We start from the raw sequence: 55,499 nt of genomic DNA, 5'->3' as shown, positions 1-55,499 counted from the left end.
CCTCCAGCTGATAGCGGGCGGGCGACCCCGTGAGCCAGCTGTCATAGAGCAGGCAGAGTTCCCCCTCGAAGTAGAACTCCTTGCAGCGCTCCTGTCCGTCCCGGGTGTAGTGGCAGGCGCGAGCGATGCCCGCTTCGATATAGCAGGCAGCTTCCTGCTCTGCCCCTTGCGCCAACAGTGCCTGACCGGCGCGCAGCGTCTGCCGTGGCAAGCGCAGGCTGATGGCTTCGCTCAGCGCGGCGTCCAATCCCATTGTGCAGAGAAAGGCGGCCAGTGAAGGGGCTTGAGGAGATGGGTTCATGACGGCTCCGGAACAAAACGGCAGCCCACATCATGCCCAAATTGCACGGCTGATGCAGCAAGGCGTGACCGCTGCGGCAAAGGGGGGACATAGCCGGGTACCACCTTTGCCCCCCCTCGTCCGTTGGTTTACAATCGACGGGTTTTTTGGAACCCGGTTGGCCTGTGTCGACCTGGCCCCACCACGACATCAGTCTGTTAATGCCAAGACATTAACCTGCTGAAAAGGAAGAGAATTAGCCAATGGCTCAATTTATTTACACCATGAACCGGGTCGGCAAGGTAGTGCCGCCCAAGCGTCATATTCTCAAGAACATCTCCTTGAGCTTCTTCCCGGGCGCCAAGATCGGCGTGCTGGGTCTGAACGGCGCCGGTAAATCGACCCTGCTTCGCATCATGGCGGGTATCGACACCGAGATCGAAGGGGAAGCCCGTCCACAGCCCGGCATCAAGATCGGCTACCTGCCGCAGGAGCCGAAGCTGGAGCCAGAGCAGACCGTACGCGAAGCGGTCGAAGAGGCCGTTGGCGAGGTGAAGCGCGCCATGGCTCGCCTGGACGAGGTCTATGCGGCCTACGCCGACCCGGATGCCGACTTTGACAAGCTGGCCCGCGAACAGGGCGAGCTGGAGGCCATTATCCAGGCCCAGGGTGGTCACAACATGGAAAACCAGCTGGAGCGTGCGGCCGATGCCCTGCGCTTGCCGGCCTGGGATGCCAAGATCAAGCACCTCTCCGGTGGTGAGCGCCGCCGTGTGGCACTGTGCCGTCTGCTGCTGGAAAAGCCTGACATGCTGCTGCTGGACGAACCGACCAACCACCTGGATGCGGAATCCGTGGCCTGGCTGGAGCGCTTCCTGCACGACTACGAAGGCACTGTAGTGGCGATCACCCACGACCGTTACTTCCTCGACAACGTGGCAGGCTGGATCCTGGAGCTGGACCGCGGCGAAGGTATCCCGTGGGAAGGCAACTACTCCTCCTGGCTGGAGCAGAAGGACGCCCGTCTGGCGCAGGAAGCCAGTTCCGAAGCGGCCCGTCGCAAGTCCATCGAGAAAGAGCTGGAGTGGGTTCGTCAAAACCCGAAAGGGCGTCAGGCCAAGTCCAAGGCCCGTATGGCTCGCTTCGAAGAACTCAACACCAACGACTACCAGAAGCGCAACGAGACCAACGAGCTGTTCATTCCGCCCGGACCGCGCCTCGGCGACAAGGTGGTGGAAGTGGCCAACCTGCGCAAATCCTACGGTGATCGTGTACTGATCGACGATCTGTCGTTTGCCATTCCGAAGGGTGCCATCGTCGGCATCATCGGCCCGAACGGTGCCGGTAAGTCGACCCTGTTCCGCATGATGTCGGGTCAGGAGCAGCCGGATTCCGGCGCCATCACCCTGGGTGAAACCGTGGTACTGGCCTCTGTCGATCAGTTCCGCGACAGCATGGATGACAAGAAGACGGTATTCGAAGAGGTCGCTGACGGTCAGGATATCCTGCGCATCGGCAACTACGAGTTCCCGAGCCGCGCCTATATCGGCCGCTTCAACTTCAAGGGTTCCGACCAGCAGAAGCGGGTTGGCGAGCTCTCCGGTGGTGAACGTGGTCGTCTGCATCTGGCCAAGCTGCTGCAGACCGGCGGCAACGTGCTGCTGCTGGATGAACCGACCAACGATCTGGACATCGAAACCCTGCGCGCCCTCGAGAACGCCCTGCTGGAGTTCCCGGGTTGTGCCATGGTCATCTCCCACGACCGCTGGTTCCTCGACCGTATCGCCACTCACATCCTCGACTATCAGGATGAGGGCAAGATCGAGTTCTTCGAAGGTAACTTTACCGAATACGAAGAGTGGAAGAAGAAGACCTATGGCGCCGAGGCCATCCAGCCGCACCGCGCCAAGTACAAGCGCATCGCCAAGTAAGCGGTCGGTCGGCGCAAGCCGTACCATCGCAGCTGCGACCAGCGTCACAAGGGGAGCTCCGGCTCCCCTTTCTGTTGCCTTTTGGCTTACAATCCAAGACGGATAACATTGCATGGATGTACTGAAATGACCAAAAAACTGACCATCCAGATCCGGGTTGAACCCGGCTGTCTCGGGCCGGATGGCAAGGAACATATCGAAACCTTCTGCGTTGCCGCCGCCAAGATCTTCGAAGCAGTCGAGCCGGAGCTGGTGAGCTGGGTGCTGATCCCCCGTTACGACAAGAAGCTGCCGGAGCAGGAGTTCTTTCTCAACGATCTCAAACTGAGCGAGGAGCAGGCCAGCCTCTTTCTGCGCCGCTTCGGCCGCGAGCTGGGAGAAGTGCAGGATCAGCTCGATTCGGTGCTGGCCCAGCTGGTGGAGCGCTACTTCAAAACGCTCTGATCTCTGCCCTCTCCGCGCCAAAAAGGTTCTCCGACGAGAACCTTTTTTGTTGGCGAAAAAGCAAACGTTTGATCTTTTGCTCCATTCATTGATCTGCTTCGCAGATCCGGGGTTTGTAAACGGCGTCGCCTGTGTAAAAATGTGCGCGCTGTCACGGTATCAGGACGAGTCTGGTTACTTCTCCACCAGAAACAGGGCCATCACTCCCCCATGAATGGGAGCCCGCTCGCCTGCTGCTTATTTCACGTCACCTATTGGAATCCAACATGAATCAACCACAACAGGCCCCCACACAGGCTGCCGGGCAAGGATTGCTTGAGCGTCTGTTTGCCCTGAAGGGCCATGGCACCAACGCCCGCACCGAACTGATCGCAGGCATCACTACCTTCCTGACCATGGTCTATATCGTGTTCGTCAACCCACAGATCCTCTCTGCGGCAGGCATGGACACCCAGGCAGTCTTTGTCACCACCTGCCTCATCGCCGGTATCGGCAGCATCCTGATGGGTCTGCTCGCCAACCTGCCCATCGCGCTGGCACCCGCCATGGGCCTCAACGCCTTCTTCGCCTTCGTGGTCGTGGCCGGTATGGGCTACTCCTGGCAAGTGGGCATGGGCACCATCTTCTGGGGCGCCATGGGTCTGCTGATCCTCACCCTGCTGCGAGTGCGTTATTGGCTTATCGGCAACATTCCGCTCACCCTGCGGGTCGGCATCACCGCCGGTATCGGTCTGCTGATCGCCCTGCTCGGCCTGCACAACGCCGGGATCGTCGTGGCCAGCCCCGCGACTATGGTGACCGTGGGCAACCTCACCTCCCTGCCCTGCCTGCTGGGTCTGCTCGGTTTCTTCCTGATCTGCATCTTCTCCGCCCGCGGCGTTCATTCCGCCGTGCTGATCGCCATCGTGGTCACCACGGCGCTGGGCTGGCTGTTTGGCGATGTCACCTTCAAGGGTTTCGTCTCCATGCCCCCCAGCATCGAGCCGGTGTTCGGCCAGCTGGATCTGATGGGATCGCTCGACATCAGCCTCGCCGGGATCATCTTCTCCTTTATGCTGGTCAACCTGTTCGACTCCTCCGGCACCCTGATCGGCGTCACCAACCGCGCCAAGCTGGCTGATGACAAGGGCCACTTCCCGCGCATGAAGCAGGCACTGCTGGTCGATAGCGTGAGCTCCGTCGGCGGCGCTTTCATGGGCACCTCCTCGGTCACCGCCTTTATCGAGAGTAGCTCCGGCGTTGCCGTCGGCGGCCGTACCGGTCTGACTGCCATCGTGGTCGGCATCCTGTTCCTGCTGGCAATCTTCTTCTCTCCGGTCGCCGCCATGGTGCCGGCCTACGCCGCCGCTGGCGCCCTTATCTATGTGGGCGTACTGATGTGCTCCGAGCTGACCCGGGTGAAGTGGGAAGATCTGACCGAAGCGGTACCGGCCTTTATGACCGCCGTCATGATGCCGTTCAGCTTCTCAATCACCGAGGGGATCGCCGTCGGCTTTATCTCCTACTGCGTGATGAAGGCAGGCACCGGCCGCTGGCGCGAGATCAACCCCTGCGTGCTGGTGGTGGCCCTGCTGTTCGTCCTCAAGTTCGTTTGGGTCGACAGTCACTAAGCGGCACTCTGTCCCAATAAAAATGCCAGTCAGCTGACTGGCATTTTTTTATTCCGGCGTTGCTATCAACCTGTGCGATGGCCATAAAAAAATCCGAAACCAGTGGTTTCGGATTTTTTCTATCGGACAAAGGGCAGGCTCGGCTATCGCCTCGCCCACTCTTGCACAACTTACTCGGCAGCCATGCGGGCTGCGATGTAAGCCAGTGCGCGGTCGATACGCGCCAGTACGCGCTCCTTGCCCACCAGTGCCATTACGGCGTCGATGGCAGGGGATTGACCCAGACCGGTGACGGCCACACGCAACGGCATACCAACCTTGCCCATGCCCTGACCCAGCTCGGCAGCGGTCGCTTCAATCAGCTCGTGCAGCGCTTCGGTGGTCCAGCTATCCAGTGCAGCCAGCTTGGTCTTGGCCAGAGCCAGCGGCTCGGCAGCGACGCCACGCAGGTGCTTCTTGGCAGCCGCTTCGTCGATCGCCTCAAAATCTTCGAACAGGTAGCGGCTCTGGGCAGCCATCTCAACCAGGGTGTTGCAGCGCTCGGCCAGCAGGGTCACCACGTCGGCCAGAGCCGGGCCATTGCTGGTGTCGATCTTCTGGTTTTCCATGTGCCATGCCAGATGCTTGGCCACATAGGTCGGATCCAGACTGCGCATGTAGTGGTTGTTCAGCCACAGTAGCTTGTCGGTATTGAAGGCGGAGGCGGACTTGGAGATGGCATCCAGACTGAACAACTTGATCATCTCGTCCAGGGTGAAGATCTCCTGATCGCCGTGGGACCAGCCCAGACGTACCAGATAGTTCAGCAGCGCTTCCGGCAGGTAGCCGTCGTCGCGGTACTGCATCACAGAAACTGCACCGTGGCGCTTGGAGAGCTTGGCGCCGTCGTCACCCAGGATCATGGAGACGTGGGCAAACTCCGGTACCGGCGCGTTCAGCGCCTTGTAGATGTTGATCTGACGCGGGGTGTTGTTGATGTGGTCTTCGCCACGCACCACGTGGGTGATCTCCATATCCCAGTCATCGACTACAACACAGAAGTTGTAGGTCGGGGCACCGTCGGTACGGCGGATAATCAGATCGTCCAGCTCGGTGTTGGCGAACACGATACGGCCACGGACGTGGTCATCGAACACCACGGAACCTTCGGTCGGGTTGCGGAAGCGGATGACGTGCGGCGCATCGGCCGGGTGATCGTGGGCGTGGTCGCGGCACTTGCCGTCATAACGGGGCTTCTCGCCGTTGGCCATCTGGCCTTCACGCAGCGCTTCCAGACGCTCTTTGGAGCAATAGCACTTGTAGGCGCGGCCATCGGCCAGCATCTCGTCGATCAGACCGTTGTAGCGATCGAAGCGCTTGGTCTGGTAGTAGGGGCCCTCATCCCAGTTCAGCTCCAGCCATTCCATGCCCTCAATGATGGCGTCGATCGCCTCCTGAGTGGAACGTTCCAGGTCGGTATCCTCAATACGCAGCACGAACTCACCGCCCTGGTTCTTTGCAAACAACCAGGAATAGAGTGCGGTACGGGCACCGCCGACATGCAAAAAGCCGGTCGGGCTGGGAGCAAAACGGGTTTTGACTTTCATCTTTAAGCCTTGTGTAGAGGGCCTTGGGCCAATTCGTTAGAAAAAACCGTCGCATTTTAGCACCGACAATCACGGATGGGAAAACCATGACGCCATTGCGGGCTAAAGTAGGGGATTAAATCTGTCGCCATTTGCATCTGTAGCCCGATATTTGAAGAGGATCGCAAAACCGAAGCCCCGTTTCCGATTTGCTATGCACAATGCTGGAGAGCTGCCTCCTCCGGTCGATACCCAAACAACGCTCACCACACTTCTCACGAACAAGGAAGAGACGATGCAGTTCCGTTCTATCCAGAATCGCATTCTAGTGATGGCCGGGATCGCCATGACCGCAGCCCTGGTCATCCTGATCCTGCTCAACCAATACTCCGGCCAACAGACCCAACAACTCACCATCAGCTCCAGCCGTGAAGCGCTGCAGCAGGAGGCATGGCAGAAGGTCAGCGCCAATGCCCGCGCCGAGGCGGCAACCATCACCCAGCTGCTGCAAAAAGGGCTCTCCTACACCCAGCAGATGGCCAGCGCCCTCGCCTTGCAACAACAGGGCAAACTGCCGCTGGATCGCCAGCAGGCCACCGACCTGCTCAAGGCACAATTGGCGTTGGAGCCCCAGCTCTATGGCGCCTTTGCTGGCTTCGAGCCCAACGGTTTCGACGGTCAGGATGCCAGCTTTGCTGGCCAGAGTGCGCTGGGCAGTGATGACAAGGGGCGCTTCGTGCCCTACTTCTATCGCGACAAGGATCAAATCGGCACCGATCTGCTGCTCTCCATCGAAAAAACCGACCCGGACGAATTCGGCAATCCCGCCAACGACTACTACGCCTGCCCGAAACGGGAAGGACGCTCCTGCCTGATCGACCCCTTCAAGGTGGATATCAACGGTCAGCAGGTGCTGGTGAGCACCATCACCACCCCCATCATGGTGAATGGCCAGTTCCGCGGCATCGCAGCCCTCGATCTGGCGGTGGACTCCATCAGCCGTCAGGCCAAGAGCCTCAACAGCAATATCTATGACGGCAAGGGCGAAACCCTGATCGTCAGCGCAGCCGGTGTCATCACCGGCACCAGCGGCGATGCCAGCCTGCTCGGCAGCAGCGCAAGTAAGGTGCTGGGCAACCAGTGGCAGCAGTACCTGAAACCGGAAGTTCAGCGTCAGGAGCTGGACGAGTCATTCCGTATTTCCGTCCCCATCATGGTGCCGGGAATGAGCCGCAACTGGGCCATCATCGTCACCCTGCCCTACAAGGTGGTACTGGCGGGGGCCGATCAGCTGGAGAGCCAGCTGAGCGACATGAACCAGGCAGCCATGACCCAGCAATTGGTGGGCGCCGTTATCGTACTGGTGCTGGCGCTGGCCACCATGCTGGTGATTGCCCGCAGCATCACTGGTCCCATCCGCCAGATGGTCAGCCTGGTGGATGACATCGCCGATGGGGAAGGGGATCTCACCAAACGTCTCGCAACCCGATCTGTCGACGAGCTGGGGGATCTCGCCAAGGGGATCAACCGCTTTATCGACAAGCTGCAAGGGCTGCTCGGGGATGTGCTCAAGACTGCCAGCGAGGTGAACCGTTATGCCGGTGACACAGACCGCATCGCCGGTCAGACCGACAACAACCTGCAGCACCATCAGGCCGAGATGGAGCAGATGCTGACCGCGGTGCAGGAGATGTCCTACGTCAGTCAGGAGGTCGCCACCCACGCCAACAACACCGCCGACTCGGCCAAACAGGCGCAAAGCGCGGCCGATCAGGGCAAGGAGCGCTTCCAGCAGGTGATCCAGTCGATGCACAAGGTCGCAGCAGAAGCAGGTAAAGGGGCCGAAGTGGTGGAAGGGCTGGCTCACGACAGCGCCCAAATCACCAGCATCCTCACCGTCATTCAGGGGATTGCCGACCAGACCAACCTGCTGGCTCTCAACGCCGCCATCGAGGCTGCCCGGGCTGGCGAACAGGGTCGTGGCTTTGCGGTAGTCGCTGACGAGGTGCGCAAACTGGCGGGCAATACCCAGCAGGCGGTGCAGAACACCCAGGAGTTGATCGAGAAGATCCGCCTCAGCTCCACCAATGCAGTCAACGCCATCACCCAGAGCCAGCAACTGACCCATCAGGCAGTGAGCGAAGCGGATCTGGCGGAAGAGGCGCTCGGCAGCATCTACCAGGCCATCTCCACCATCAACGACATGACCTATCAGATCGCCTCCGCCGCCGAAGAGCAGAGCTCGGTCTCAGAAACCGTCTCCGGCAACCTGTCAAAAACCAACGCACTGGCCAACGACATTGCTCAGGATGCGACCGAAACGGCCAAAGCCAGTCAGGCATTGCGTCAGGCGGCCGACAAATTGCAGCAATTATTGGGTCAATTTCGTCTCAGCTGATAATTTTCCGCTTCAGGACTCTCCCCCTCGGGGGCGAGTCCGTTTACCATAGGCGACGAATTTGCCTGATGGCAGGCAATGTAGTGAGAGGTAAATGCCGTGCCCACCCCGGACCGTCGCCCACGAGGCCATAACAGACGAGCCCAGCAGCGTCGCCAAGACGAATCACAAGGATCCCTGCTCCATCGCATCAATGCCGCGACCCTGTCCCTGCGCCAACGTTTTGGCCAAGGGATGAGCAACCTCGGCCAACGCCGCCAGGATGCCAAAGCAGGCAAATTCAAGCTGTCCAGCCCGCTGCCCCGCAAAAACACCATAGGTCTGCTGATCCTGATCCCGCTCTGGTTGCTGGTGCTGGCCTGGGAGCCAGCACCATCCGCTCCCAAAGCAGCCCCTTCCGGCTCGCTGGAAGTGCCGCTGGCCGTGCCTGCTCAAGCTCTAACTGTCGGCAATGGCGTGGCAGGCAGTGCGCCCGCGGCAGCCAAGCCGGTAGAAGAGAAGGTCAACGGCACCTGGCTGCAACACGATGTGCAGGCGGGTGAGACCCTCTACTCCATCTGGCGTAAATTCGAGTTGCCGGGTGCCGAGCTGAGCCGCCTGATCGCCATCGAGGGGCCGGATCGTCCCCTGACCCGCCTGCAATCGGGCCGCTCTATCTTCATCCTGGTGGACGACACCCGCCGCATCCAGCGGGTGGAGATCCGCTCCTACGGTCAGGCGGTTTACCGCTACGACCGGCAGGGCGAAGGGTTCGCCCTCAAGGAATAACAAAAACGGGAGGCGCTGGCCTCCCGTTTTTTTCAGTCAAATATCTTCAAATAAGCTACTGACTTCACAATATTTTTAGCTTGTTCAAAAAACGAAAGGGGTCAAATTGACAAGGATCGGCGCTAACGTACAATCGTTTGTGCTTTAGACAGGGATTGTTCTACGTGCTACTGGGACAAAGAGACGTGGTCAGTCATGAGCCAACCCCTGCTTGCAAGGCAAATGCAGCCCAGCACGGGCTTAGTTTCATTTTGTTATTGATAGGATTTAGCACATGTCTGACATTCGCACCGGCCAGGTAAAATGGTTCAACGAAACCAAGGGTTTTGGCTTTATTGAACAATCCCAGGGTCCGGACGTATTCGTTCACTTCTCCTCCATCCAGAGCACCGGTTTCAAAACCCTGGCTGAAGGTCAAAAAGTCCAGTTCACTGTGACCCAGGGCAAAAAAGGCCCTCAGGCTGAGAACGTTACTCTGGTTTAAGCCCGCGCCAGTGAATCATGCAGGAGGAGCCAAGGCCCCTCCTCTTTTTTGCCCGCAATTCTTCCTGCCAACCACCTTTCCCTCGTACAACCCGCACCATGAGCCCACATCCCCTTCCTGTTGGCAGGAGGTGGTAGAGACGCGCCTAGTAAACGCCAGATACGACAAAGCATCGCAGCGCGATATGAGGGGCAATTCAGAGGGATTATGAAAACTTCGAAGAGAGATTGGAGCGGGAAACGAGACTCGAACTCGCGACCCCGACCTTGGCAAGGTCGTGCTCTACCAACTGAGCTATTCCCGCAACAGAATGTCATTTACAAGTGATTGGAGCGGGAAACGAGACTCGAACTCGCGACCCCGACCTTGGCAAGGTCGTGCTCTACCAACTGAGCTATTCCCGCAACGGAATGTCACTTACAAATGTTTGGAGCGGGAAACGAGACTCGAACTCGCGACCCCGACCTTGGCAAGGTCGTGCTCTACCAACTGAGCTATTCCCGCAACAGAATGTCATCTGCAAGTGATTGGAGCGGGAAACGAGACTCGAACTCGCGACCCCGACCTTGGCAAGGTCGTGCTCTACCAACTGAGCTATTCCCGCATCGGAATATCACTTACAAATTTTTTGGAGCGGGAAACGAGACTCGAACTCGCGACCCCGACCTTGGCAAGGTCGTGCTCTACCAACTGAGCTATTCCCGCAACAATTTGGTTGTCTTGAGGCTGGCTGATGATTGGAGCGGGAAACGAGACTCGAACTCGCGACCCCGACCTTGGCAAGGTCGTGCTCTACCAACTGAGCTATTCCCGCATCGGGCTGGTTTGCACCAGTGTCATCATCAGATTTTTGGAGCGGGAAACGAGACTCGAACTCGCGACCCCGACCTTGGCAAGGTCGTGCTCTACCAACTGAGCTATTCCCGCAACTACCTTAAAACAGGCCGTACAGCATTTGGTTGCTTGCGCTACTGTACGGGAGCCGAATTATAAGAGCAGTCATTCCAATTGCAAGGGCTTTTTTGTCTGGTTGCGCGCGTTCGCTCAAAAGCTGGCCGAACTGTCGATTTTAGCAGCCAGAGCATGACAACCCCTTGCCGGAGAATCAGATCTTGAAGACGTGGCTGCGATAGAACTGCAACTCGGCGATGGATTCGCGGATATCATCCAGCGCCTGATGGGTGCCGCTCTTCTTGAACTGATCCAGCAGTTCCGGCTGCCAGCGGCGTACCAGCTCCTTGATGGTGCTGACGTCGACGTTGCGGTAGTGGAAGAAGGCTTCCAGCTCGGCCATGTGCTTGACCATGAAGCGGCGATCCTGACCGATGCTGTTGCCGCACAGCGGGCTGGTGCGCTCCGGCACCCACTGGCGAATGAAGTCGAGGGTCTCGGCAACGGCTTTCGCCTCATCGTGCTGGCTCGCCTTGACCCGGGCCACCAGACCGCTCTTGGTATGGGTGTTGACGTTCCAGTCGTCCATCTTGGCCAGCTCTTCATCACTCTGATGAATGGCGATGACCGGCCCTTCGGCCAGTACGTTCAGATCCTTGTCGGTGACTATGGTAGCAATCTCCAGTACCACGTTCTCTTCGGGGTCGAGACCCGTCATCTCCATGTCGATCCATACCAGGTTCTGCGCGCTGACTGTCATGATTGCTCTCTCTATTGGGAGGAATGGCGGAATTTTGCCAATTTGCATGTATCATACTGGCTTTGGATCTGTTCATAAACTGGCGAATCGAGTGGCAAAGAAAGCAAAACTCAATCTGGGTCAACAAAGGCGCGTCCAGGCCAACCGCGAACGGCGGCTGCAAAAAGATCACACCACAGTGGTGGATGACACCCTGTTTGGCCCCGCCATCGAAGGGGTGGTGATCAGTCGTTTTGGTCAGCACGCAGACGTGGAAGCGAGTGATGGCACCATCCACCGCAGCAACCTGCGGCGCAGCAGCATCAGCAGTCTGGTGTGCGGCGACAAGGTAGTGTGGCGTCCCGGCCTCAATGTCGCGACAGCGGGCGTCATCGAGGCGGTGCATCCGCGCCACTCGGTACTGACCCGGCCGGACTTCTACGACGGGGTCAAACCCATCGCCGCCAATATCGACCAGATCATCATCGTCTCTGCGGTGATGCCCGAGTTCTCCACCAACATCGTCGACCGCTATCTGGTGGCCGCCGAGGATGTGGAGATCCGCCCCCTCATCGTGCTGAACAAGGTCGATATGCTCGATGATGCCGCCAGAGCGCGCATCGAAAGCCAGCTCGAAACCTACCGCAAACTCAATTACGAGGTGCTGCTGGTGAGCTGCGAGAGCGGCGAAGGGCTGGATGAACTCAAGGCAGCCCTGACCGACAAGATCAGCATCTTCGTCGGCCAGTCCGGGGTGGGCAAGTCGTCGCTCACCAACGCCCTGATGCCGGGGCTGGATGTATTGACCGGCGAGATCTCCGAAAACTCGGGGCTCGGCCAGCACACCACCACCACGGCGCGACTCTACCACTTCCCGAGCGGTGGCGATCTCATCGACTCCCCCGGGATCCGCGAGTTCGCCCTCTGGCATCTGGAAGCCGACCGCATCACCTGGTGCTTCGTCGAGTTTCGCGACTATCTGGGGGGCTGCAAGTTCCGCGACTGTACCCACAAGGACGATCCCGGCTGTGCCCTGCGCGCCGCGGTCGACGCGGGCGCCATCAGCGCCGATCGCTTCCACAACTATCACCGCATCCTGGAAACCATGCAGGAAGCCCGTCACGGTCGCCAGCAAGCGCGCCTGTGACCCTAATAAACCTACGTTGATGATGAACATGAGCATTACTGACAACCTGAAAATTGCCGGTCAATACTGTCTGCCCAAGCACGCCCTCTCCCGTCTGATCGGCAAGTTTGCCGCCGCCGAAGCGGGCAACATCACCACCAAAGTGATCGAGGCCTTTATCAAGCAGTATCAGGTCGACATGAGCGAGGCGCTGCACGAGAGTCCGGCCCACTATAAGAGCTTCAACGAGTTCTTCACCCGCGAGCTCAAGCCCGGTATCCGCCCCGTGGTAGAAGATGCCATGACCCTGGCGCTGCCGGTCGATGGCACCGTCAGCCAGCTCGGCCCCATCCAGCAAGGTCGCATCATTCAGGCCAAGGGCCACGACTACAGCGCCCGCGAGCTGCTGGGTGGCTATGAGGATTTGGTGGCGCCGTTCAAGGATGGCGACTTCGCCACCATCTATCTGGCGCCCAAGGATTATCACCGCATCCACATGCCGCTGGATGGTGTGCTGGAGAGCATGGTGTTCGTGCCGGGGGATCTTTTCTCCGTCAACCCGCTCACCGCCGAGAACGTGCCGAACCTGTTTGCTCGCAACGAGCGGGTGGTCGCCACCTTCCGCACCCCGCACGGCCCGATGGCGCTGGTGCTGGTCGGTGCCACTATCGTGGCCAGCATCGAGACCATCTGGGCTGGCAACATTGCGCCGACCAAAGAGAAGAAGGTGGTGCGCTGGGACTATACCGGCGACGAGGCCATTACCCTGCAGAAAGGCGCCGAGATGGGGCTGTTCAAGCTGGGCAGCACCGTGGTCTGCCTGTTTGGCCCGGGCATGCTGGCCGGTTTCGAACCCCATCTGGCCAACGGTGTCACCACCCGCATGGGTCAGCCCTTTGCCAAGCTGGCGGAGCAGGCATGAGCGAGCAACCGAACGCCTCGCAGAAAAACAACCCGCTGCACGGGCTGACGCTGGAAGCCATCGTCACCGCACTGGTCGAGCACTATGGCTGGGAAGAGCTGGGGCAGCAGATCAATATCCGCTGCTTCACCGATAATCCCAGCATCAAGTCCAGCCTGAAGTTTTTGCGCAAGACCCCCTGGGCTCGGGAGAAGGTCGAAAGCCTCTACCTCTACGTCCAGCGCAAGCAAGCCAAATCGAAGAAGGAAGGGCAAGATGGCCTTTAAGATTACGTACACCTATAAAAAACAGGCCAAAGAGATCGGCTACGCGAACGACAAGTTCCGCAGCATCTACGATGCCATCGCAGCTGCCGAAGGGCTGGATCTCACCAGTTTTCACGCCATGGAGGCCCAGCTGGCTCAGGTTTGTCGCCGCGACAAGAAAAGCGTGAAGGATTACCAGGAGAACTACTTCAAAGAGTTGGGATTCTCCAATATCGTCATCGAACGGGATCTTCAGGAGTAACCATGCGCACCTTGACCCTGATGGCCGCCTCTCTGCTACTGGCGGCATGCAGTACACCGGAACAACATCTGGTGGGCGGCGATCGCGACAGCCACGGCTGTATCGGCAGTGCGGGCTATCAGTGGTCAGCGCTGGCTGGCAAATGTGTGCGCCTGTTTGAAGAGGGTATCCGGCTCAATCCGACCGATGCCAGCCAGACCAGCAGCGCCTTCGTGATGTTCAATGCCGACCAGACGCAGGCCGAATTGCATCTGCCAAGCGGCGAGCAGCACCTGCTGACCCGTCAAGGTGCGGAGGGCAACTGGTCGTGGCAAGGCAGCGGCTACACCCTCTTTATCTGGAAGGGTTATGTGCTCAAGCACGGTGACAAGGCGCTCTATCACGGGGAATAACCCGAGCGCCTGATATCTTCACGATATCCACCAAATAAAATGCCGACCCAAGAGTCGGCATTTTTGTATCTGACACAACAGGTTATCAGGCACGGCTGAGGTAATCGGCCTGCCCTACCCACTTGTAGCTGGTAAGCTCGGTCAGCCCCATGGGGCCACGGGCGTGCAGCATCTGGGTCGACACCGCCACTTCAGCACCCAGACCAAATTGGCCACCATCGGTGAAACGGGTGGAGGCGTTGACATAGACAGCCGCCGAACCGGCTCCGTTGACGAAACGCTCGGCGTTGGCCAGATCGTTGGTCAGGATGGCATCGGAGTGGCCGGCATTATGCTCGCGCATATGGGCCAGTGCCTCGTTCACATCCGCCACCAACTTGACCCCCAGGGTCAGTCCCAGCCACTCGGTATCGAAATCCTCCGGCCCCGCCTCGCACAGGTTGTCGGCACCCGCCAGCAGCCTCATGGCGTTGGCCGCGGCCACCAGCGTCACCTTGCGCTCGTTCATCAGAGCGACCAGCTGCGGCAGGAAAGTCGAAGCGACTTTCTCGTGTACCAGCAGGGTATCGAGGGCGTTGCAGGCGGAGGGGCGTTGCACCTTGGCGTTGTCGATGACCACCAGAGAGCGCACCAGATCGGCACTCTCGTCGACGAAAATATGGCTGATACCGAACCCGCCGATGATGACCGGGATGGAGCTGTTCTCCTTGCACATCTTGTGCAGGCCGGCACCGCCACGGGGGATGATCATGTCAACATAGCGGTCGAGACGCAGCAACTCGCCGACCAGCGCCCGATCCGGGTTGTCGATGTACTGCACCGCCGCCTCGGGCAGACCGGAGGCCGCCAAGGCATGCTGGATCACCCGCACCAGCTCCAGATTGGAGTGGAAGGTCTCGCGCCCACCACGCAATATGCTGGCGTTGCCGGTCTTGAGGCAGAGGCTGGCGATGTCGATGGTGACGTTGGGACGCGCCTCGTAGATGACGCCGATAACCCCGATGGGCACCCGACGACGGGAGAGCCGCAGGCCATTTTCCAGCACCCGGCTATCCATTTCGGCACCGACCGGATCATCCAGCGTGATCACCTTGCGCACATCCGCCACAATCCCGGCCAGCCGGGCCGGATTGAGCAGCAGGCGATCCAGCATGGCTTCTGACAAGCCTGCCTCACGACCGGCGGCAATATCTTTCGCGTTGGCTACGAGGATCTGCTCACAGCGCGCCTCAAGCTCGTCAGCGATGGCGGCCAGCGCCTGATTTTTCTGCGCCGTGCTGATGGTAGCCAGCTGATAGGCGGCTTCTCGGGCCGCCTGCCCCATTTTCTCCAGACTCATCTCATTTCCCTTTGTTCATGCCATGCCGCCCTGATTAGAGCAGCACCATGTCGTCTCGATGGATGGCCACAGAGCCGTAGCCATAGCCCAGTACCAGCTCAATCTGGTCCGAGTGGACACCGCGCAACTTGTCCAGCTCCAGATGGTCGTAACGGCAGATGCCGCGAGCCAGCTCGGCGCCTTTGGGATCAAGAATACGCACCACATCGCCTCGAATAAAGTCGCCCTTGACCGCGACGATCCCCTTGGGCAGCAGGCTGGAGCCTTTATCCTTCATGGCAGCGACAGCCCCCTGATCCACATGCACTTCGCCGTGAGGGGGCGGGCCTGCCAGGATCCAGCTCTTGCGCCCTTCCAGCGGGGACGCCAGCGCCGGGAACAGGGTGCCAATACGCTCACCCTTGGCAAGACGGCCGATCACCTCCGGCATCTGGCCGGTCGCGATCACCACGTTGACACCAGCGCGGCGTGCCACATCGGCGGCCTGCAGCTTGGTAGCCATGCCGCCGGTGCCGAGGCCGCTGACACTGTCACCCGCCAGCGAGCGCAGGGTATCGTCGATGGTCTGCACCTCTTCAATAAGCTGGGCGTCGGGATTGGTGCGCGGATCGGCGGTAAACAGCCCCTTCTGGTCGGTTAGCAGGATCAGCAGATCCGCATCCGCCAGAATGGCGGCCCGTGCGGAGAGGTTGTCGTTGTCACCTACCTTGATCTCGGCGGTCGCCACCGCATCGTTTTCGTTGATCACCGGAATAATGCGGTGATCGAGCAGGGTACGCATGGTGTCGCGGGCGTTGAGGTAGCGTTCCCGATCTTCCAGATCGGCGCGGGTCAGCAGCATCTGGCCGATATGCAGACCGTAGAGGTTGAACAGATCCTGCCATACCCGAATCAGCTGGGTCTGACCAACCGCCGCCAGCATCTGCTTGTTGGGAAGGGTTGGCGCCAGTGGCGGGTGACCCAGATGTTCACGCCCGGCGGCGATAGCTCCTGATGTGACGACCACGACCCGATGGCCGTGACGGTGCAAGGCCGCACACTGTCTGACCAGCTCGACCATATGGGCACGATTGAGCTGGGAAGACCCCCCTGTGAGCACGCTGGTGCCCAACTTGACGACTATGGTTCTGTTTTCCATGGGAGCATAAAGGCTAAAAAGTAAGGAATATCTTTATACCCACGGCTATGGAGCCCTGCAAGGCAATTAACGCCGGGGCGAGGAGATGAAGCAAAAGCCCGGATGATTGCGGTCGGAAGGGGAGATGGCTGACTGATGGCCCGGCAAACAGCGGGATGCTGCTCGCCGGGCATCAGGGATCAAGCGGCGGTCACGGTCAACTCATTGGTGACCTGCTCCGCTGGCGCTAACTGACACTCCAGAGCCGTCAGTTTGTCGCTGATGAGCTTGTAGAAACGGTTGAGGGTCCGTTCCACTTCTACCTGGTGCTTCTTGGGGATCGGCTTGTCCAGCCACTCACCATCAGCATTGTAGAAACCGAGCTGATAGTGGTAACGGAAGTGGTGATCGTCCTGCTCCAGCACCAGCCACCAGCCCCAGAACTCCCGCTTGTCCGGCGCCGGCTTGGCGCTGACACAGACCGACAGGCAGTCGAAACGATAACGCCCCTCTTCGCAGAGATCTTCGCGTAAATAGGGGCCAATGGCAGCAAACTGCCTCAGCAGTCGCTTGTAGGTCACTCTTTCAGACATGTTAACCTCCCTGTTAAACAAGCCGCGCCACCTCGGGATGGCGTCAGTTCTTTAGCGCAATGTCAGGTACACAAATGCTGTTTCAGCCACTCGACGATTTCGTCCAGTGCCTTGTCATACACCTCCAGCAAAGGCTGTTTGTCAAATACGATGGCCTTGCCGTTACGACTGGCCGCCGCCAATGCCCGTACATCCTGCTCGGGACAGATAAAATCTCGCTTGTGTCCAATACTCAATATCGGCACTGAGGTGCGAGTCCCCAGTAATCCTTGTGTTTTAAGTGAAAATACCTGGCACTTGGTACGCATGCCGTCCCACTGAGCCGCATCCGCCCCCAACCGGTTGGCCAGACTGTCCCGCATCATGCGCGGACACTTGGCAAACAACTCCTGATTGGTAAACACCTGATTGACACCGGCGCCGACACAGACCACGGTGCGCAGCTTGAAGGGTTCGATAAAGGCCAGTCTGGCTGCGATATTGCCCGCCAGACGCATCCCCACCATGGCGATACGCTGATGATCGACCCAGGCCACTTCGGAGAGGTAATGGAGCACCGCCTGATGGAGACGGCTGGTATCTTGCACCAGCGGCCAATGCTCGGCATAGCCGACCCCGGGCATATCGAGGGAGAGCATGCCGATACCGTTGGGCTCGAGCCGTTTGAGATAGAAGTTGAGGAAATCGAGCTGCAGGGAGTCGATCCCGCCGCTGATGATCACCAGCGGCACCGGTTTTTCGGTCGTCGGCAGGTGGAGATAACCCTGAATATGCTTGCCGCGAAAAGGCACCTGGATCTCTTTGAGCGGCACCTTGAACAGGCGACCCGCCTCGCGATAGGCCATGTTACCGAGCAGCTGGGCCTGATCCGCCAGCTCGTCATCCTTGAGATGGGGATAGCTGGCGATGGAGTAGTAGCGCACCGCCTTGAGCAGCTGCTTCAGGGCGCCAGAAGTATCCCCCTTCTCGCGCAGTTCGCGGCCCTGCTTGAAATAGTTGCCAGCCACCTGGCTCCACTCGTAGATCCAGTTGCCGGGCACATAGCCCTTGATGGTATCGAGATAGCAGTCATGGGTGCGCTCGCCGGTCGCCATGGCGATACGGGCCAGGGTCTGCTCCACTTCGATGGGGTCTGCCCCCTGCCAAGTCCAGGAGGGGCGACGCAGCAGGCGATACCAGCTCTTTGACATGGAGCCGTCGATAAACATCTCGTCTGACTCGGCTTGCGCCAGATCAGCCGCACTGGAGTTGGAGATCTCGGATGTTTCCAATACCTTCTTGACGCGGGTAAAGAGCTGTTCGGTCAGGTTTAGGTCTTCGTTCAAGTCCAAGATAGTGTCCCATTCATATCAGGCAATAGCTCATCTTAACCACTTTTACTGCCCATCAGCCACCCTGCAACAGATTGATACACAAAAAAACAGGGCTCCAAATTGGAGCCCTGTGAAACCATTATTGCCGGTTGCGACCAATGAACGCAGCGAGCGTCACATCCCGATCCCGTTACTTTTCGTCGCAGATCGGTGTGGCGAACTCCAGTGCCATATCCCACGGCTGTTCAATCCAGGTATCCTGCGGGATCGCCACTTCGAAATCGTCCAGCAGCGCTTCGCCCATCGGCTTAGCAAAGATCGCGATGAACTTGGCTTTCGGATAGAGCTCGCGGATTGCCTTGGCGGTAGTGCCGGTATCCACCAGATCTTCCACCACCAACCAACCTTCGCCGTCACCGGCGGTGGTGGCAGCCTTCACGACCACCAGCTCGCGCTGGCTGTCATGGTCATAGCTGGAGATGCAGAGGGTTTCCACATTACGAATGCCAAGTTCACGGGCCATCAGGGCTGCGGGCACCAGGCCACCACGGCTGACCGCGATGATACCTTTCCACTGGCTGACAGGCAGCTGACGACGGGCCAGACGGCGAGCTTCACGTTGCAGGTTGTCCCACGACACATAGAACTTTTTCGGCATGTTATCGATCTCGAATAGTTATTTAAAAACAATCACTTAAAACAAAAACACCCGCAATTATCCCTGCGGATGCCAGTAAATGGCGGCCCTTGCCCGACTGAATTCAGATTGCACTTCGGCTGCCTCAGGGCTAAGCCTCGGCAGCAAATCTGATAACAATGGAAGCAAGATGGGCTTATCCGGCGATCGGTTAGATGATGTGTCCAAACCGCGGACAGGCTATTGGGCCGATATGATAGCACCGTTTGCAGAGAAAATGCCTGGCAAACGTATGCCAAAAACAGGAAAAATCGGCATCCCCCTCTCCATTCGGCACATCTCGAGCGCCAAACGACTAACCAGCCGTCCCTGCTGCCGAGTCCAAATGGGCTGTGCGGCAAATCGCAGATAAAAAAATAGCAGGGGGAGGATTTACCTCACGCACCTGCTGCTTTCTCGCCTCTGCCTGGTTGGGCTGCTCGTCTTAGCGACGAGTGACGAAGGGGTTAGGGTAGCTGAAACCCTGGGTATACAAAGAGGGGGCAAACCAATAGGTTGAGTTGCTGCCTGGCATATTGAAACTCCTGATTGCTTAACAAGTTACGTACCTTTAATGCGGGCTCAAATCCTTGAACGAACACTCGGTTCCATGGAGGCGCACTTGCTTTGCTTCGGTTCCCTGGAGGCTTTCATCGTCATCCTGACGGGTGGCGAACCACGGGAGCTAATTTACCAGTCGGTGCGTTAAATTCAATATTTTTGTGAGATCGGTCACACATTTTCTTTTCTATCGGTCAGCGTCGTCCGAACCTGACGATCGTACTGCCTGGTTGCCATCAGCCAGCACAAGCTGCCTGCGATTTGCGCTGATTGCTCACATTTTTGTGTGATTGACTGTATTATCGTTATCCTCTTCCCCGGCCCGCTGATGGGGCCCTGTTAATTCCGTGCTGGTAAGGAGTCCCGACGTGGCACAGCTTAGCTCTCTCTCTCCCAAACTGATTTGGCATTTCTTCGAACAGATCTGCTCCATTCCCCACCCTTCCAAACATGAAGCCAAACTGAGCGCCTGGATCATCCAATGGGCTCAAGGGGAAGGTCTGGCGGTCAAGCAGGACAAGGTCGGCAACATCATCATCAAGAAACCGGCCACCCCGGGGATGGAAAACCGCAAAGCCGTGGTACTGCAGGCCCACATCGACATGGTGCCGCAGGCCAACGCCGACACCAAACACGACTTCGCGACCGATCCCATCGATGCCTATGTAGATGGCGAGTGGGTCACTGCCCGTGGCACCACCCTGGGTGCCGACAACGGCATCGGTATGGCCGGTTGCCTGGCTGTGCTGGCTGACAAGACCATCAAGCACGGCCCGCTGGAAGTGTTGCTGACCACAGACGAAGAGACCGGTATGACCGGCGCATTCGGTCTGGAAGCGGGCTGGCTGGAGGGCGAAATTCTGCTCAACACCGACTCCGAAGAGGATGGCGAAGTCTATATGGGCTGCGCTGGCGGTGTGGATGCCAATATCCGCTTCCCGCTCGAGCTGGTTGACGCCAGCAAAGGCGAAGCGTTCGAGCTGGCGGTAAAAGGGCTGCGTGGCGGCCACTCAGGTTGCGATATCCATCGCGGTCGTGGCAACGCCAACAAGCTGCTGGTGCGTCTGCTCAAAGCAGCCGAGCCGCTGGGTGTGCGTCTGGCCGAGATCCACGGCGGCACTCTGCGCAACGCCATCCCGCGCGAAGCCCGTGCCACCCTGCTGGTGCCTGCTGCCAGCGTAAACGAGTTCAAGGCGCTGGTTGACCGCTACACCGGGATCTACCAGACCGAACTGGCCGCCACCGAGCCAAACCTGACCGTGCTGGTCAACAGCGCCGCCAAACCGGCCAAGCTGATGAGCGTCTCCCTGCAGCAGCGCCTGCTGGATGCCCTGATGGCCTGCCCGAACGGCGTGATGCGCATGAGCGATGCTATGCCCGGCGTGACCGAAACCTCTACCAACCTGGGGGTCATCAAGACTCAGGATGGCGAAGTGTACGTCCAGTGCCTGATCCGCTCCCTGATTGACTCCGGCCGCGAGAGCATCGAGCAGATGACCCGCTCCCTGTTCACCCTGGCAGGCGCCAGCTGCGAATTCACCGGTGCCTATCCGGGTTGGGCGCCGAACGTGGACTCCCCCGTCATGGCGCTGGTACGCAACAGCTACCAGACCCTGTTTGGTACCATGCCCAACGTCATGGTGATCCACGCAGGTCTCGAGTGCGGTCTGTTCAAGAGCGCCTATCCGGAGTGGGACATGGTCTCCTTCGGCCCGACCATCCGCGGGGCCCACTCCCCTGACGAGAAGGTACATATCCCGGCAGTCGAGCGTTTCTGGCAACTGCTGGTGCACGTGCTGGAAGCCATTCCGGCCAAATAACCCGGCCTGCGCCACACGGCAAAACAAAGCCCCGCACTGCTGCGGGGCTTTTTATTGTCTGTTACAGCCAGATTTTGGCGCTTAACGGATGCCGCGCGCCTCGCGGATCCACTCCCAGGCTTGCTGGATCTCCTGGGTCTTCTCCTTGGCCATCTCCATCATCTCCGGCGGCAGCCCTTTGGCGGCCAGCTTGTCCGGGTGATGCTTGCTCATCTCCTTGCGGTAGGCGCGCTTGATATCCTGATCGCTGTCGCTCTCGCTCACCCCCAGCAGCTGGTAGGCATTCTTGAGGCGCTCCGCAGAGGGTGCCGCCTGCCGATACTGCTGGCCACCGGAATTGCCCCCCTGATACTGGCCATGGGCCTGATTGAAGAAGTTCATCTGCGCTTCGGCCATCGCCAGAATGCGGGCCAACTCGATGCGGCTGAAACCCAACTCGTCAGCGATGGTATGCAGAATGGCGCGCTCGCCCTCCTCCACCCGCCCGTCGGCAAAGGCCGCCTGCAACTGCACTTCGAGGAAGAAGCGCAGAATATCGCGCTGCCCCAGACTGGCACGGCGAAACTCGGCCAGGGTCTCGCGCAGCGGGAAGTCGGGCTCTTTACCGAGACGAAACGACTCCTGCGCCCGGGCACGCTGTTCGCCCGCCAGCCGCATCCGATCCATCAGGTTGGAGGCAACCCGGATCTCCTGCTCGGTCACCTGACCGCTTGACTTGGCGATGTGACCCATCACCGAGAAGGTGGCATGGAAGAAGACGGCTTGCTGCTCTTGACTCGGACCGCGACGAAACGCCCCCTGCAGCCCCATGCCACGGTCGAAACGGTGGCCGATCCAGAGGCCAATCAGGGCACCAATGATATTGCCGAGCAGAAAACCGAAGAAGGCGCCCAGCACCTTACCCCAAATACGCATGGTTCAAGACCTCTTGAAGTTAATGAGTGCGGGCCTGGAGCTGGTCATCCAGCTCGCGCAGTCGATCGACTGTGCCGATATCGCGCCACTCGCCAGCGAGCAGGCTGCCGCCCACCCTCCCTTGCGCCATCCAGTCACGGAGCAGGGGCGCCAGTTTGCGGGCACCGCCCGCGAGACCGGCAAAGGCCGCCGGATCATATAGTCCGACCCCGCTGAAGGTAAACGCTGGCGTATCAACGACTCGCCCTTCTTGCAGGGCAAAGTCCCCGTTTGGGTGCTGGGGCGGATTGGGCACCAGCCAAAGGTGGGCCAAATCATCGCCAAGGGGCTGGCTGACCAGAGTGTGATAATCGAGATCGAGCCAGGTATCGCCGTTGATCACCAAAAAGGCTTCAGAGCCCAGCAGCGGCAGCGCCTGCACAATGCCGCCCGCGGTCTCCAGCGCACTCTCCTCGGCTGACCAGTGGATGGTCACGCCAAGCGCACTGCCATCACCCAGGCTCTCGACCAGCTTGTGGCCAAGCCAGGCGTGGTTGATGACCAACTCGGTCACGCCGGCGGCTTTGAGTTTTTCGATGTGATGAACGATGAGCGGCTTGCCCCCCACCGCCAGCAGCGGCTTGGGCAGCAGGTCAGTCAGCGGGCGCATTCGCTCGCCACGGCCAGCGGCCAGGATCATCGCCTTCATGATTTAACTCCAGCATTGGCGATCCCCGGCAACACCACCTGCTCCAGCCACTGACCAAAACGGGCCAATACCGGATAGGCACTACCGTGAGTGCGACAGACATCCACCACGTAGCCGAGGGTGCGGGGAATATCCTTGAGATAGCCGGACTTGCCGTCGCGATGATAGAGCCGGGTGAAGATCCCCGCCGCTTTGAGGTGGCGCTGCATGCCGGTCAGGTCGGCATCACGACGGAAACTGGCATAATCGAGCTCGCCAAGCAGACCCGCCTGTTGCAGGGTGGCAAAGCCGTGGCGCATACCTTCATCGATCACCTCGTCAGGCCAGCGTATGTAGCAATCTTTAAGCAAGGAGACCAGGTCATAGGTGAGCGGCCCGATGACCATATCCTGAAAATCGATGATGGCCAGCCGGCTGCTCTCGGGAGTATCCCCGCCACACACCATCAGGTTGCGACTGTGGAAATCTCTATGCATCACTCCCTGCGGCTGGGCCAGATTGCAGGCGGTGAGGCAGGCAAAGGTCTCGTCCAGCAGTTGCTGCTCTTCATGGCTCAGGGTCAGTTGCAGATGATGACCCAGCAGCCACTCGGGGAAAATGCTGTTCTCCCGCGCCATAAATGCCGCATCGAAGGGTTCAAGCGCCAGTTCAACCGCCCCCAGGTGGGGCAGCAAATCAATCGCCTTGCCATACCAGGCCAGCACGTTGTGCTCGTTCAGGCAGCTGATCAGCTGGGTATCGCCCAGGTCACTGACCGCCAGCAGACCCTGTTCGTAGTCCACCGCCTTGACCTCTGGCGCCAACAGCTGACGCGCCTGCAAGGCGGCCGCGTTACGAACAAACTCATGATTTTTTTCGGTTTTCGGATTGGCATCCACCCACACAAGACCACCACCACGCGAGTAGCGGCGGAAGCTGGCATCACCGGAAATGAGGGTAAGCGTGAGAGTGGCATCACCGGAAATACGGCGTGCCCACTGCAATAGCAGGGAATCGCGATCGTGCATAAGTAGAGGACCAAGGTGGAAAGCAGCACTTGGCTGTTAGCCCTGGCCGCAATAATGCTTTATCATTGCCGGCTAACATAAAGCAATGACATGCAATGTCAACTCGATGAAACCTGTCGTAAAATGCATGCCTTGGATCAACCGTATCTATCACGGATTGCACGAGTCTTTCACATGACAAAATGGACACTGGGATACCGTTATCCCATCGCCCTGACTATCAGCCTGGCACCGGCCCTGACATCCATGATGGTTCAGGCTGCCCCTTTTGAGACGCCGCCAGCAACAGGGATCCTCGACAGCCTCTGTTACGACTATGTCCCCAAGGTCGAAAAACCAGCCTCTGCCGAGGAGGCCAATGCGCAGCCGGTGGAGGTGGATGCTGACCGCCTCGAAGCCAAGCAGGGCGGCACCGCCGTCTATGAAGGGGACGTCAAGGTTCGCCAAGGGGTTCGCAAATTTGACTCCGACTATGCCCAGCTCGACCAGAAGAGCCGGGATGTCATCGCCATCGGCAACATCTATTACAACGACGGTCAGGTGACCGTCACCAGCGACAAGACCCTCAAATCCAACCTGGATACCAAGAACTCCGAACTGGAAGAGGGCAAGTATCAGGTGCATGGCTCACCTGTGCGCGGCTTTGCCAAGCGCGTGGTGATGACCAACAACAACCAGAACATCACCATGGAGGGGGCTCAGTACACCACCTGCCCCCCCGGTCAGGAAGTGTGGACCCTCAAGGCGGGCAGTATCGACATCGACCAGAAAGAGGTGTTCGGCGAAGCCTGGAACGCCAGCCTCTGGCTCTATGACTACCCGGTGTTCTACTTCCCCTATATCAACTTCCCCATCAAGGATGAGCGGAAGACCGGTCTGCTCTACCCGGGTTACAAGCAAAGCTCCAGCAACGGCATGGATATCACCCAGCCCTTCTACTGGAACATTGCCCCCAACTATGATGCCACCATCACCTCCCGTTTTATGGATAAACGCGGCCTGATGGAGCAGGTAGAGTTCCGCTACATGCCGGACCCCGCCCACACTGGCACCCTCTATTTTGAAAATCTGGCGGATGACAAGCAGTACAGCCCGAGCAATCCGAGTCTGGCTGGCCTGTCCGATGGCCATCGCTACCTGATGAACGTCCGTCACGGCTCAGCCCTGATGGATGGCAGCCTGCGTTTTGGCATCGACTACACCCAGGTGCGCGACAAGGATTACAACTACTTCAACGACTTCAGCCCACAAGTGGGCACTCAGGTCGACAGCCAGTTGCAGCAATCCTTTACCGCCGGCTACTACCAGCCCAACTGGAACCTCACCTCCGAGGTGCGCCGCTACCAGATCCTGAGCCCATATGCGCTGCTGCCCCACGAGATGCTGCCGCGTATCGACTACAACCACTATCAGCAAGGTAAGTGGTTCGATCTGGCCTGGAACAGTGAACTAACCAAGTTTGGCTATGACAGTGGCAGTGCCGCCACTCTGCAAGCAGGTGAGCGCTATACCGCCACCCGCCTGCATCTGGCGCCAACCCTGACCGTACCCCTGGTGGATGCACCGGGTTACTACCTGACCAGTCAGTACAAGCTGATGTTTACCTCCTACAACCAGGAGGTACCCGATAATCTGGTTAGCCAGGACCGCAGCCGCTTTACCGATGCAGACAGCAAACAGCTGACCCTGAAAGAGGGCACCATTACCCGTACTCTGCCCTCCTTCCGCCTCAAGGGGGGCGTCAACTTCGATCGGCCGCTCGACTGGTATGATGGCAAGGGCACCCAAACCCTGGAACCCGAGTTCCAGTACCTCTATATCCCTTACAAAAATCAGGACGAGATCGGGATCTACGACTCCACCACCACCCGTCAGGATTACTACAGCCTGTTCAGTGATCGCCGCTTTGCCGGTCTCGACCGCATCAGCGATGCCAACCGGGTCACCATTGGCCTGACCAGCCGGGTCTATGACAATGTGGGTGATGAACGGTTGCGTCTGGCGGTGGCCCAGGCCTTTGAAATGACGCCACCCAAGGTGCGCCTCTACCCTTCAAATCCGGAAAGCACCAACGCCCGCTCCCTGCTCTCGTTCGAGGGGGATGCCCGGATCACCGATGAGTGGTTTGCCCATGCGGGGACCCAGTACGATACCTCCGAGGGTGAATTTACGGCTGGCAACGGTGCTGTCGAATACCGGGCCGGCAAGCTGACCACTCAGGTCAACTACCGCTACATCAAGGATGGCAACCTGGACTATCGCTATCCGACCAACACGGCGCTGGCAGAAGATCTGAGCCAGGCGGGTCTGGTGATGATGGCGCCGATCGCCGATCAGTGGCAGATGTATGGCGGTTACTACCGTGACATCAAGCAGGATGTGAACATTGACCGCAAGATCGGTGTCAAATACGACTCCTGCTGCTGGAGCATCAACATGAGCCTGGAGTGGCACAATCAGCCGGACAACGTCACCCTGAAGCCCACTTCGGAAAAAGTCATTGGTCTGCAGTTTGAAATGAAGGGACTTGGCAGCGTGGGTACCGGTGGCCGCAGCGTCACCCTGGATACCGAGCTGTTGCCCTATGTTCGCCCGTTTAATCTGAAAGGCCAGCAATGATGCTGGCCCAGCCTTGAGAGATGGATATGAAAAAGACCCTGATTGCCCTGCTGACCGCGGGAATGTTCGGTGCCATGAGCCAGGCCGCACTGGCTGCGCCCGAGCTGATGGACAAGGTGCTGGCCGTGGTCAACAAGGACGTGGTGCTGTCCAGCCAACAGGACGCACTGGTCAACAAGGTAAAACTCTCCGCCCAGGAGAGCGGCCAGTCCCTGCCTGACGATGCCACCCTGCGCAAACAGGCGCTGGACCGGCTGATCCAGGAGAGCCTGCAGTTGCAACTGGCGGAGCGCCAGGGGCTGAAGATCAGCGACACCCAGCTGGAACAGGCTATTCAGGGCATCGCTGCCGACAACAAGATGACCCTGGATCAGCTGCGGGCCCAGCTCGCCCGTGAAGGGATGACCTATGCCCAATATCGGGAAGAGGTTCGCCGCGAGATCCTGATGAACGAGGTGCGCCGCAACCAGGTGCGCCGCCGTATCAACATCTCCGAGCAGGAGGTGAAGCAGGTGGTGGAGATCCTGAAGAAACAGGGTCAACAGCAGAACGAATACCACGTCGGCCATATCCAGATTGCCCTGCCGGACAACCCCACTGCCGCCCAGCTGGATGCCGCCAAGAGCAAGATCGAGCGCATTCTGACCGCCCTCAAGCAAGGTGCCGACTTCCGCAAACTGGCCATTGCCGAGAGTAACGGTCCCAAGGCGCTGGAAGGGGGCGACTGGGGCTGGATGAGCCCGCAAGAGATGCCGACCCTGATGGCGGAAGCGGTACAGGGTGCCAAGAAGGGCGACATCGTCGGCCCGCTGCGCTCCGGCGCCGGCCTGCACATCGTCAAGGTGTTCGACACCAAGGGTCAGCAGCAAGTGATGCAGACCGAGGTGAAGGCCCGTCATATCCTGATCAAGCCCTCCATCATCCTGAGCGAAGAGAAAGCCAAGGGGATGCTGGATGGCATTCTGCACGACATCAAGAGCGGCAAGGCCAGCTTCGCCAGCATGGCGGAGAAGTACTCCGAAGATCCGGGCTCTGCGGTGCAGGGTGGCGAACTGGGCTGGTCTGATCCCAACGTCTATGTCCCCGAGTTCCGCGACATGGTCAACCGTATGCAACCGGGCCAGATCAGTGCCCCGTTCCGTACCAGCCACGGCTGGCACATCGTGCAGGTGGAAGATCGCCGCAGCCAGGATGCGACCGACAAGGCTCAGGAGCAGCGCGCCTACCAGCTGATCTACAACCGTCGCTTCGTGGAAGAGTCCCAGGCGTGGCTGGATGAACTGCGTGACGAAGCCTACATCCAGATCGAAGGAGCCGGTAGCTGATGAGCTGCCGTCGCCTTGCCGTTACCCCGGGCGAACCGGCCGGGATCGGCCCGGACCTGGTGCTGCAGATTGCCCGGCAGGATTGGCCCCACCAGTTGGTGGTGATCGCCGATCCGGCGCTGCTGTGCGAGCGGGCAGCCCTGCTGGGGCTCAGCATCGAGCTTGAGCCCTATGACGCAACCGCCCCTGCTCATCCGCAGCGGGCGGGCACCCTGACCGTCTGTCCGGTCACCCTCGGCGCCCCCGTGGTGCCGGGCGAGCTGAACGAAGGCAATGGCGCCTATGTGCTGGCAACCCTGCAGCGCGCCTGTGATGGCAACATGAGCGGCGAATTTGCCGCCGTGGTGACCGGGCCGGTGCACAAGGGGATCATCAACCAGGCCGGGGTCTCGTTCAGCGGCCACACCGAGTTCTTTGCACAGCAATCCAACACCGCCGATGTGGTAATGATGCTGGCAACCGAGGGGCTGCGGGTCGCACTGGCGACTACCCATATTCCGCTGGCCTATGTAGCGATGGCCATCACCGAGGATCGCCTCGGCAAGGTGATCCGGATCCTCAACGAGGATCTCGCCACCAAGTTTGGCATCGCCAAACCCCGTATTTACGTCTGCGGCCTCAACCCCCATGCCGGGGAAGGTGGCCATCTTGGACGTGAAGAGATTGACGTGATCGAACCCGCCCTGGCCACGCTGCGTCAGGAAGGGATCGATCTGGTCGGCCCGTTGCCGGCCGACACCCTGTTCCAGGAGAAATACCTCAAGGATGCGGATGCGGTACTCGCCATGTACCACGACCAGGGGCTGCCCGTGCTCAAATACAAGGGCTTCGGCAGTTCGGTCAATATCACCCTGGGGCTTCCCTTCATCCGCACTTCGGTGGATCACGGCACCGCGCTGGATCTGGCAGGCAAGGGCCTGGCCGATCCGGGCAGCCTTGTCACCGCGATTAACCACGCCATCAAGATGGTAGAGAAAAAAAGATATGAGCAGTAAGGTGCACATGGGCCACACGGCCCGTAAGCGTTTCGGTCAAAACTTCTTGCACGACCGGTATGTGATCGATCAAATCGTCGCCGCCATCAACCCGCAGCCAGGTCAGAATCTGGTGGAGATCGGTCCGGGTCTGGCCGCGCTGACCGAGCCGGTCGCCGCCCAGATGGACAAAATGACCGTGGTCGAGCTTGACCGGGACTTGGCTGCGCGCCTGCGCGAGCACCCGACTCTCAAAGACAAGCTCACCGTCATCGAAGCCGATGCCATGCGTTTCGACTTCAGCACCCTGATGGGTGAAGGCAAGGGGCCGCTGCGCATCTTCGGCAACCTGCCCTACAACATCTCCACCCCGCTCATCTTCCACCTGTGCGAATTTGCCGACCGGGTTGAAGACATGCACTTCATGCTGCAAAAGGAAGTGGTGTTGCGTCTGGCCGCCGGCCCGGGCAGCAAGGCTTATGGCCGTCTGAGCGTGATGACCCAGTACTACTGCCAGGTGGTGCCGGTGCTGGAAGTGGGCCCGGGCGCCTTCAAACCGGCGCCGAAAGTGGACTCTGCCGTGGTTCGCCTGATCCCGCACAAGAATCCGACCATAGTCGCAAAAGACATTCGTTGTCTGAATCGCGTCTGTACCGAAGGCTTTGGCCAGCGTCGCAAGACCATCCGCAACAGCTTCTCCAACTTCATCACCGACGCCCAGCTGACCGAGCTTGGTATCGATGGCAACCTGCGCCCGGAGAATCTCTCCCTCGAGCAGTTTGTCATGATCGCCAACTGGCTGGCGGATCAGCAACAGGCCTGATCCTGTGGCACTCCCGCACATCGAGATCCGCCCATACCCCGTGTATGTGGCGGGCTCCAAAGACCCTTACCAGTTTCACTATCTGATCGAGATTGAGAATCTGGGGCCCGGCCCGGTGCAACTGCTGCATCGGCGCTGGCTCATCACCGATGCCAATGGCAAGATGCTGGAAGTGGCAGGCCCAGGCGTGGTCGGGGAACAACCCGTCATTGCCGAAGGTGAGACCTACCGCTACCAGAGCGGCGTGCCGCTGGCGACCCCGCTTGGGGTGATGGAAGGGAGCTATACCCTGCAAGATGGTTCTGGTCAGCAGTTCGAGGCGCCTATCGCCCCCTTCACGCTGGCCATCCCCAATATTATCAACTGAGGTTTCATGGCGAACTGTTTTGTCGGTGACATCCAGGGCTGTTACGACGACTTGCGCCGTCTGCTGGATCTTGCCGCGTTCGATCCCGAAAATGACGTGCTCTGGCTCTGCGGCGATCTGGTCGCCCGCGGTCCGGACTCACTCAATACCCTGCGTTTTGTCAAAGGGCTGGGCAACCGCGCCGTCACCGTGCTCGGCAACCACGATCTGCACCTGCTGGCGGTCGCCAATGGCGTTGCACCGCTCAAGAAGAAGGACAAGCTGCAGAGCCTGATGGATGCGCCGGATCGGGATGAACTGCTGGAGTGGCTGCGCCACCGCCCGCTGCTGGCGGAGCATCCGGATCTGCCCATCATGATGGTGCATGCCGGGATCTCCCCCGCATGGGATGTCCGCACCGCCCGCAACTGCGCCCGCGAGGTAGAGAGCCTGCTGCGCGGTGACCAGTACAGCTGGCTGCTGCACAACATGTACGGCGACCAGCCCGATGGCTGGAAAGATGATCTGGTCGGGATCGACCGCTACCGCTACATCATCAACACCTTCACCCGGATGCGCTTCTGCTACTTCGATGGCCGACTCGACTTCAAATGCAAGAAGGGGCCCAAGGAGTCGACCCCGGGGCTGCGTCCCTGGTTCGAGCAGCGCGAGCATCACGTAGATGACCCCATTCTAGTGTTCGGCCACTGGGCGGCCCTGATGGGCAACACCGGCAAGAGCGATATCAAGGCGCTCGATACCGGCTGCGTCTGGGGCAACAGCCTGACCCTGTGGCGTTATGAAGATGATGCCCTGATCACCACCCCCTGCCCGGTTCACGCCAGCTAGAAAGTGCGCAGCAATCAGGCGATTGCTGCCGCACGGATGGCCACAACCCGCACCAATAACAAAGCCCGGCAGGTTGCCGGGCTTGCTGTTTAGGTTCCCTGTTTTCCGGCGAATGAAGTTACAACTTGCGCCCCAGCCGCTTCTCGATCTGGCGCCGCTCCCACTCGGGGCCAAACAGCTTGAAGGGCTGAAACACCCGAACAGCATGGGAGGCAAGTCCCAGCCCCCATCCCAGGGTTGGCCACCAGGCCCAGATGTACTCCGGATTGCTCAGGTAGTTGATGACAAACAGCCCGCAGATCACCACCACGTAGCTGGCGACATGGTGATAGAAGCCCTTGAGCTCCTCCACATAGCGCATTGCCGCCCGTTCCTCTGCCGATACCTGCACCGCATCCTGACCCATAGTGTCACTTCCTCTCATCTCGCGCTCCTGTTGCTTTGATCCATCCAGTTGAGCCACATCGAGTTCAAAGACGGCAGCCAGGGCCTTGAGAGATTCCAGTCCGGGTTGCTGCCCCTGCTCGATCCGCTGGATAGTGCGGACACTCAAACCAGTCAACGTTGCCAACTGATCCTGGGACCAACCCCGTTGCAATCTCAACTTCCTGACGATCATCTCGAACTCCTTGTGGTAATTGACAGGGCCAGCATAGGGCTTGCGCCGCGAAAGATGACACGACAGATAGCCGACATACATCTGACAGTCCTTTAAAATCAGATGGTTAATATTTTGATCTTGTCAGTCAGCCGCTCGTTCCCCCAGATATTGCACAAACCGTAACAGATAACCATCGGGATCCTGCAGCAAAAATTCGCGCTGCCCGGCCAGCATCTCACCCACTGGATACCAGACCTCAGTGGGCTGCCGGAAAAGTGCAATCTCGGTGGCCTGCAAGCGGTCGAGTAGCGGCTGGATCTCGGTCAGCTCCATCTGCAGATTGATCCCCCGACCGAACGGTGGCTCCAGCGCCCCGACCTGCCAACCCGCCGGATGTACCTGCTCCAGCATCAGTTGTACCTGTTGCTGTTCAAGATAAGCAAAAGGAGGGTCATCACGCCGATAGCGGACCGAGAAGCTCAACAAACCGGTATAGAAAACCAGAGATCGAGCCAGATCGGTAACCGACAGCTCCGGTACCATGGGATTCCAATACACCTCATCCACCGCGACAGTAGGGTTCGTCATGGCTTACAGGCTCTGCATCAGCTCGGCGGCAATTTCAAAGGAGCGCAGTCGGGCCTGATGATCGACGATAGGACCGTTGAACATCAGCTCATCGGCACGGGTTTCCGCCAGCAGGGCCTTGAGGCCGTGACGAACCTGCTCAGGGTTGCCCACCAGAGAGCGGGCCAGGGTCTGCTCCATCGCCATCAGCTCACGGGGAGACCACTCATCGCCAAGCTGGACGACCGGCGCGGGCAGCTTGCCCGCATCACCGCGATGGAGGCGCAAAAACTGCTGCTGCACGGTAGTGAACTGAAAGCGGGCTTCGCGCTCGCTGTCGGCGGCGATCATATTGATACAGACCACCGCATGGGGCTTGGGCCAGAGAGCAGAGGGGCGATACTGGCTACGATAGATCTCCAGCGCCTGCAGCAACATGGCGGGAGCAAAATGGGAGGCAAACCCGAACGGCAAACCCATCGCCGCCGCCAGTTGCGCGCTGTAAAGGCTGGAACCCAGCAGCCAAATAGGCAGATGCAGCCCCTGGCCGGGCACCGCCTGCACCGCGCCAATCTCGTCGCCAAAATAGCTCATCAGCTCGCGCACATCGGCTGGGAAATCATCCACCTCGCCACTGCGCATACTCCGTAGCGCCCGCATGGTGCGCTGATCGGTACCGGGGGCGCGACCAAGGCCCAAATCTATGCGGTCGGGATAGAGAGAAGCCAAAGTGCCAAACTGCTCGGCAATCACCAGTGGCGAGTGGTTCGGCAGCATGATGCCACCCGCCCCGATCCGCAGAGTGGTGGTGGCTTCGGCCAGATGGCCGATCAGCACCGAGGTAGCGGCACTGGCAATGCCCGGCATGTTGTGATGCTCGGCAAGCCAGTAGCGCTGGTAACCCCAACCCTCGGCATGGCGGGCAAGATCCCGCGAACGGCGAAACGACTCGGCAGGCACAGATCCTTCGGCAACAGGCACCAGATCGAGCACGGAATAGGGGATGGCAGACATGGGTCACTCCATTGATTTACAGGCCAGTAACAAGTGGGGCAATGTAGCACGGGATACCTGAATGAATCACTATCTCCTGCCACACTCTGCCTGCCAAGCGGCAGCAATCGAACGGAACAAATCTCAGGCAAGTATTGTTTGAACGCTCATCCTGCTGGCCGCGCATGCCTGGGGGGATCATATTTTCTTACATTTGTGGGCTGGCCTGAGCGCCCCGGGCTGGTTATAACGGTGCCCCTATAGCGAAGGGGGAGCAACAGACTCCCCCTCACTCTTTGTCACACCACACTGTTCAGGTTATCTATGTCAAAACATCTCGTTCTGCTGGGCGCGCTGACGCTCTCCGGTTGCGCCCTGTTGTCTCCCCCCGCCCCCACCGTCACCCCGGTGCACCTTGCCGATACCAGCCAGCGCGGCTTCTACATCGAGTGCAGCAGCATGAAAGCCTGCTTCCAGCAGGCCAACCAGACCTGCCCGCAAGGTTACAAGGAGACCGATCGTCGTCAGCAGACGCTCTACAGCACCCAGTATCTGGGGGGAAGCTATGACGACGAGAAGAAGGTCTACAAGGCAGCCAAGCCCTATCGCATCGCCAACACAATCCACTCGCTGACCATCCAGTGTCCCGTCACTACAGGCTGAGCCAACCGAAGGGGTACTCTCTCCCGTTACTGCGAAAAAGAAAACGGTCAACCGAGGTTGACCGTTTTTCACAGCGTTGCGTCCTTAGAACAGCAGGTGTGCCACCCCGGCGATGACCGGCAAGGTGACCAGAGTGCGCAGCAGGAAGATAACGAACAACTCCCACAGCTTGACCGGGATCTTGCTGCCCAGCAGCAGGGCGCCCACTTCGGACATATAGATCAGCTGGGTTACCGACATGGCGGCAATCACGAAGCGGGTCATGTCGCTCTCGATGGTCGAGGCCAGCACCGCCGGAATAAACATGTCGGCAAAACCGACCATGATGGTCTTGGACGCCGCTTCCGCCTCCGGTAGTTGCAGCAGCTCCAGCAAGGGGACGAACGGGGCGCCAAGCCAGTTGAAGATAGGGGTATGTTCGGCCAGCATCAGGGCACAGGTACCGATCGCCATCACCACCGGCAGCACGCCAAACACCATATCCAGTGCATTCTTCACCCCTTCGCGCGCGACGGCGCCGAGATCAGTCATGCTGTCAGCCTTGGTCAGCGCACGCTCGAAACCATAGCTCATCACGCTGTGCTGGTGCGGCACTGCTTCCTGCTTGCGGCACAGGGGGGTGCCATCGGCATAGATGTCCTTCTTCCAGCAGAGCGGTGGCAGACGCGGCACCACGATGGCGGCAACCACCCCCGCCAGACAGACGGTCAGGTAGAAGGGGACGAACATGTGCTCCAGCTTCACTTGGGAGATCACCACCAGACAGAAGGTGATGGAGACCGCAGAGAAAGTGGTGCCAATCACCGCGGCTTCACGCTGGGTATAGAACTTCCCTTCGTACTGCTTGCTGGTCAGCAGGATGCCGACGCTGCCATCACCAAGCCAGGAGGCAAAGCAGTCCACAGCCGAACGACCCGGCAACCGGAAGACAGGACGCATGATGCGGGTCATCATGGTGCCGACAAATTCCAGCAACCCAAAATCGAGCAGCAACGGCAGCAGCAGGCCGGCAAAGATGAAGACTGAAAACAGCACCGGCAGCAGATCGTTGAGCACCAGTCCACCGGTTGCGCCAGAGTAAAGCACCTCTGGCCCCACCTGGAAGAAGGTCAGCAGCACGAAGATACCGCCCAATACCCGCACGCAGGCCCAGAAAGGGGAGACATTGAACAAACTGTTGAGGAAAGGACGACGCACCAGAATCGCTGGTTTGAACAGCCAGGCAATCACCGTCATCAGCATGGTGGTGGTGATCACCGCACTGACCATGGCGACCAGATAATCGGCAAAAACGCGCTGTACCAGCTTGGCCAACACGGCCACCGGGATGGTGACGTTACCGTCATAGACGACCGGCGTCATGAACAGCAGGATCCCGATAAGTGACGGAACCAGAAACATCAACAAGTTACGGCGAGTATTGACCGCAGGTGCTTCGAGACTCTTTTCCAACATGATATGACTGCCCTAATGTTACTTTTCCCTAGCCCGGCCAACCTGCGTATTCATGCATTAATCGGCAAAACGGGCGCAAGAATACTCTAAAAAAATGCACAAACAAGCCCTTAAGGCAGAAATCTGCGCATAAATATTTTCACAGGTAAACCTTCCATTAAAACAATAAGATACAGCGGCGCATATCGATTCAATCGACATCGCCAGATGATTGTTTCGTTATTGTTAATTTTGGTGGGCAGTATAATCGGTTATCAGTGGCAGGCAATAAGTGACATCACAAATATACCTAATGAGTTGCTGCTCGATAGATATAAAAAAACCGGAGCCTGTTCAGGCTCCGGTTTTCAATGAGAGTGACGGGGATCAGTCACGGACGTAGATGACTTCAACGCCATCATCTTCGTCGTCATCCCAATCGTCATCATCAAGTCCTTCATCGAAGGCAAGAGAGGCAGCCAGTGCTTCCGCTTCAGCCTTGGCCAACTGGTTCTTGTGGTAGTCGTCCCACTTGAACTCCACCTTCTCGATGGCGTCTTTGGCATCTTCCGCCAGCTGACGGGGCATGGTATCCAGCAGATCCAGAATATCGTAGCAGACCTTCTTGGTGCCTTCCTTGCTGATGGCAGTGATGGCATAGACCGGACCTTCGTGGTTCAGGGCCGCCTTGACGCGATCCATCACCTCCTGGGCTTCCTCTTCCAGGATCAGATCCATCTTGTTAAACACCAACCAGCGCGGCTTGCCAGCCAGTTCCGGGCTGTACTTCTCCAGCTCCTTGACGATGGTCACGGCATTTTCAGCAGGATCGGAGCCATCAACCGGGCAGATATCCACCAGGTGGATCAGCACGCGGCAACGCTCGAGGTGTTTCAGGAAGCGGATACCCAGACCAGCACCCTCGGCAGCGCCTTCGATCAGACCCGGGATATCGGCGATCACGAAGGAGCGGGAGTTCTCACCACGCACCACACCCAGGTTCGGTACCAGGGTAGTGAAGGGGTAATCAGCCACTTTCGGGCGAGCCGCAGACACGGCGCGAATAAAGGTAGACTTGCCTGCGTTGGGCAGACCCAGCATGCCGACATCGGCCAGCAGCAGCAGCTCCAGCTTCAGGGTACGCACTTCACCCGGAGTACCGTTACTCTTCTGGCGGGGAGCACGGTTGACGGAGCTCTTGAAGCGGGTGTTGCCCAGACCGTGGAAACCACCTTTGGCAACCAGCAGCTTCTGTTCGTGGTGGGTCAGATCCCCCAGCAGTTCACCGGTATCTTCATCGGTCGCTCGAGTACCGACCGGCACACGCAGGATCTTGTCCTTGCCGCGGCGACCGGTACAGTTGGCGCTCTGGCCATTCTCACCGCGCTCGGCAGCATGGAAACGCTCGAAACGGTAGTCGATCAGGGTATTGAGGTTCTCGTCGGCGATCAGATATACGTCGCCACCGTCACCGCCGTCACCGCCGTCCGGACCACCGTTGGGAATATATTTTTCACGGCGAAAGCTTACACAACCGTTACCACCGTCACCGGCATCGACTCGAATCTGGACTTCATCAACAAACTTCATAGGTAACCGTCACCTTAATTCGAAAAACCGATACGCAATTATAGTGGTACAGACCCCTGCGGGCGATACGCATCTTGCCAATCATGCCCGTCAGAGCCAAAGTCAGCTGCGTTCCGTTTTTTCGTCAACGACATCAGAAAGACGTCAGAAAAACAAAAGCCCCGCCTGTTGGCGGGGCTTCGGATCCTTGCGGTCCGTAATTACTCAGCAACGATGCTAACGTACTTACGATTCAGCGGACCTTTAACTTCGAACAGGATTTTACCAGTCGCGGTAGCGAACAGGGTGTGATCCTTGCCCAGACCAACGTTGGTGCCAGCGTGGAACTTGGTACCACGTTGACGAACGATGATGCTGCCAGCCAGAACTGTTTCGCCGCCGAAACGCTTCACGCCCAGGCGTTTAGCTTCAGAATCGCGACCGTTGCGGGATGAACCGCCAGCTTTTTTGTGTGCCATTTATCGGACTCCTCTAATTAAGCGCTGATGCCAGTGATTTTGACTTCAGTGAACCACTGACGGTGGCCCGCTTGCTTACGATGGTGCTTACGACGACGGAACTTGACGATAGTCACTTTCTCGCCACGGCCGTGAGCCACAACTTCAGCTACAACCTTGCCACCTTCAACGAAAGGAGCACCTACTTTAAAAGTGTCGCCTGCAGCAACCATCAGAACTTCGTTGAAGTCGATGGTAGCGCCAGTCTCAACGTTCAGCTTTTCCAGACGAACGATTTGACCTTCGGCCACACGGTGTTGTTTTCCGCCGCTTTGGAATACCGCGTACATTTGATTAACTCCGTAAAGGCATGTCTTTTGCTCAAGGCTAGACATGCGCAAAAACCTATAACAATGGGCGGGCATTCTACGCAAATCGATCTGCTCAGGCAAGGCCAATTTAGCAAAAAGTTTATTTTGTGCGCATATCTGCCGCCGTGGATAAACGCCTAACTGTAACCCATTGTGAAATCGTGTAGAATCCCTGCCATTACTAAAATCGCAGTTATTGCTGCTGTCACGTTACGAGACTTATGGACCAACAGACTATCCGTGCGCTCTGTGCCGCCGACATGACGGCGGTCAATGAACTGATCCTGGCCCGACTCCAGTCCGACGTTAGTCTGATTAATCAGCTGGGTTTCTACATTGTCAGCGCCGGCGGGAAACGGATGCGCCCCATGCTGACCGTGATGGCTGCGCGTGCGCTGGGCTATGAGGGTGAGGATCACCTGAAACTGGCCGCCATCATCGAATTCATTCACACCTCTACCCTGCTCCATGACGACGTAGTCGACGAATCCGACCTGCGCCGTGGCAGGGAGACCGCCAACGCCATGTTTGGCAATGCCGCCAGCGTGCTGGTCGGTGACTACCTCTATAGCCGCTCCTTCCAGATGATGGCCGAACTCTCCAACCTGCGGGTGATGGAGATCCTCTCGGATGCCACCAACACCATCGCCGAAGGGGAAGTGTTGCAGCTGATGAACTGCAACGATCCGGACACCACCGAAGAGAGCTACATGACGGTCATCTACTGCAAGACCGCCAAGCTGTTCGAGGCCGCTACCCGACTCGCCGCCGTGCTGACCCATCAGCCGGAGCCCGTCGAACAGGCCATGACCGATTACGGCAAGTATCTGGGCACCGCGTTCCAGATCATCGATGACGTGATGGACTACTGCTCCCAGAGCGAAGAGATGGGCAAGAACGTCGGCGACGATCTGGCCGAAGGCAAACCGACCCTGCCGCTGCTGCGCGCCATGGAAGTGGGTACGCCGGAAGAGCGCCAGCTGGTACGCGATGCCATCGAGCACCGCAACGGCATGGCGCATCTTGAGCAGATCCTTGGCATTCTCGACCGCACTGGCGCGCTGGAGTACTCCCGCATGCGTGCCAGGAAAGAGGCCGACAAGGCCATTGCCGCCCTCGCCATCCTGCCGGACTCCCCGCACAAACAGGCGCTGGAAACACTGGCCCACATGGCCGTGCAGCGCAGTGCCTGAGTAAACGACATGCATGAAAAAAGAGGCCTTCGGCCTCTTTTTTATTGTCTGCTATCTGCTGAACAGTGCATTGCGCCAGACTCAGCGACTCAACATCCAGAGGATCACGCTACCCGCCACCACTAGCGAGCCGCCGATACGGCGCAACTGCTCCGCTGGCTGATCGCTCAGCAGCCGCAACATCTGCTGCCATGCCCTTGGCATCAACAGCGGGCCGAGTCCCTCGAACAACAGCAGCAATCCCAACCCCATCAGCATGGATGTCAGCATCCGACCTCCTCAATGCAACCAGCCCCCGGGTCGACGGCTGGCGTTGGCGTCAAAAACAAAAGGGTCTGACAATGCAGACCCTTTGAATGTGACCTCGTGGCGATTACTGCTTGGTGCCGTGAGGAGACTTGAGGTAACGGAAGAACTCGCTGTCCGGCTTCAACACCATCAGGTCGTTGCCACCGGCAAAGCTCTTGCGATAGGCCTCCATGCTACGCACGAAGCTGAAAAACTCGGGGTCTTTCTTGTAGCTGTCGGCATAGATCTTGGCGGCTTCCGCATCCCCTTCACCGCGCAGCTGGCGAGCGTTACTCTCGGCGTCGGCGATCATGACGGTTACCTTGCGGTCGATATCGGCACGCAGGATTTCAGCCTTCTCGCGACCCTGAGAGCGGTGCTCACGGGCGACTGCGGTACGCTCGGCGCGCATCCGCTGGTAGATGGAGTTGGAGACTTCCACCGGCAGGTTGATCTGCTTGATCCGCACATCCACCACCTTGATGCCGAGCTCGGAGGAGCGCGCCATCTTCTTCAGGGCATCTTCCATCACGGTACTACGCTCACCGGAGACGATGTCCTTGATGGTGCGGTTACCGATCTCGGAACGCAGACCGTTGTTGATCTTGCGCTTGAGCAGATCTTCAGCCTGCAGTTTGTTGCCACCACCGGTTGCCAGGTAGTACTTGGAGAAGTCCTCGATCTTCCACTTCACGTAGGAGTCGATGATCAGGTCTTTCTTCTCGGAGGTGACAAAACGGTCGGCCTGGCTGTCAATGGTCTGGATGCGGGCATCCATCTTGCGAACCTGGTCGATGAGCGGCACCTTGAAGTGCAGGCCCGGCTCATAGAGGCGGGGTTCACCGGAGTCAACCCGCTTCACCTTGCCAAACTGCACCACAATCCCCTTCTGACCTTCATCAACGATAAAGACAGAGGAGAAGCAGACCATGGCCGCGACAGCGATTGCACCAATAGCTAGCTTTTTCATCTATCAGTTTCTCCCAGAGCTGAAGCGGTCACCGCTACGCAGCGGCATTGTCGGGGTAGAGTTGGCACCCTCGTTGGAAACGGGGACCTGCTCTGTGACCGGGGCGACAGTGGCACGATCAGACTGGGCAGCCTTCGGCTTGCCAGACAGCTTGTCGAGCGGCAGGTAGATCATGCTGTTGTTGCCCGCCGGCATGTCGACCACCACCTTGTTGGCCTGCTGATAGAGCTCTTCCATGGTTTCCAGATAGATACGCTCACGAGTCAGCTCGGGGGCAGCCAGATACTGGGGCAGCAGCTCGTTGAAGCGAGCAACTTCACCTTGGGCTTTCAACACGATCTGGGATTTGTAAGCTTCCGCTTCCTGCTCCAGACGCTTCACCTGGCCACGGGCCTTGGGCTCCACTTCACGAGCATAGGCTTCTGCTTCACGAATGAAGCGCTGTTCATCTTCCTGAGCGGAGATGGCGTCATCAAACGCGTCTTTCACCTCTTCCGGCGGACGCGCCGGCAGGAAGTTGACATCGACGATCTGCAGACCCATCTGGTAGGGCTCGATGATGCCATCGATCACCTGCCAGGTCTCCTGACGCACCTTCTCACGACCGGTAGTCAGCACGTCATCCATCCGGGTATGACCCACCACGTAGCGCAGGGCGCTATCGGTGGCCTGACCCAGACTCTCGTCGGCATTGGTCACACTGAACAGATACTGCTCGGGATTGACCACGCGGTACTGCACGTCCATCTCGACTCGTACCACGTTCTCATCCTGAGTCAGCATGAAACCGGAGGCAGGCAGGGAGCGCACGGACTCGACGTCCACCGGGATCACCTGATCGATAAAGGTCGGCTTCCAGCGCAGGCCCGGCTCGACAATATGGGAAAACTTGCCAAACCGCAGCACGGCACCACGCTCCGCTTCGCGGATGGTGTAGAAGCCGCTGACGACCCACACCACCACAGCGACAACCAGCGCGATGGAGATACCAAAGCGACCTACATCGCCGCCAGATTTGCCGCCACCAAACAAGCCACCGAAACGGCGACTCACTTTGCGCAGCATTTCATCCAGATCAGGGGGTCCCTGATTCTTGCCGTTATTCCCCCAAGGGTCACGGTCTTTGCCGTTGTTACCAGGCTCATTCCAAGCCATCAGCGTCTCCATTAATACATGCGGATGGATATCATCTCTACCGGGCCGTCATACGTTGAGAAGCCCCTAAGGGTTCACCTTCATCAACGAATCAATGCCTGATAAAGCGTTGTAAACTCTCACCTTCCTGTTTCACGAGGCGGTTCCAGTCGGCCACTTGCAAGCGGACTTCCAGCACGAAATCCCCCTCCTCGCTAAAACCTTCCTGCTCAATCCCTTTCAGCTGATAGAGCGCACTGCGCAATCTCGCGGCAGAAGGAGGCAACTGCAGGGTGTGATGCACCATGGAGCCAGCCAGCAATTCGGTCAGCGCCGTAAACAGATGCTCACAACCTTCACCGGTCTGGGCCGACAACCAGACGCGCAACGGGCGCCCCTCGTCATCTCGCTCCAGACCTGCCGGACGATCCGCCAGCTTGTCGATCTTGTTGCAGATCATCAGCTGGGGCCTGTCATCGGCTTCAATCTCGGCCAATACCTGCTGCACGGAGTCGATATTCTCCTGCATCTGCTCATCGGCACAGTCCACCACATGCAGCAGCAAATCCGCTTCACGGGTCTCCTGCAGGGTTGCCTTGAAGGCCGCGACCAGATCATGGGGCAAGTGTCGAATAAATCCAACTGTATCCGCCAAAATCACATCACCCACATCCCGGATCACCAGTTTACGCAGGGTGGGATCCAGAGTTGCGAACAATTGGTCGGCAGCATACACGCTGGCAGCTGTAAGTTGGTTGAACAAAGTGGACTTTCCGGCGTTGGTATAACCAACCAGTGACACCGTCGGCACTTCGTTGCGGTTGCGGGCACGGCGTCCCTGCTCCCGCTGCTTGGCCACCTTGTCGAGCCGACGCAAAATCGCCTTGATGCGTTCCCGCAGCAGACGTCGGTCAGTTTCAAGCTGGGTTTCACCCGGGCCACGCAGACCGATCCCGCCCTTTTGACGCTCAAGGTGGGTCCAGCCTCGCACCAGACGAGTGGAAAGATGGCGCAACTGGGCCAGTTCGACCTGCAGTTTACCTTCGTGGGTACGGGCGCGCTGGGCAAAGATATCGAGGATCAGGCCGGTTCGATCCACCACCCGGCACTGGAACAGACGCTCCAGGTTGCGTTCCTGGGCAGGGGTCAGGGCATGGTTGAAGATGACGACGTCGGCATCCAACATCTGGACTTGGGACGCGATCTCTTCAGCCTTGCCACTGCCGACAAAAAATTTGGCACTGGGCGCACTGCGACTGGTGGTAATTACCCCCAGCGCATTGACTCCGGCCGAGCTCACCAACATCTTGAGCTCTTCCAGATCCTCCCGCTCACCCTCATCACTGAAGTTGACATGCACCAGAACGGCCTGTTCGCCAGCTTCATAACGGTCAAACAAGCGCTTGCTCCTTAACAGGAATCATGATGAATCTGAGTTGGCGAGTTGACTCGCCCAGGGATATCACGCCTCGGCATCACCCTGTTCATCAGCCGCGCCACCCGGAGTGGGCTGGTGATGATTGACGGCACGGGCCGGTACGACAGTCGAGATGGCGTGCTTGTAAACCATCTGGCTCACGGTGTTTTTCAGCAGGATAACAAACTGGTCAAAAGACTCGATCTGACCTTGCAGTTTGATGCCGTTCACCAAATAGATAGAAACAGGAATCCGCTCACGGCGCAGCGCATTCAAAAACGGGTCTTGGAGAGATTGCCCCTTAGCCATTTTTCTTTTCCTTATAGTTTGTTGTTTTTAAACACCGAATATCAATATAACAACCTGATTATACAGGGAGTGTCAAGCCGCACCAGCGCGAGCAAGCACGCGGTCGAGATTGCCAGACTCACCAGATTCCAACCAGGTCACGTCGGGCCAGCCGCGCAACCAAGTCATCTGTCGTTTTGCCAATTGGCGTGTGGCAACAATGCCACGATAACGCATCTCATCATACCCCACTTCACCGCACAGGTAGTCCCACATTTGGCGATAACCCACACAGCGAATGGAGGGGAGATCCGGGTGCAGATCGCCGCGCGCCATCAGCGCACGAACCTCCTGTTCAAAGCCGCCTTGCAGCATCTTGTCAAAGCGCAGTTCGATCCGCTGATGCAGCACGGCGCGATCGCTCGGGGCGATGGCAAACTGCAGCACCCGATAGGGCAAGCCCTCCCCCTGCACCTGCGTCAGCTCGGTAAGTGTCTTGCCGCTGATGCGGTAGACCTCCAGCGCCCGGGAGAGTCGCTGCGGGTCATTGGGGTGAATTCGCGCCCCGGCCACCGGGTCAATGCGCACCAGCTCGTCGTGCAGCGCCTGCCAACCGAGGCGGGCAGCCTCTTCCTCAATCACGGCACGAATGGCGGGATCGGCGGAGGGCAGCGGGGACAATCCCTCCAGCAACGCCTTGAAATAGAGCATGGTGCCGCCTACCAGCAGCGGAATGCGGCCGCGATCGGCGATCTCTTTCATCTCCCGCAGGGCATCCCTGCAAAAATCGGCCGCCGAATAGCTCACAGCAGGATCAAGAATATCGATCAGCCGGTGCGGGGCCCGCGCCAGCTCATCGGCAGTCGGCTTGGCCGTACCTATATCCATGCCGCGATAGATCAGCGCCGAATCGACGCTGATGATGTCGCAGGGCAGCGCCTGGCACAGTTCAATGGCGAGATCCGTCTTGCCGGAGGCCGTCGGCCCCATCAGAAAAATTGCGGTCGGCAAGTCACTCGCCATGTTCAAACTCCTCCAGCACGGTCGCCAGCGAAAGGGGGCGCACCATGCGAATGTCTGCCAGTTGGTCACTGAAATCGGTCACAAGTTCCGTCAGCAGACGACTGGCAGTTGAAAAATCGTATATCTTCTCGCGGCTTATCCCCTGCTCCACCAGCCATTGGCATAATACTTCAGCCTGCTGACCAGCATCACTGTCAGATCCGCCCTCGATAATTTGCAGCAATTCGGGTAACAGACGAACCAGATCGGTCTGGCGCAGCAGAGCCGGTACCCGAGTCAGGATCATGGTGTCGCGCCCCCCGCTTTTCAACTCCAGTCCCATCCGTTTCAGCAAACGCTCCTGCTCGGTCACCAGCGCGATCAAATTCTTCGGCAATTTGAAGGAGACCGGCAGCAACAGTGGCTGGGCCGCCAGCCCCTGACCCCAGGTCTCCAGCAACCAGTGGCGTAGCAGCACCCGCTCGGCGCGTACCAGCGAGAGCAGGGCCAGCTGATTATCCCGCTCGATCAACAGGTAGGCCTGCTCCACCAGTGTCAGGGCGCGACATCCCCCCTGTTTGGGTGACGGCACCGTGTCGGTGGACTGTGCGGGAGCAGCCTCAGTCGCAGTTGCGATAGGCAGCGTAGTGAGCAGAGCGCCCATGCCGTGCATCGCCTCCCGGCTTGGGGGCTCGGGCGGTTGATAATTGCTGGCTCGGCCAGCCCCACTGCCCCCCTCCCGCACCTGTGCAGGTGCCCGGTAGCTGTGCTCGGCACCGTACCATTCGGGACGTGGCGCCTGACCGGGATATTCAATCTGCGGACTGACCGGCAACTCGACCAGAGTTTCGGCCAGCGGAGTGTCCTGATGAGCGGTGCTCCCCCCTTCGCGGCGCAGCGCGGTAAACAGCGCCTGAAAGATAAAGTCGTGGATCAGCCGCGCCTGATGGAAGCGCACCTCATGCTTGGCCGGGTGGACGTTGACATCTACCTGACGGGGATCCAGCTCGATATAGAGCACATAAGCGGCGAAGCGATCGGGAGGCAGCAGCTCGTCATAGGCCTGACGAATGGCGTGGTTGATGAGCTTGTCGCGCATCATCCGGCCGTTGACATAGGTGTATTGCAGATCGTTTTGCGGTCTTGCCCCCTCCGGAGTCGCCAACCAGCCCCACAACCGCACGTCGCTGTGCTCGCTCTCCACCGCCAGCGCATGGTGCATGAAGGGGGTGCCGCAAACGGCGGCGAGGCGACGCTCCTGCTCCGGCACGGTATTGGCGGCCTTGTACTGGCGCACCACCTTGCCATTGTGGCGCAGGATCAGGGTGGCATCGAAGCGGGAGAGCGCGATGCGGCGCACCAGCTCGTCGATATGGGCAAACTCGGTCTTTTCACTGCGCATGAACTTGCGCCGCGCGGGGGTATTGAAGAAGAGATCCACCACCTCCACCGTGGTGCCCACCGGATGGGCCGCCGGCTTGATGGTGACGCTCATCTCCCGCCCTTCCGCCTGGGCTTGCCAGGCTTCGGACTGCTCGGCGGTACGGGAGGTGAAGGTGAGACGGGAGACCGAGCTGATGGAGGCGAGCGCTTCACCGCGAAAACCGAGGCTGTTGATCCCTTCCAGATCGTCCAGCGTGGCCACCTTGGAGGTTGCATGACGCGACAGCGCCAGTACCAGCTCATCTTTGGCGACACCGCAGCCGTTGTCACGGATGCGGATCAGCTTGGCGCCCCCCTTGTCGATGTCGATCTCGACCCGGTCGGCCCCCGCATCCAGGCTGTTCTCCACCAGCTCTTTCACCACAGAAGAGGGCCGCTCCACCACCTCTCCGGCTGCAATCTGGTTGGCCAGAATGGGTGGCAAAATACGGATCGGCATCATTTACTCCTGAATTTCTATCTTGCGGATGGTCAGTCTCTTAAGGCTCCAGGAGGGCCGCTCCACCACCTCTCCACCAACCGGAATCTGGTTGGCAAGGATAGGGGGCAATATACGGATCGGCATCATTTACTCCTGAATTTCAATCTTGCTGATGGTATTCGCTAACAACGGGAGCGGCATCACCCGCTCCCGCGCGTCAGTTTTGCGGAATGTAGAGCACCTGCCCTACCTGAATATTCCGCGACTTGAGCTTGTTGATCTCTACCAGCCGAGCCTGACTCACCCCATGTTTCTCGGCAAGGCGGGAGAGACTCTCACCCCGCTTGACCACATGGCGGAGCATCTGCGACTTGTCGTCACTGCGAACGGGAGCAGCAGCGCGGCTCTGCACTTGCTGGGGAATATAGATTGTTTGACCAATCTGAATATCCCGGCTGCGCAGCTGGTTGATCTCCACCAGAGTGGACTGACTCACCCCATGCTTCTCGGCAAGTCGAGAGAGGCTCTCGCCCCGTTTGACCACATGGCGGAGCATCCGCGATTTGTCATAGTCGCCCACACTGCTGACCGGCGCACCGCTCTCTTGCGCAGCCGCCGAGTAAGGCTTGATCACCCCGACTCCGGAGCCGCTCCCAGCACCGCCGTCGCGGGCGGTGGCGGGCATCTTGTTGGTCACCACCGGCTGCGACTGTGCCTGCCTGGGCTGGCTCACCGGCTGCCGGGCTACCGGTGCAGGGCGAGTAGCAGCAGGTTGGCTCACCTGCCCCTTGCCGGTCAGCATGGCCCCCTTGGTCGGGTGGGCGCGGTAGTAGTTGCGGATCCCCTCGAAGATGGCGCGGGCCAGCTGGTCCTGATAGTTGGCAGTGGCCAGCAGCTTCTCTTCCGCATGGTTGGAGATAAAACCGGTCTCCACCAGCACCGAGGGAATATCCGGCGCCTTCAGCACCGCCAGACTGGCGTGTTCCGGCGCCTTCTTGTGCAGTCGGGCAACCTTGCCCATGGAGCGCAGGATCTGGCGACTGACGTCATATCCTTCAGCACGGGACTTGTCCATGGATAGGTCGAGGAAGGTCTGCGCCAGATAGGGATTGGGATCGGATTCCGCCAACACCTTACCGACACCGCCCAGCAGCTCGCCCTGCTTCTCCTGCTTCTCCAGCCAGCTGCCCATCTCGCGGTTGGCACGGTTGGTCGAGAGGACCCAGACCGAGGCGCCGCGCGGAGTGGAGTTGTGGAAGCTGTCCGCATGGACCGACACCAGCAGATCCGCCTTAGCCTTGCGGGCAATCTCGGAACGCTTGTTGAGGTCGACGAAGTAGTCGCCACGACGGGTCAGCACGGCGCGCATCCCCGGCTCGCGGTCGATCAGTGCCGCCAGCTTCTGGGAGACCGCCAGCGTCACCCGCTTCTCGTAGGTACGGCGCGGGCCGATGGAGCCTGGATCTTCCCCGCCGTGGCCCGGGTCGATGGCAATCACCACCCCTTTGCCCTTGCCACCGACAGGCGTGGATTGCACCGCTGCCGCCGAGCGCTTCTCTTCATAAGGCAGGTCGATGACCAGACGGTGGCCATAGGGCCCGGCAGGCGCCAGCGGAAAGACCACCGGTTTGATGGCGGAGCTGAGATCCATCACCAGCCGCAGACCGCCCTTCTCCAGCGGTGTGCTCTGGCGGATCTTGCGCACAAGTTCGCTGTTGTTCTCGATCCGCGCCAGATTGGCGGCGTTGCTCGCCCCTTTCAGATCGATCACCAGCCGATCCGGACCGGTGAGGGTGAAGTAGTTGTAATTGGGGGCGCTGCTCATATCGAGCACCACCCGGGTATTATCCGGTGATGGCCAGATTCGTACGCTCTTGAGCTGATTCGCCCAAGAGGGTAACGCCATCAAAGAGAGAGCAATAACAAGGATCAAGCGCACGTAGATGACAACCGTTCCAGAATGGCTTCGCCAATAGCAGTGCGAGCCTCTATCAGAACCTCGCGCTGCTCGCCTACATAAGTGAGGGTAATTTCCAGGTCGGGAGCCGGTAACCAGCCCTCGCCCTTCTCGGACCACTCCACCAGACAGAGTGTGTTGGCGGCAAAATAGTCCCGAATGCCCATGAATTCCAGCTCTTCCGGATCAGCCAGGCGATAGAGATCAAAATGGTAGACCTGCCAGCCATCGAGTTCATAGGGTTCGACCAGGGTGTAAGTCGGGCTTTTTACCTTGCCCTGATGGCCAAGGCCCTGCACCCAGCCGCGGGTCAGGGTGGTTTTACCGGCGCCAAGCGTGCCATGCAAAAACACTGTGGTCGCCTGCTGGCAAGCCTGTGCCAGACGGCCACCCAGTGCCACGGTTGCTGCCTCGTCCGGCAGTGTCATCATCAACTGTTTTGCCATGTTCTTCTTTTTAACTTGTAATGGTGTCGGGATTAACCAGTTTGCGGATCAGCGGCAGCAGATCTGACGCCAGCATGCCCCGCTCGCCGTCAGCGGCGGCCTGATCTGCGGCCTCGCCGTGGATCACGGCGCCCAGCCAGCTTGCCATGGTGGCAGACCAGCCCTGGGCCAAAAGGGCCGCGATTATACCAGATAACAGATCGCCCATGCCGCCACTTGCCATGCCGGGATTGCCTTCACAACAGAGAGCGACCCGCTCGCCGTCATAAATAAGTGTTCCCGCCCCTTTTAACAACACCACACCGCCATAACGCCGCTGCAGCGCCTGCACGGCGGCAAACCGGTCGGTTTCAATGTCGGCAATGGAGCATCCCAGCAGGCGCGCAGCTTCGCCGGGATGGGGCGTGAGCACCCAATTATCCTGATGGCGGGGAGATTGCGCCAGCCAATTCAATCCATCGGCGTCCAAAACCAGTGGCAGCCGATCGGTGAGATAACGGGCGATTTGACCCATTCCCCACTCATCCTGACCGAGGCCGGGGCCGATGACCCGCACCGACGCCCACCCCTCGTCATCTGCGGTGATAAGGCTCATCAGCTCGGGTTGATAGAGGCTGACCGGCGGGTGATCAGGATGTTGGCACACCCGCACCAGCCCGGCCCCCGCCCGCAGGCAGGCGCGGGCTGCCAGCACGATGGCCCCCTGCATGCCGCGATTGCCCCCCACCAGCAGCACCTTGCCATAAGAGCCCTTGTGGGAAGCGCGCTGGCGCGGGGTCAGTTGCGTGCTTAGCAGTGGATAATCGATACGCCAGGCGGCGGGCTGCATAGCATCATCTGGCGTGACGCCAAGGGGATCACAGTCGAGCAGGCCGACGCAATCCACCCCGTCGCCGGTGAGCATCCCTTGCTTGATACCGATAAAGGTGAGGGTGCTAGTGGCTTGCACCACAGTCCCCATGACACGGCCGGTATCGCCGTTGAGGCCGGAGGGGAGATCCACTGCCAGCACGGGCACAGCCAAGCCATTGATTGTTGCGACGATCTTTGTCAGTAGCGGCGAGAGGGGGGTGTTGACGCCGGTGCCAAGCAGGGCATCGACCACCAGATCCGGGGCTGGCTGCTGCGCCCCATCGAATTGCTCGGCCAGCCAGACCCGGCCACCGGCCGCCAGCCACTCATCGGCGGCCCGTCTGGCATCCCCCTTCAGTTGGTCGGGGGCTCTGGCGGCAATCACCACCACTTCGATGCCAATCTGGCGGGCAAGGCGAGCCAGCACATAGCCATCACCGCCGTTATTGCCGGGGCCGACGAAGATCCACCAGCAGCGACTGTCGGGCCAATGCAGGGTGGCATAGGTGCGCAGCGCGGCACCGGCTCGCTCCATCAGGGCATAGAGAGGTTGCCCCTCACGCGCGGCCCAGTTGCGCTCCAGTGTGCGGATCTGTTCAGTCTGCCACAGCCCCTGTGGTAAACTGCCCCCCTCTTTTGTGCCCAACGCGCCCCTGATGATCTCTACCATGACGGCTCCCGCCTCTTATCAATCGACCCACGCCAGCAAACTCCGGCCAGGCCAAGCCGCATGAGCGCACCTGACTTCCACCAGCTGGCCCACGATATCAAGCTCTGGGCACGGGAGCTAGGATTTGACCAGGCGGGCATCACCGACACCGATCTGCGTATCGAAGAGCCGAGATTGCAGGCCTGGCTTGATGCGGGCTATCACGGCAGCATGGATTACATGGCGCGCCACGGCATGATGCGCGCGCGCCCCCACGAGCTGCTGCCGGGCACGGTGCGGGTGTTGTCGGTGCGGATGAACTACCTGCCGTTCGAGGCGGGCTTTGCCGCCACCCTGCGCGATCCGACCCTCGGCTATATCAGCCGCTACGCGCTCGGCCGCGACTACCACAAGGTGCTGCGCAACCGGCTCAAACAGCTGGGTGATCGCATCGAAGCGCGCTGCGCCGAGTTGTTTCAAGGCACTGAAGAGACCTTGGGTGAGTGGCGCCCCTTCGTTGACTCCGCCCCCATCCTCGAGCGGCCGCTGGCAGCCAAGGCGGGCCTCGGCTGGGTTGGCAAACACTCACTGCTGCTCAACGAATCGGCCGGCTCCTTCTTCTTTCTCGGTGAGCTTTTGCTCAACCTGCCGCTGCCGCTCGACCAGCCAGTGGAGAAGGAGCAGTGCGGCAAGTGCGTCGCCTGCATCAACATCTGCCCGACCGGCGCCATTGTCTCCCCCTATGTGGTGGATGGCCGCCGCTGCATCTCCTATCTCACCATCGAGAATGACGGCCCTATTCCGGAAGAGTTCAGGCCCCTGATGGGCAACCGCATCTACGGCTGCGATGACTGCCAGCTTATCTGCCCCTGGAACCGCTACGCAGATGCCAGCCCGGAACCCGACTTCAGCCCGCGCCCCAGCCTGCACCGACCACCCCTGCTGGCGCTGTGGCGCTGGAGCGAGAGCGAGTTTCTCAAGCAGACCGAAGGGAGCCCGATCCGCCGCATCGGCTATCAACGCTGGCGCCGCAATCTGGCGGTCGCCCTTGGCAATGGCCCGGCCAACCCGGAAGTGATGGCAGCCCTGCAGCAAGCGCTGCCGGAAGCTGAGCCCATGGTGGCCGAACATATCGAATGGGCGCTGGCAACGCTGGCCAGACGCCAGGATGAAACGAACAAGAAAACCCGCCTGCTGATCCGTTGCATCGAAAAAGGTCTGCCGGATCACGCCTGAGTGATCTGCCCCTTGCCGGATTGCAGCAGTTTTTTCATGCTCTGCCGACCCACAAAGATCAGCACGCCATGGTTGAGCAACAATGGTCGGCACACAAAAAGGACATCACAGATGCAAATGTTGGGAGTGGATATTGGAGGCTCAGGGATCAAGGGCTGTCTGGTGGATACCAAAACCGGCGAATTGATTGGCGAGCGCCATCGCATTGCCACACCGCAACCGGCTACCCCGGCCGCCATCGCCCATACCCTCAAGGCGCTGGTCGAACATTTCGACTGGAAAGGACCGGTGGGCTGCGGCTTTCCTGCCACCATCCACAACGGGGTTGCCAAGAGTGCCGCCAACATCGACAAGAGCTGGATCGAAACCGATGCCGAGCATCTGTTTGCCGATGTCACCGGCAAGCCCTGCTATGTGCTGAATGATGCCGATGCCGCCGGTCTGGCCGAGATGCGCTTTGGTGCCGGCAAGGATCGCAAGGGGGTCATCATCCTCATCACGGTCGGCACCGGCATCGGCACCGCCATCTTCGTCAACGGCCATCTGCTGCCCAACACCGAGCTGGGCCATCTGATGCTGGAAGGAATGGTCGCCGAGCACTACTGCTCCGATGCGGCGCGCAAACGGGAAGATCTCTCCTGGAACCGCTGGGGCAAGCGCTTCAACAAGTATCTGGCCCGCCTCGAGTTTCTCTTCTCCCCCGACCTCTTCATTCTGGGGGGCGGCAGCGCAGCCAAGCTGGATAAGTTTGTCGATCGCATCGAGACCCGGGCGCCGCTTATTCCGGCGGCCAGCCTCAATCAGGCGGGCATTATCGGGGCCGCCCTCTACGCGGCCGAGCAGCAGGGCTAACCGACGCTCACTGCAAGTCAGCAGATATCCAATGGAAAGGGCCCGGTACTGCTGCCGGGCCTTTTTGTTTGGCCGTTATCTTGCGTGTTTGGCGCTTATCACCCGTTACATGTCGTCGAGTCGATGCACCCCGTGCACCAGTCGGGTCAGGCGGGTCTGCTCCAGCCCGGCCAGATTCTCGAGCAAAGCGGTGGTAGCCGGTGTCGGGCACTCCCGGGCCAGATGGCTCAGCTCGCCCACCAGCTGCTCTTCCCAGCGGCATACCTGAGTAACGATATCCTGGGTCTGGACTGATACCGGCAGCTCGAAGCGGGTAATGGCAGGCAGCATATCCTCGCTGAAACTCTGGTTCAGCCAGGTCTCCCTGACCGCCTCTCCCAGCTGAGCGGCATATTCGTGCAGATGGGCACTGGCCGCATCCTCACGCCCTTGCAGATAGACCAGCAACATCCGGCTGCGTTCGCTGTCCACCTGACTGGTCAAACGCCCGTAACAGAGTCCGAGCTGATGGTGAACCTGTTCAAGATAGTGCAGCAACTCTTTGATCTGTTGGAATCTCATCGCACTGCCCTCCATGCTTGTCGACATCATCAGTATAAAAAACCGGCGCCACCGACCCAATCCCTATCCGAGCCCCCCTTGCGCTGCATCAAGGTTGACACCGACAAAGTGGCGATCAGGTGATCCGGTCACGAATAGGGAACGATTTGTGCAGCAATTTGTGCAACGATGGAGGAGTATCAGGCTCGATAGCCGATATGGACAGAAACGGGCTGACACACTAATAAAACCAGCCTTTACCCGGCATAAACCATCTTTAATTCGGTTATCTGCCGCAGGGACGAAACAGGATCTGGCAGAGCAACACTACCATCCTGATCGTTATCCGCCTGACAGAAATCCTTATAACTTTTTTAGACGTCTAGACGTAAAAACATACATTGACATGGCCATCCAGACATCTTAGCATCATCCTCCATGATGACAGAGTAACCCAGTGGAACCTCTGCCCAATATCCCCGCCTGTAGCGCCCTGTGCTTTAAGGCTGTTAGCACGGAAGAATCCATGATTAAGTTGATCGGTCTCAACAAAGTCTACGGTACAGGCAGTGACGCCGTGCACGCCCTGCGTGATGTGAGTCTGCATGTACCCCAAGGCAAAATTTTCGGGGTGATCGGTGCCTCCGGTGCCGGCAAGAGTACCCTCATTCGTTGTGTCAACCTGCTGGAGCGCCCGACAGAGGGTCAAGTCATCGTTGATGGCCAGGATCTGGTCGCCCTGAGCGAACGGGATCTGACCCAGGCTCGCCGCCAGATCGGGATGATTTTCCAGCACTTCAACCTGCTTGCCTCCCGTACCGTGTTTGCCAACATCGCCTTTCCGCTGGAGCTGGCAGGCTGGAGCAAAGAGAAGATCCAGCAACGGGTTGCCGAGCTGCTGGCGCTGGTCGGGCTGGAAGCCCGTGCCCAGGCCTATCCGTCCGAGCTTTCCGGCGGTCAGAAACAGCGCGTCGCCATTGCCCGCGCACTGGCTCCGGCCCCCAAGGTACTGCTTTGTGACGAGGCCACCTCGGCCCTCGACCCGCAGACCACCCGCTCGATCCTGACCCTGCTCAAGGAGATTAACGTCAAGCTGGGACTCACCATCCTGCTCATCACCCACGAGATGGATGTGGTGAAGGGGATCTGTGACGAAGTGGCCATCATCAGCGACGGCCGTCTGATCGAACAGGGCGAAGTGGCCTGGTTCTTCAGCAACGCCAAGACCCAGCTGGCCCGTGACTTCATCCACTCCACCATCCATCTGGAGGTACCGCAGGAGTATCAGGATCGGATGAGCAGCGAGCGGGTGCCAGGCAGCTACCCGCTGGTGAAGCTTGGCTTTACCGGCAGCACGGTCGATACGCCGCTGATCTCCGAGGCGAGCCGCCGTTTCAATATCGACATCAGCATTCTGAGCGCAGACATCGAATACGCAGGTGGCGTCAAATTCGGTTTCCTGCTGGCCGAGCTGTTCGGGGATGAAGCCCAATGCGAGGCCACCCAGCAGTTCCTTATCGACAACCACATTCAGCTGGAGGTAATGGGTTATGTCCGAAGCCATGATTAATCTGCTCATCACGGCCCTGGGCGACACCCTGATCATGGTGTTTGCCTCCGCCCTGTTTGGCTGCCTGCTGGGTCTGCCGCTCGGCGTGGCACTGCATGTGACCAAGGCGGGCCAGATCCTGGCCAACCCCTTGCTCAACCGTACTCTGGGCATGGTGGTCAACGTGGGTCGCTCGGTGCCCTTTATCATCCTGCTGGTCGCGATTATTCCGCTGACCCGGCTGATTGTCGGCACCAGTATCGGCACCATCGCCGCCATCGTGCCGCTGACCGTCGGTTGCATCCCTTTCATTGCCCGTCTGGTGGAAGGGGCCCTGATGGAGGTGCCGGACGGCCTGCTGGAAGCGGCCAAGGCGATGGGCGCCAAGCCGCTGCAAATAATCACCAAGGTGCTGCTGCCCGAGGCTCTGCCCGGCATCCTCAACAGCGTCACTATTACCCTCGTCACTCTGGTGAACTACTCGGCCATGGCCGGGGCCATCGGTGGCGGTGGTCTGGGGGATGTGGGTATTCGTTATGGTTATCAGCGCTTTGACCCGACCGTCATGCTGGTGACCGTGGTTATCCTGGTAGTACTGGTTCAACTTATCCAGAGCGCGGGTGAGCGCCTGGTCAACAAATGTGATCATCGTTAATCGTCGATTTCTGACAGGAGGTTTTATGAAATTTGGCATCAAATCCGTTGCGGCTGCGCTGCTGGCTGGTCTGGTTCTGGCCGGTTGCGGTCAAAAAGAAGAGAGCAAGGTTCTGAAAGTGGGCGCTATTGCCGGCCCGGAGACCGAACTGGTTGAAGTGGCTGCCAAGGTAGCCAAAGAGAAATACGGTCTGACAGTCGAGGTGGTCAACTTCTCCGACTACGTCACCCCGAACGTGGCGCTGAACGATGGCAGCATCGACGTCAACGCTTTCCAGCACAAACCCTATCTGGATGCGCAGGTGCGTGATCGCGGCTTCAAGCTGGTGCCGGTTGGCAACACCTTCGTCTACCCGATTGCCGGTTACTCCAAGAAGATCAAGGCGCTGAGCGAGCTGCAAGATGGCGCTCAGATCGCGGTACCGAACGATCCGACCAACCTGGGTCGCTCCCTGATCCTGCTGGCCAAACAGGGCCTGATCACCCTGAAGGATGGCGCCGGTCTGGAAGCCACCGTGCTGGATATCGCCAGCAACCCGCGCAACTTCAAGATTGTCGAGCTGGAAGCAGCCCAACTGCCGCGCTCGCTGGAAGACGTGGACTTGGCCATCATCAACAACACCTTCGCCGGTCAGATTGGTCTGACCCCGACCGAGAACGGCCTGTTTGTTGAAGACAAAGAGTCCCCCTACGTCAACCTGATCGTCGCCCGCGACAACAACAAGGATGACGAGAAGGTCAAACAGTTCGTACAAGCTTTCCAGACCGATGATGTCTACAAGAAAGGTCTCGAGCTGTTCAAAGGCGGCCTGGTAAAAGGTTGGTAATTGCTCACTGTCTAGTCCTGAAATAGGTTTACACATTTTCAACTAGCATTTCTCTACTCAGAACCCCCTATGTACTGCATCGGGGGTTCTGTATTTCAACGCA

Annotated in this window: 54 protein-coding genes and 7 tRNA genes (1 of these 61 running past the window's edge); 25 read left to right on the top strand and 36 right to left on the bottom strand. The window is 59.1% G+C overall.

The annotated features are described in order from the left end of the window. On the bottom strand, positions 1 to 301 hold the 5' portion of the coding sequence (locus tag AB5Y82_RS11735; protein WP_368173976.1) for a Crp/Fnr family transcriptional regulator. Its footprint begins 275 nt before the window's first position; only the first 301 of its 576 coding nucleotides appear in the window; it begins with the start codon at positions 299 to 301; its stop codon lies beyond the left edge, outside the window. A 242-nt stretch (positions 302 to 543) separates the two neighbouring features. Here AB5Y82_RS11735 and ettA point away from each other — a divergent pair, with 242 nt between their 5' ends. From ettA to AB5Y82_RS11720, 3 genes are all read left to right on the top strand, one after another. Further along, positions 544 to 2,211: an energy-dependent translational throttle protein EttA gene (gene ettA / locus AB5Y82_RS11730; protein ID WP_005338959.1), complete on the top strand. Its 1,668-nt coding sequence runs from the start codon at positions 544 to 546 to the stop codon at positions 2,209 to 2,211. Between the two features lie 126 nt (positions 2,212 to 2,337). Continuing rightward, positions 2,338 to 2,655, top strand: a complete 318-nt coding sequence (locus AB5Y82_RS11725; protein ID WP_005349395.1) for a hypothetical protein — start codon at positions 2,338 to 2,340, stop codon at positions 2,653 to 2,655. 266 nt (positions 2,656 to 2,921) lie between these two features. After that, positions 2,922 to 4,265, top strand: coding sequence for an NCS2 family permease (locus tag AB5Y82_RS11720; protein ID WP_194496622.1), 1,344 nt, complete (start codon positions 2,922 to 2,924; stop codon positions 4,263 to 4,265). A 170-nt stretch (positions 4,266 to 4,435) separates the two neighbouring features. On the opposite strand, the gene gltX is transcribed toward AB5Y82_RS11720, so the two are convergent. Continuing rightward, complete coding sequence (gene gltX / locus AB5Y82_RS11715; protein ID WP_368173975.1) at positions 4,436 to 5,851, bottom strand: glutamate--tRNA ligase; 1,416 nt, start codon at positions 5,849 to 5,851, stop codon at positions 4,436 to 4,438. A gap of 274 nt (positions 5,852 to 6,125) precedes the next feature. Here gltX and AB5Y82_RS11710 point away from each other — a divergent pair, with 274 nt between their 5' ends. From AB5Y82_RS11710 to AB5Y82_RS11700, 3 genes are all read left to right on the top strand, one after another. Beyond that, entirely contained in the window at positions 6,126 to 8,228 is a 2,103-nt protein-coding gene (locus AB5Y82_RS11710) for a methyl-accepting chemotaxis protein (RefSeq protein ID WP_201973450.1), read from the top strand. A 99-nt stretch (positions 8,229 to 8,327) separates the two neighbouring features. Continuing rightward, positions 8,328 to 8,996: a LysM-like peptidoglycan-binding domain-containing protein gene (locus tag AB5Y82_RS11705; RefSeq protein ID WP_139735783.1), complete on the top strand. Its 669-nt coding sequence runs from the start codon at positions 8,328 to 8,330 to the stop codon at positions 8,994 to 8,996. A 274-nt stretch (positions 8,997 to 9,270) separates the two neighbouring features. Beyond that, positions 9,271 to 9,480, top strand: a complete 210-nt coding sequence (locus AB5Y82_RS11700) for a cold-shock protein (RefSeq protein ID WP_005338972.1) — start codon at positions 9,271 to 9,273, stop codon at positions 9,478 to 9,480. A gap of 228 nt (positions 9,481 to 9,708) precedes the next feature. On the opposite strand, the gene AB5Y82_RS11695 is transcribed toward AB5Y82_RS11700, so the two are convergent. From AB5Y82_RS11695 to orn, 8 genes are all read right to left on the bottom strand, one after another. Continuing rightward, positions 9,709 to 9,784, bottom strand: a tRNA-Gly gene (locus tag AB5Y82_RS11695). 24 nt (positions 9,785 to 9,808) lie between these two features. Further along, a tRNA-Gly gene (locus tag AB5Y82_RS11690) sits at positions 9,809 to 9,884 on the bottom strand. Between the two features lie 24 nt (positions 9,885 to 9,908). Further along, positions 9,909 to 9,984: transfer RNA gene (locus AB5Y82_RS11685), tRNA-Gly, on the bottom strand. A 24-nt stretch (positions 9,985 to 10,008) separates the two neighbouring features. Continuing rightward, positions 10,009 to 10,084 (bottom strand) — tRNA-Gly (locus tag AB5Y82_RS11680). A gap of 25 nt (positions 10,085 to 10,109) precedes the next feature. Next, a tRNA-Gly gene (locus AB5Y82_RS11675) sits at positions 10,110 to 10,185 on the bottom strand. 33 nt (positions 10,186 to 10,218) lie between these two features. Continuing rightward, positions 10,219 to 10,294: transfer RNA gene (locus tag AB5Y82_RS11670), tRNA-Gly, on the bottom strand. A gap of 37 nt (positions 10,295 to 10,331) precedes the next feature. Further along, positions 10,332 to 10,407: transfer RNA gene (locus AB5Y82_RS11665), tRNA-Gly, on the bottom strand. A gap of 178 nt (positions 10,408 to 10,585) precedes the next feature. Next, a complete protein-coding gene (gene orn / locus AB5Y82_RS11660; protein ID WP_201994615.1) occupies positions 10,586 to 11,131 on the bottom strand; it encodes an oligoribonuclease in 546 nt (181 codons plus the stop codon). Between the two features lie 91 nt (positions 11,132 to 11,222). On the opposite strand from orn, the gene rsgA reads away from it, so the two are divergent. Genes rsgA through AB5Y82_RS11635 form a run of 5 tightly spaced genes read left to right on the top strand, consistent with a single transcriptional unit; the run spans position 11,223 to position 14,057 of the window. Beyond that, entirely contained in the window at positions 11,223 to 12,257 is a 1,035-nt protein-coding gene (rsgA, locus tag AB5Y82_RS11655) for a small ribosomal subunit biogenesis GTPase RsgA (protein WP_368173974.1), read from the top strand. Between the two features lie 28 nt (positions 12,258 to 12,285). Beyond that, positions 12,286 to 13,158, top strand: coding sequence for an archaetidylserine decarboxylase (gene asd, locus AB5Y82_RS11650; RefSeq protein WP_026034874.1), 873 nt, complete (start codon positions 12,286 to 12,288; stop codon positions 13,156 to 13,158). Further along, positions 13,155 to 13,424 (top strand): VF530 family DNA-binding protein, encoded by a 270-nt coding sequence (locus tag AB5Y82_RS11645; RefSeq protein ID WP_005349372.1) that lies wholly within the window; start codon positions 13,155 to 13,157, stop codon positions 13,422 to 13,424. The genes asd and AB5Y82_RS11645 overlap by 4 nt, the downstream gene beginning before the upstream one ends. Further along, on the top strand, positions 13,414 to 13,665 hold the full coding sequence (locus AB5Y82_RS11640; protein ID WP_005338984.1) for a DUF2960 domain-containing protein: 252 nt from the start codon (positions 13,414 to 13,416) through the stop codon (positions 13,663 to 13,665). Before AB5Y82_RS11645 ends, AB5Y82_RS11640 begins: the two co-directional genes overlap by 11 nt. 2 nt (positions 13,666 to 13,667) lie before the next feature. Next, a complete protein-coding gene (locus AB5Y82_RS11635; protein WP_236315835.1) occupies positions 13,668 to 14,057 on the top strand; it encodes a hypothetical protein in 390 nt (129 codons plus the stop codon). Positions 14,058 to 14,142: 85 nt separating this feature from the next. Here AB5Y82_RS11635 and AB5Y82_RS11630 read toward each other — a convergent pair whose 3' ends face one another. The 5 genes from AB5Y82_RS11630 to gpt form a co-directional block, all read right to left on the bottom strand. Next, the gene (locus AB5Y82_RS11630) at positions 14,143 to 15,396 is read right to left on the bottom strand and encodes a glutamate-5-semialdehyde dehydrogenase (protein WP_279465240.1); all 1,254 of its coding nucleotides are present in this window, start codon (positions 15,394 to 15,396) and stop codon (positions 14,143 to 14,145) included. A gap of 34 nt (positions 15,397 to 15,430) precedes the next feature. Further along, positions 15,431 to 16,534 carry a glutamate 5-kinase gene (proB, locus tag AB5Y82_RS11625; RefSeq protein ID WP_236315838.1) on the bottom strand — a complete coding sequence of 368 codons (1,104 nt, stop codon included), beginning with the start codon at positions 16,532 to 16,534 and terminating at the stop codon, positions 15,431 to 15,433. A 179-nt stretch (positions 16,535 to 16,713) separates the two neighbouring features. After that, complete coding sequence (crl, locus tag AB5Y82_RS11620) at positions 16,714 to 17,106, bottom strand: sigma factor-binding protein Crl (protein ID WP_368173973.1); 393 nt, start codon at positions 17,104 to 17,106, stop codon at positions 16,714 to 16,716. A gap of 62 nt (positions 17,107 to 17,168) precedes the next feature. After that, positions 17,169 to 18,437, bottom strand: a complete 1,269-nt coding sequence (gene frsA, locus AB5Y82_RS11615) for an esterase FrsA (protein WP_064338704.1) — start codon at positions 18,435 to 18,437, stop codon at positions 17,169 to 17,171. 172 nt (positions 18,438 to 18,609) lie between these two features. After that, on the bottom strand, positions 18,610 to 19,077 hold the full coding sequence (gene gpt, locus AB5Y82_RS11610) for a xanthine phosphoribosyltransferase (RefSeq protein WP_005339007.1): 468 nt from the start codon (positions 19,075 to 19,077) through the stop codon (positions 18,610 to 18,612). A gap of 947 nt (positions 19,078 to 20,024) precedes the next feature. Between gpt and AB5Y82_RS11605 the strand changes: the two genes are divergently transcribed. Beyond that, positions 20,025 to 21,476 (top strand): aminoacyl-histidine dipeptidase, encoded by a 1,452-nt coding sequence (locus AB5Y82_RS11605; protein WP_368173972.1) that lies wholly within the window; start codon positions 20,025 to 20,027, stop codon positions 21,474 to 21,476. 81 nt (positions 21,477 to 21,557) lie between these two features. On the opposite strand, the gene djlA is transcribed toward AB5Y82_RS11605, so the two are convergent. From djlA to AB5Y82_RS11590, 3 genes are read right to left on the bottom strand one after another with little or no spacing between them, the layout of a single operon-like run. Next, on the bottom strand, positions 21,558 to 22,391 hold the full coding sequence (gene djlA, locus AB5Y82_RS11600; RefSeq protein WP_279460987.1) for a co-chaperone DjlA: 834 nt from the start codon (positions 22,389 to 22,391) through the stop codon (positions 21,558 to 21,560). A gap of 19 nt (positions 22,392 to 22,410) precedes the next feature. After that, positions 22,411 to 23,079, bottom strand: coding sequence for an N-acetylmuramate alpha-1-phosphate uridylyltransferase MurU (gene murU, locus AB5Y82_RS11595; RefSeq protein ID WP_201938254.1), 669 nt, complete (start codon positions 23,077 to 23,079; stop codon positions 22,411 to 22,413). Continuing rightward, positions 23,076 to 24,086, bottom strand: a complete 1,011-nt coding sequence (locus AB5Y82_RS11590) for an aminoglycoside phosphotransferase family protein (RefSeq protein ID WP_368173971.1) — start codon at positions 24,084 to 24,086, stop codon at positions 23,076 to 23,078. Before AB5Y82_RS11590 ends, murU begins: the two co-directional genes overlap by 4 nt. 174 nt (positions 24,087 to 24,260) lie before the next feature. Between AB5Y82_RS11590 and lptD the strand changes: the two genes are divergently transcribed. Genes lptD through AB5Y82_RS11560 form a run of 6 tightly spaced genes read left to right on the top strand, consistent with a single transcriptional unit; the run spans position 24,261 to position 31,022 of the window. Beyond that, the gene (lptD, locus tag AB5Y82_RS11585; RefSeq protein ID WP_368173970.1) at positions 24,261 to 26,705 is read left to right on the top strand and encodes an LPS assembly protein LptD; all 2,445 of its coding nucleotides are present in this window, start codon (positions 24,261 to 24,263) and stop codon (positions 26,703 to 26,705) included. Between the two features lie 26 nt (positions 26,706 to 26,731). Next, complete coding sequence (gene surA, locus AB5Y82_RS11580) at positions 26,732 to 28,030, top strand: peptidylprolyl isomerase SurA (protein WP_279460994.1); 1,299 nt, start codon at positions 26,732 to 26,734, stop codon at positions 28,028 to 28,030. Continuing rightward, entirely contained in the window at positions 28,030 to 29,025 is a 996-nt protein-coding gene (pdxA, locus tag AB5Y82_RS11575; RefSeq protein WP_279460997.1) for a 4-hydroxythreonine-4-phosphate dehydrogenase PdxA, read from the top strand. Before surA ends, pdxA begins: the two co-directional genes overlap by 1 nt. Next, positions 29,015 to 29,827, top strand: a complete 813-nt coding sequence (rsmA, locus tag AB5Y82_RS11570; protein WP_040065075.1) for a 16S rRNA (adenine(1518)-N(6)/adenine(1519)-N(6))-dimethyltransferase RsmA — start codon at positions 29,015 to 29,017, stop codon at positions 29,825 to 29,827. Before pdxA ends, rsmA begins: the two co-directional genes overlap by 11 nt. Positions 29,828 to 29,831: 4 nt before the next feature. Then, positions 29,832 to 30,194 (top strand): Co2+/Mg2+ efflux protein ApaG, encoded by a 363-nt coding sequence (apaG, locus tag AB5Y82_RS11565; RefSeq protein ID WP_031227971.1) that lies wholly within the window; start codon positions 29,832 to 29,834, stop codon positions 30,192 to 30,194. A 6-nt stretch (positions 30,195 to 30,200) separates the two neighbouring features. After that, positions 30,201 to 31,022, top strand: a complete 822-nt coding sequence (locus AB5Y82_RS11560; protein ID WP_111900707.1) for a symmetrical bis(5'-nucleosyl)-tetraphosphatase — start codon at positions 30,201 to 30,203, stop codon at positions 31,020 to 31,022. Between the two features lie 118 nt (positions 31,023 to 31,140). Here the strand turns inward: AB5Y82_RS11560 and AB5Y82_RS11555 are convergent, their stop codons facing one another. From AB5Y82_RS11555 to AB5Y82_RS11545, 3 genes are all read right to left on the bottom strand, one after another. After that, a complete protein-coding gene (locus AB5Y82_RS11555) occupies positions 31,141 to 31,641 on the bottom strand; it encodes a 2TM domain-containing protein (protein ID WP_076492785.1) in 501 nt (166 codons plus the stop codon). Between the two features lie 123 nt (positions 31,642 to 31,764). After that, positions 31,765 to 32,211, bottom strand: coding sequence for a bleomycin resistance protein (locus tag AB5Y82_RS11550; RefSeq protein WP_368173969.1), 447 nt, complete (start codon positions 32,209 to 32,211; stop codon positions 31,765 to 31,767). Between the two features lie 3 nt (positions 32,212 to 32,214). Then, positions 32,215 to 33,204, bottom strand: a complete 990-nt coding sequence (locus AB5Y82_RS11545) for a luciferase-like monooxygenase (RefSeq protein WP_111900705.1) — start codon at positions 33,202 to 33,204, stop codon at positions 32,215 to 32,217. A 303-nt stretch (positions 33,205 to 33,507) separates the two neighbouring features. On the opposite strand from AB5Y82_RS11545, the gene AB5Y82_RS11540 reads away from it, so the two are divergent. Then, positions 33,508 to 33,846 carry a hypothetical protein gene (locus AB5Y82_RS11540; RefSeq protein ID WP_100646709.1) on the top strand — a complete coding sequence of 113 codons (339 nt, stop codon included), beginning with the start codon at positions 33,508 to 33,510 and terminating at the stop codon, positions 33,844 to 33,846. A gap of 84 nt (positions 33,847 to 33,930) precedes the next feature. Here AB5Y82_RS11540 and AB5Y82_RS11535 read toward each other — a convergent pair whose 3' ends face one another. The 4 genes from AB5Y82_RS11535 to rplU form a co-directional block, all read right to left on the bottom strand. Then, complete coding sequence (locus AB5Y82_RS11535; protein ID WP_005339025.1) at positions 33,931 to 35,301, bottom strand: YjiH family protein; 1,371 nt, start codon at positions 35,299 to 35,301, stop codon at positions 33,931 to 33,933. A gap of 366 nt (positions 35,302 to 35,667) precedes the next feature. Further along, a complete protein-coding gene (cgtA, locus tag AB5Y82_RS11530; protein ID WP_005339026.1) occupies positions 35,668 to 36,870 on the bottom strand; it encodes an Obg family GTPase CgtA in 1,203 nt (400 codons plus the stop codon). Between the two features lie 200 nt (positions 36,871 to 37,070). Beyond that, complete coding sequence (gene rpmA, locus AB5Y82_RS11525) at positions 37,071 to 37,328, bottom strand: 50S ribosomal protein L27 (protein WP_005339028.1); 258 nt, start codon at positions 37,326 to 37,328, stop codon at positions 37,071 to 37,073. A gap of 17 nt (positions 37,329 to 37,345) precedes the next feature. Next, positions 37,346 to 37,657, bottom strand: a complete 312-nt coding sequence (gene rplU / locus AB5Y82_RS11520; RefSeq protein ID WP_005304210.1) for a 50S ribosomal protein L21 — start codon at positions 37,655 to 37,657, stop codon at positions 37,346 to 37,348. A 242-nt stretch (positions 37,658 to 37,899) separates the two neighbouring features. Here rplU and ispB point away from each other — a divergent pair, with 242 nt between their 5' ends. Further along, positions 37,900 to 38,871: an octaprenyl diphosphate synthase gene (gene ispB, locus AB5Y82_RS11515; protein ID WP_111900704.1), complete on the top strand. Its 972-nt coding sequence runs from the start codon at positions 37,900 to 37,902 to the stop codon at positions 38,869 to 38,871. Between the two features lie 81 nt (positions 38,872 to 38,952). On the opposite strand, the gene AB5Y82_RS11510 is transcribed toward ispB, so the two are convergent. From AB5Y82_RS11510 to AB5Y82_RS11465, 10 genes are all read right to left on the bottom strand, one after another. Continuing rightward, on the bottom strand, positions 38,953 to 39,141 hold the full coding sequence (locus AB5Y82_RS11510; protein ID WP_111900703.1) for a DUF2065 family protein: 189 nt from the start codon (positions 39,139 to 39,141) through the stop codon (positions 38,953 to 38,955). A 103-nt stretch (positions 39,142 to 39,244) separates the two neighbouring features. Further along, positions 39,245 to 40,129, bottom strand: a complete 885-nt coding sequence (hflC, locus tag AB5Y82_RS11505; RefSeq protein ID WP_005339038.1) for a protease modulator HflC — start codon at positions 40,127 to 40,129, stop codon at positions 39,245 to 39,247. A 3-nt stretch (positions 40,130 to 40,132) separates the two neighbouring features. Continuing rightward, positions 40,133 to 41,284: an FtsH protease activity modulator HflK gene (gene hflK / locus AB5Y82_RS11500; protein WP_005339041.1), complete on the bottom strand. Its 1,152-nt coding sequence runs from the start codon at positions 41,282 to 41,284 to the stop codon at positions 40,133 to 40,135. 91 nt (positions 41,285 to 41,375) lie between these two features. After that, positions 41,376 to 42,662 (bottom strand): ribosome rescue GTPase HflX, encoded by a 1,287-nt coding sequence (gene hflX, locus AB5Y82_RS11495; protein ID WP_005339043.1) that lies wholly within the window; start codon positions 42,660 to 42,662, stop codon positions 41,376 to 41,378. A gap of 63 nt (positions 42,663 to 42,725) precedes the next feature. Then, positions 42,726 to 42,989 (bottom strand): RNA chaperone Hfq, encoded by a 264-nt coding sequence (hfq, locus tag AB5Y82_RS11490; protein WP_005339045.1) that lies wholly within the window; start codon positions 42,987 to 42,989, stop codon positions 42,726 to 42,728. 72 nt (positions 42,990 to 43,061) lie between these two features. Then, positions 43,062 to 43,991, bottom strand: coding sequence for a tRNA (adenosine(37)-N6)-dimethylallyltransferase MiaA (miaA, locus tag AB5Y82_RS11485; protein ID WP_162632567.1), 930 nt, complete (start codon positions 43,989 to 43,991; stop codon positions 43,062 to 43,064). Next, positions 43,981 to 45,852: a DNA mismatch repair endonuclease MutL gene (gene mutL / locus AB5Y82_RS11480; protein WP_111900719.1), complete on the bottom strand. Its 1,872-nt coding sequence runs from the start codon at positions 45,850 to 45,852 to the stop codon at positions 43,981 to 43,983. Before mutL ends, miaA begins: the two co-directional genes overlap by 11 nt. A gap of 199 nt (positions 45,853 to 46,051) precedes the next feature. Then, complete coding sequence (locus AB5Y82_RS11475; protein ID WP_236758014.1) at positions 46,052 to 47,740, bottom strand: N-acetylmuramoyl-L-alanine amidase; 1,689 nt, start codon at positions 47,738 to 47,740, stop codon at positions 46,052 to 46,054. 23 nt (positions 47,741 to 47,763) lie between these two features. Further along, positions 47,764 to 48,237, bottom strand: a complete 474-nt coding sequence (gene tsaE, locus AB5Y82_RS11470; protein WP_005339056.1) for a tRNA (adenosine(37)-N6)-threonylcarbamoyltransferase complex ATPase subunit type 1 TsaE — start codon at positions 48,235 to 48,237, stop codon at positions 47,764 to 47,766. A gap of 10 nt (positions 48,238 to 48,247) precedes the next feature. Beyond that, on the bottom strand, positions 48,248 to 49,759 hold the full coding sequence (locus AB5Y82_RS11465; RefSeq protein ID WP_368173968.1) for an NAD(P)H-hydrate dehydratase: 1,512 nt from the start codon (positions 49,757 to 49,759) through the stop codon (positions 48,248 to 48,250). Positions 49,760 to 49,819: 60 nt separating this feature from the next. Here AB5Y82_RS11465 and queG point away from each other — a divergent pair, with 60 nt between their 5' ends. Both queG and ppgK read left to right on the top strand, forming a co-directional pair. Beyond that, entirely contained in the window at positions 49,820 to 50,974 is a 1,155-nt protein-coding gene (gene queG / locus AB5Y82_RS11460) for a tRNA epoxyqueuosine(34) reductase QueG (RefSeq protein ID WP_111900699.1), read from the top strand. Positions 50,975 to 51,085: 111 nt separating this feature from the next. Further along, a complete protein-coding gene (ppgK, locus tag AB5Y82_RS11455; protein ID WP_111900698.1) occupies positions 51,086 to 51,826 on the top strand; it encodes a polyphosphate--glucose phosphotransferase in 741 nt (246 codons plus the stop codon). A gap of 105 nt (positions 51,827 to 51,931) precedes the next feature. On the opposite strand, the gene AB5Y82_RS11450 is transcribed toward ppgK, so the two are convergent. Continuing rightward, positions 51,932 to 52,387, bottom strand: a complete 456-nt coding sequence (locus AB5Y82_RS11450) for a hypothetical protein (protein ID WP_150998138.1) — start codon at positions 52,385 to 52,387, stop codon at positions 51,932 to 51,934. 505 nt (positions 52,388 to 52,892) lie between these two features. Between AB5Y82_RS11450 and metN the strand changes: the two genes are divergently transcribed. From metN to metQ, 3 genes are read left to right on the top strand one after another with little or no spacing between them, the layout of a single operon-like run. Then, positions 52,893 to 53,936, top strand: coding sequence for a methionine ABC transporter ATP-binding protein MetN (metN, locus tag AB5Y82_RS11445; protein WP_005339067.1), 1,044 nt, complete (start codon positions 52,893 to 52,895; stop codon positions 53,934 to 53,936). Beyond that, a complete protein-coding gene (locus AB5Y82_RS11440; RefSeq protein ID WP_005339070.1) occupies positions 53,917 to 54,570 on the top strand; it encodes a methionine ABC transporter permease in 654 nt (217 codons plus the stop codon). The genes metN and AB5Y82_RS11440 overlap by 20 nt, the downstream gene beginning before the upstream one ends. Before the next feature lie 25 nt (positions 54,571 to 54,595). Continuing rightward, on the top strand, positions 54,596 to 55,396 hold the full coding sequence (gene metQ, locus AB5Y82_RS11435) for a methionine ABC transporter substrate-binding lipoprotein MetQ (RefSeq protein WP_005339072.1): 801 nt from the start codon (positions 54,596 to 54,598) through the stop codon (positions 55,394 to 55,396). Positions 55,397 to 55,499 lie beyond the last annotated feature (103 nt).

Source organism: Aeromonas sp. s13 (assembly GCF_040907905.1).
GTDB lineage: Bacteria > Pseudomonadota > Gammaproteobacteria > Enterobacterales > Aeromonadaceae > Aeromonas > Aeromonas veronii.
Note: the sequence above shows the minus strand (reverse complement) of the source record. Positions and strands in the feature narration are given on the sequence as shown.

Bases quoted from the DNA above. Each gene is read 5' to 3' on its own strand.
- rpmA (WP_005339028.1), bottom strand. From the start codon at position 37,328: ATGGCACACAAAAAAGCTGGCGGTTCATCCCGCAACGGTCGCGATTCT.
- AB5Y82_RS11635 (WP_236315835.1), top strand. From the start codon at position 13,668: ATGCGCACCTTGACCCTGATGGCCGCCTCTCTGCTACTGGCGGCATGC.
- AB5Y82_RS11590 (WP_368173971.1), bottom strand. From the start codon at position 24,086: ATGCACGATCGCGATTCCCTGCTATTGCAGTGGGCACGCCGTATTTCC.
- murU (WP_201938254.1), bottom strand. From the start codon at position 23,079: ATGAAGGCGATGATCCTGGCCGCTGGCCGTGGCGAGCGAATGCGCCCG.
- crl (WP_368173973.1), bottom strand. From the start codon at position 17,106: ATGTCTGAAAGAGTGACCTACAAGCGACTGCTGAGGCAGTTTGCTGCC.
- AB5Y82_RS11440 (WP_005339070.1), top strand. From the start codon at position 53,917: ATGTCCGAAGCCATGATTAATCTGCTCATCACGGCCCTGGGCGACACC.
- ettA (WP_005338959.1), top strand. From the start codon at position 544: ATGGCTCAATTTATTTACACCATGAACCGGGTCGGCAAGGTAGTGCCG.
- lptD (WP_368173970.1), top strand. From the start codon at position 24,261: ATGACAAAATGGACACTGGGATACCGTTATCCCATCGCCCTGACTATC.
- pdxA (WP_279460997.1), top strand. From the start codon at position 28,030: ATGAGCTGCCGTCGCCTTGCCGTTACCCCGGGCGAACCGGCCGGGATC.
- AB5Y82_RS11700 (WP_005338972.1), top strand. From the start codon at position 9,271: ATGTCTGACATTCGCACCGGCCAGGTAAAATGGTTCAACGAAACCAAG.
- AB5Y82_RS11630 (WP_279465240.1), bottom strand. From the start codon at position 15,396: ATGAGTCTGGAGAAAATGGGGCAGGCGGCCCGAGAAGCCGCCTATCAG.
- surA (WP_279460994.1), top strand. From the start codon at position 26,732: ATGAAAAAGACCCTGATTGCCCTGCTGACCGCGGGAATGTTCGGTGCC.
- cgtA (WP_005339026.1), bottom strand. From the start codon at position 36,870: ATGAAGTTTGTTGATGAAGTCCAGATTCGAGTCGATGCCGGTGACGGT.
- AB5Y82_RS11645 (WP_005349372.1), top strand. From the start codon at position 13,155: ATGAGCGAGCAACCGAACGCCTCGCAGAAAAACAACCCGCTGCACGGG.
- asd (WP_026034874.1), top strand. From the start codon at position 12,286: ATGAGCATTACTGACAACCTGAAAATTGCCGGTCAATACTGTCTGCCC.
- AB5Y82_RS11550 (WP_368173969.1), bottom strand. From the start codon at position 32,211: ATGACGAACCCTACTGTCGCGGTGGATGAGGTGTATTGGAATCCCATG.
- hflK (WP_005339041.1), bottom strand. From the start codon at position 41,284: ATGGCTTGGAATGAGCCTGGTAACAACGGCAAAGACCGTGACCCTTGG.
- AB5Y82_RS11540 (WP_100646709.1), top strand. From the start codon at position 33,508: ATGTCAAAACATCTCGTTCTGCTGGGCGCGCTGACGCTCTCCGGTTGC.
- rsmA (WP_040065075.1), top strand. From the start codon at position 29,015: ATGAGCAGTAAGGTGCACATGGGCCACACGGCCCGTAAGCGTTTCGGT.
- AB5Y82_RS11545 (WP_111900705.1), bottom strand. From the start codon at position 33,204: ATGTCTGCCATCCCCTATTCCGTGCTCGATCTGGTGCCTGTTGCCGAA.
- rplU (WP_005304210.1), bottom strand. From the start codon at position 37,657: ATGTACGCGGTATTCCAAAGCGGCGGAAAACAACACCGTGTGGCCGAA.
- AB5Y82_RS11560 (WP_111900707.1), top strand. From the start codon at position 30,201: ATGGCGAACTGTTTTGTCGGTGACATCCAGGGCTGTTACGACGACTTG.
- AB5Y82_RS11640 (WP_005338984.1), top strand. From the start codon at position 13,414: ATGGCCTTTAAGATTACGTACACCTATAAAAAACAGGCCAAAGAGATC.
- AB5Y82_RS11535 (WP_005339025.1), bottom strand. From the start codon at position 35,301: ATGTTGGAAAAGAGTCTCGAAGCACCTGCGGTCAATACTCGCCGTAAC.
- hflC (WP_005339038.1), bottom strand. From the start codon at position 40,129: ATGAAAAAGCTAGCTATTGGTGCAATCGCTGTCGCGGCCATGGTCTGC.
- AB5Y82_RS11450 (WP_150998138.1), bottom strand. From the start codon at position 52,387: ATGAGATTCCAACAGATCAAAGAGTTGCTGCACTATCTTGAACAGGTT.
- djlA (WP_279460987.1), bottom strand. From the start codon at position 22,391: ATGCGTATTTGGGGTAAGGTGCTGGGCGCCTTCTTCGGTTTTCTGCTC.
- gpt (WP_005339007.1), bottom strand. From the start codon at position 19,077: ATGCCGAAAAAGTTCTATGTGTCGTGGGACAACCTGCAACGTGAAGCT.
- metQ (WP_005339072.1), top strand. From the start codon at position 54,596: ATGAAATTTGGCATCAAATCCGTTGCGGCTGCGCTGCTGGCTGGTCTG.
- AB5Y82_RS11465 (WP_368173968.1), bottom strand. From the start codon at position 49,759: ATGGTAGAGATCATCAGGGGCGCGTTGGGCACAAAAGAGGGGGGCAGT.
- mutL (WP_111900719.1), bottom strand. From the start codon at position 45,852: ATGCCGATCCGTATTTTGCCACCCATTCTGGCCAACCAGATTGCAGCC.
- metN (WP_005339067.1), top strand. From the start codon at position 52,893: ATGATTAAGTTGATCGGTCTCAACAAAGTCTACGGTACAGGCAGTGAC.
- queG (WP_111900699.1), top strand. From the start codon at position 49,820: ATGAGCGCACCTGACTTCCACCAGCTGGCCCACGATATCAAGCTCTGG.
- ispB (WP_111900704.1), top strand. From the start codon at position 37,900: ATGGACCAACAGACTATCCGTGCGCTCTGTGCCGCCGACATGACGGCG.
- ppgK (WP_111900698.1), top strand. From the start codon at position 51,086: ATGCAAATGTTGGGAGTGGATATTGGAGGCTCAGGGATCAAGGGCTGT.
- AB5Y82_RS11725 (WP_005349395.1), top strand. From the start codon at position 2,338: ATGACCAAAAAACTGACCATCCAGATCCGGGTTGAACCCGGCTGTCTC.
- AB5Y82_RS11555 (WP_076492785.1), bottom strand. From the start codon at position 31,641: ATGATCGTCAGGAAGTTGAGATTGCAACGGGGTTGGTCCCAGGATCAG.
- miaA (WP_162632567.1), bottom strand. From the start codon at position 43,991: ATGGCGAGTGACTTGCCGACCGCAATTTTTCTGATGGGGCCGACGGCC.
- tsaE (WP_005339056.1), bottom strand. From the start codon at position 48,237: ATGGCAAAACAGTTGATGATGACACTGCCGGACGAGGCAGCAACCGTG.
- AB5Y82_RS11710 (WP_201973450.1), top strand. From the start codon at position 6,126: ATGCAGTTCCGTTCTATCCAGAATCGCATTCTAGTGATGGCCGGGATC.
- proB (WP_236315838.1), bottom strand. From the start codon at position 16,534: ATGGAAAACAGAACCATAGTCGTCAAGTTGGGCACCAGCGTGCTCACA.
- orn (WP_201994615.1), bottom strand. From the start codon at position 11,131: ATGACAGTCAGCGCGCAGAACCTGGTATGGATCGACATGGAGATGACG.
- gltX (WP_368173975.1), bottom strand. From the start codon at position 5,851: ATGAAAGTCAAAACCCGTTTTGCTCCCAGCCCGACCGGCTTTTTGCAT.
- AB5Y82_RS11475 (WP_236758014.1), bottom strand. From the start codon at position 47,740: ATGGCGTTACCCTCTTGGGCGAATCAGCTCAAGAGCGTACGAATCTGG.
- AB5Y82_RS11510 (WP_111900703.1), bottom strand. From the start codon at position 39,141: ATGCTGACATCCATGCTGATGGGGTTGGGATTGCTGCTGTTGTTCGAG.
- AB5Y82_RS11720 (WP_194496622.1), top strand. From the start codon at position 2,922: ATGAATCAACCACAACAGGCCCCCACACAGGCTGCCGGGCAAGGATTG.
- hfq (WP_005339045.1), bottom strand. From the start codon at position 42,989: ATGGCTAAGGGGCAATCTCTCCAAGACCCGTTTTTGAATGCGCTGCGC.